Annotated in this window: 49 protein-coding genes, 3 pseudogenes and 1 riboswitch; of the genes and pseudogenes, 30 read left to right on the top strand and 22 right to left on the bottom strand. The window is 73.5% G+C overall.

Annotated elements, in window-relative coordinates; translation table 11 throughout:
* The first annotated feature begins 127 nt into the window (after window positions 1-127).
* Together AB0472_RS21900 and AB0472_RS21895 are read left to right on the top strand one after the other, a co-directional pair.
* The gene (locus tag AB0472_RS21900) at window positions 128-325 is read left to right on the top strand and encodes an acyl carrier protein (protein WP_366358318.1); all 198 of its coding nucleotides are present in this window, start codon (window positions 128-130) and stop codon (window positions 323-325) included.
* A 108-nt stretch (window positions 326-433) separates the two neighbouring features.
* Window positions 434-1,888, top strand: a complete 1,455-nt coding sequence (locus AB0472_RS21895; RefSeq protein ID WP_366358142.1) for a WGR domain-containing protein — start codon at window positions 434-436, stop codon at window positions 1,886-1,888.
* Window positions 1,889-1,910: 22 nt separating this feature from the next.
* On the opposite strand, the gene AB0472_RS21890 is transcribed toward AB0472_RS21895, so the two are convergent.
* The 3 genes from AB0472_RS21890 to AB0472_RS21880 all read right to left on the bottom strand — a co-directional run bounded on the left by AB0472_RS21890 (window position 1,911) and on the right by AB0472_RS21880 (window position 5,557).
* Entirely contained in the window at window positions 1,911-2,915 is a 1,005-nt protein-coding gene (locus AB0472_RS21890; protein WP_366358141.1) for a 2-dehydropantoate 2-reductase, read from the bottom strand.
* Window positions 2,916-3,125: 210 nt separating this feature from the next.
* Complete coding sequence (locus tag AB0472_RS21885) at window positions 3,126-3,977, bottom strand: MarR family transcriptional regulator (RefSeq protein WP_366358140.1); 852 nt, start codon at window positions 3,975-3,977, stop codon at window positions 3,126-3,128.
* Window positions 3,978-4,108: 131 nt separating this feature from the next.
* Window positions 4,109-5,557 carry an aldehyde dehydrogenase gene (locus AB0472_RS21880; protein WP_366358139.1) on the bottom strand — a complete coding sequence of 483 codons (1,449 nt, stop codon included), beginning with the start codon at window positions 5,555-5,557 and terminating at the stop codon, window positions 4,109-4,111.
* Window positions 5,558-5,743: 186 nt separating this feature from the next.
* Here AB0472_RS21880 and AB0472_RS21875 point away from each other — a divergent pair, with 186 nt between their 5' ends.
* The 10 genes from AB0472_RS21875 (at window position 5,744) to hypA (ending at window position 13,774) form a co-directional block, all read left to right on the top strand.
* Window positions 5,744-6,232, top strand: coding sequence for a TetR/AcrR family transcriptional regulator (locus AB0472_RS21875; protein WP_366358316.1), 489 nt, complete (start codon window positions 5,744-5,746; stop codon window positions 6,230-6,232).
* Window positions 6,233-6,302: 70 nt separating this feature from the next.
* On the top strand, window positions 6,303-7,127 hold the full coding sequence (locus tag AB0472_RS21870; RefSeq protein WP_366358138.1) for a maleylpyruvate isomerase family mycothiol-dependent enzyme: 825 nt from the start codon (window positions 6,303-6,305) through the stop codon (window positions 7,125-7,127).
* Between the two features lie 206 nt (window positions 7,128-7,333).
* Window positions 7,334-8,827, top strand: a complete 1,494-nt coding sequence (locus tag AB0472_RS21865) for a hypothetical protein (RefSeq protein WP_366358137.1) — start codon at window positions 7,334-7,336, stop codon at window positions 8,825-8,827.
* 108 nt (window positions 8,828-8,935) lie between these two features.
* Window positions 8,936-9,922 (top strand): hydrogenase expression protein HypE, encoded by a 987-nt coding sequence (locus AB0472_RS21860; protein WP_366358315.1) that lies wholly within the window; start codon window positions 8,936-8,938, stop codon window positions 9,920-9,922.
* 58 nt (window positions 9,923-9,980) lie between these two features.
* Entirely contained in the window at window positions 9,981-11,771 is a 1,791-nt protein-coding gene (locus tag AB0472_RS21855) for a nickel-dependent hydrogenase large subunit (protein WP_366358136.1), read from the top strand.
* On the top strand, window positions 11,764-12,309 hold the full coding sequence (locus tag AB0472_RS21850; protein ID WP_366358135.1) for a NifU family protein: 546 nt from the start codon (window positions 11,764-11,766) through the stop codon (window positions 12,307-12,309). The genes AB0472_RS21855 and AB0472_RS21850 overlap by 8 nt, the downstream gene beginning before the upstream one ends.
* Window positions 12,306-12,926, top strand: a complete 621-nt coding sequence (locus AB0472_RS21845; protein ID WP_366358134.1) for a DUF5947 family protein — start codon at window positions 12,306-12,308, stop codon at window positions 12,924-12,926. Before AB0472_RS21850 ends, AB0472_RS21845 begins: the two co-directional genes overlap by 4 nt.
* Window positions 12,927-12,979: 53 nt before the next feature.
* Entirely contained in the window at window positions 12,980-13,186 is a 207-nt protein-coding gene (locus AB0472_RS21840; RefSeq protein WP_366358133.1) for a hypothetical protein, read from the top strand.
* A 65-nt stretch (window positions 13,187-13,251) separates the two neighbouring features.
* Window positions 13,252-13,428 carry a hypothetical protein gene (locus AB0472_RS21835; RefSeq protein WP_350777138.1) on the top strand — a complete coding sequence of 59 codons (177 nt, stop codon included), beginning with the start codon at window positions 13,252-13,254 and terminating at the stop codon, window positions 13,426-13,428.
* 7 nt (window positions 13,429-13,435) lie between these two features.
* Entirely contained in the window at window positions 13,436-13,774 is a 339-nt protein-coding gene (gene hypA, locus AB0472_RS21830; RefSeq protein WP_366358132.1) for a hydrogenase maturation nickel metallochaperone HypA, read from the top strand.
* A gap of 64 nt (window positions 13,775-13,838) precedes the next feature.
* On the opposite strand, the gene hypE is transcribed toward hypA, so the two are convergent.
* From hypE to AB0472_RS21795, 7 genes are all read right to left on the bottom strand, one after another.
* Complete coding sequence (hypE, locus tag AB0472_RS21825; RefSeq protein WP_366358313.1) at window positions 13,839-14,828, bottom strand: hydrogenase expression/formation protein HypE; 990 nt, start codon at window positions 14,826-14,828, stop codon at window positions 13,839-13,841.
* A 67-nt stretch (window positions 14,829-14,895) separates the two neighbouring features.
* The gene (hypD, locus tag AB0472_RS21820) at window positions 14,896-16,023 is read right to left on the bottom strand and encodes a hydrogenase formation protein HypD (RefSeq protein WP_366358131.1); all 1,128 of its coding nucleotides are present in this window, start codon (window positions 16,021-16,023) and stop codon (window positions 14,896-14,898) included.
* Window positions 16,020-16,331 carry a HypC/HybG/HupF family hydrogenase formation chaperone gene (locus AB0472_RS21815; protein ID WP_366358130.1) on the bottom strand — a complete coding sequence of 104 codons (312 nt, stop codon included), beginning with the start codon at window positions 16,329-16,331 and terminating at the stop codon, window positions 16,020-16,022. Before AB0472_RS21815 ends, hypD begins: the two co-directional genes overlap by 4 nt.
* Window positions 16,332-16,334: 3 nt before the next feature.
* Window positions 16,335-18,698, bottom strand: a complete 2,364-nt coding sequence (gene hypF, locus AB0472_RS21810; protein WP_366358129.1) for a carbamoyltransferase HypF — start codon at window positions 18,696-18,698, stop codon at window positions 16,335-16,337.
* Window positions 18,695-19,417: a hydrogenase nickel incorporation protein HypB gene (gene hypB, locus AB0472_RS21805; RefSeq protein ID WP_366358128.1), complete on the bottom strand. Its 723-nt coding sequence runs from the start codon at window positions 19,415-19,417 to the stop codon at window positions 18,695-18,697. Before hypB ends, hypF begins: the two co-directional genes overlap by 4 nt.
* 117 nt (window positions 19,418-19,534) lie before the next feature.
* Window positions 19,535-20,116 carry a hydrogenase maturation protease gene (locus AB0472_RS21800; protein WP_366358127.1) on the bottom strand — a complete coding sequence of 194 codons (582 nt, stop codon included), beginning with the start codon at window positions 20,114-20,116 and terminating at the stop codon, window positions 19,535-19,537.
* Complete coding sequence (locus AB0472_RS21795; protein WP_366358126.1) at window positions 20,113-21,783, bottom strand: hydrogenase maturation protein; 1,671 nt, start codon at window positions 21,781-21,783, stop codon at window positions 20,113-20,115. Before AB0472_RS21795 ends, AB0472_RS21800 begins: the two co-directional genes overlap by 4 nt.
* Window positions 21,784-22,003: 220 nt before the next feature.
* Here AB0472_RS21795 and AB0472_RS21790 point away from each other — a divergent pair, with 220 nt between their 5' ends.
* The 8 genes and pseudogenes from AB0472_RS21790 (at window position 22,004) to AB0472_RS21755 (ending at window position 27,758) form a co-directional block, all read left to right on the top strand.
* Window positions 22,004-23,311, top strand: a complete 1,308-nt coding sequence (locus AB0472_RS21790) for an FAD-binding protein (protein WP_366358125.1) — start codon at window positions 22,004-22,006, stop codon at window positions 23,309-23,311.
* A 96-nt stretch (window positions 23,312-23,407) separates the two neighbouring features.
* Window positions 23,408-24,142, top strand: a complete 735-nt coding sequence (locus tag AB0472_RS21785) for a nuclear transport factor 2 family protein (protein WP_366358124.1) — start codon at window positions 23,408-23,410, stop codon at window positions 24,140-24,142.
* On the top strand, window positions 24,139-24,480 hold the full coding sequence (locus AB0472_RS21780) for a YciI family protein (protein ID WP_366358123.1): 342 nt from the start codon (window positions 24,139-24,141) through the stop codon (window positions 24,478-24,480). The genes AB0472_RS21785 and AB0472_RS21780 overlap by 4 nt, the downstream gene beginning before the upstream one ends.
* A complete protein-coding gene (locus AB0472_RS21775; protein WP_366358122.1) occupies window positions 24,477-25,763 on the top strand; it encodes an RNA polymerase sigma factor in 1,287 nt (428 codons plus the stop codon). Before AB0472_RS21780 ends, AB0472_RS21775 begins: the two co-directional genes overlap by 4 nt.
* 225 nt (window positions 25,764-25,988) lie before the next feature.
* Window positions 25,989-26,474, top strand: a pseudogene (locus AB0472_RS21770) (serine hydrolase domain-containing protein); the annotation flags it as partial.
* 106 nt (window positions 26,475-26,580) lie between these two features.
* Complete coding sequence (locus AB0472_RS21765) at window positions 26,581-26,826, top strand: serine hydrolase (RefSeq protein ID WP_366358312.1); 246 nt, start codon at window positions 26,581-26,583, stop codon at window positions 26,824-26,826.
* Window positions 26,778-26,936 (top strand): annotated as a pseudogene (locus AB0472_RS21760) (alpha/beta fold hydrolase); the annotation flags it as partial. The gene AB0472_RS21765 and the pseudogene AB0472_RS21760, both read left to right, overlap by 49 nt.
* A 234-nt stretch (window positions 26,937-27,170) precedes the next feature.
* Window positions 27,171-27,758: an alpha/beta hydrolase gene (locus AB0472_RS21755; protein ID WP_366358310.1), complete on the top strand. Its 588-nt coding sequence runs from the start codon at window positions 27,171-27,173 to the stop codon at window positions 27,756-27,758.
* Here AB0472_RS21755 and AB0472_RS21750 read toward each other — a convergent pair.
* A complete protein-coding gene (locus AB0472_RS21750; RefSeq protein ID WP_366358121.1) occupies window positions 27,724-28,638 on the bottom strand; it encodes a pyridoxamine 5'-phosphate oxidase family protein in 915 nt (304 codons plus the stop codon). The two genes, AB0472_RS21755 and AB0472_RS21750, sit on opposite strands and share 35 nt — an antisense overlap.
* A gap of 3 nt (window positions 28,639-28,641) precedes the next feature.
* Entirely contained in the window at window positions 28,642-29,334 is a 693-nt protein-coding gene (locus tag AB0472_RS21745; RefSeq protein ID WP_366358120.1) for a hemerythrin domain-containing protein, read from the bottom strand.
* Between the two features lie 156 nt (window positions 29,335-29,490).
* Between AB0472_RS21745 and AB0472_RS21740 the strand changes: the two genes are divergently transcribed.
* Window positions 29,491-32,817: a BTAD domain-containing putative transcriptional regulator gene (locus AB0472_RS21740; RefSeq protein WP_366358119.1), complete on the top strand. Its 3,327-nt coding sequence runs from the start codon at window positions 29,491-29,493 to the stop codon at window positions 32,815-32,817.
* Between the two features lie 27 nt (window positions 32,818-32,844).
* On the opposite strand, the gene pgm is transcribed toward AB0472_RS21740, so the two are convergent.
* From pgm to AB0472_RS21715, 5 genes and pseudogenes are all read right to left on the bottom strand, one after another.
* Window positions 32,845-34,485 (bottom strand): phosphoglucomutase (alpha-D-glucose-1,6-bisphosphate-dependent), encoded by a 1,641-nt coding sequence (gene pgm, locus AB0472_RS21735; protein WP_366358118.1) that lies wholly within the window; start codon window positions 34,483-34,485, stop codon window positions 32,845-32,847.
* 198 nt (window positions 34,486-34,683) lie between these two features.
* Window positions 34,684-35,439: a CbtA family protein gene (locus AB0472_RS21730; protein ID WP_366358117.1), complete on the bottom strand. Its 756-nt coding sequence runs from the start codon at window positions 35,437-35,439 to the stop codon at window positions 34,684-34,686.
* A gap of 22 nt (window positions 35,440-35,461) precedes the next feature.
* A complete protein-coding gene (locus tag AB0472_RS21725) occupies window positions 35,462-35,683 on the bottom strand; it encodes a CbtB-domain containing protein (RefSeq protein ID WP_351960613.1) in 222 nt (73 codons plus the stop codon).
* 36 nt (window positions 35,684-35,719) lie between these two features.
* Window positions 35,720-35,861, bottom strand: a riboswitch (cobalamin riboswitch).
* 67 nt (window positions 35,862-35,928) lie between these two features.
* The gene (locus AB0472_RS21720; RefSeq protein ID WP_366358116.1) at window positions 35,929-36,984 is read right to left on the bottom strand and encodes an enoyl-CoA hydratase/isomerase family protein; all 1,056 of its coding nucleotides are present in this window, start codon (window positions 36,982-36,984) and stop codon (window positions 35,929-35,931) included.
* 179 nt (window positions 36,985-37,163) lie between these two features.
* Window positions 37,164-37,619: pseudogene (locus AB0472_RS21715) on the bottom strand (extradiol ring-cleavage dioxygenase); the annotation flags it as partial.
* Window positions 37,620-38,020: 401 nt separating this feature from the next.
* On the opposite strand from AB0472_RS21715, the gene AB0472_RS21710 reads away from it, so the two are divergent.
* The 4 genes from AB0472_RS21710 (at window position 38,021) to AB0472_RS21695 (ending at window position 45,141) form a co-directional block, all read left to right on the top strand.
* Window positions 38,021-39,217 (top strand): EfeM/EfeO family lipoprotein, encoded by a 1,197-nt coding sequence (locus AB0472_RS21710; protein ID WP_366358115.1) that lies wholly within the window; start codon window positions 38,021-38,023, stop codon window positions 39,215-39,217.
* Complete coding sequence (efeB, locus tag AB0472_RS21705; protein ID WP_366358114.1) at window positions 39,214-40,446, top strand: iron uptake transporter deferrochelatase/peroxidase subunit; 1,233 nt, start codon at window positions 39,214-39,216, stop codon at window positions 40,444-40,446. The genes AB0472_RS21710 and efeB overlap by 4 nt, the downstream gene beginning before the upstream one ends.
* A 213-nt stretch (window positions 40,447-40,659) precedes the next feature.
* Window positions 40,660-42,465, top strand: coding sequence for an alkaline phosphatase family protein (locus tag AB0472_RS21700; RefSeq protein WP_366358113.1), 1,806 nt, complete (start codon window positions 40,660-40,662; stop codon window positions 42,463-42,465).
* A 303-nt stretch (window positions 42,466-42,768) separates the two neighbouring features.
* The gene (locus AB0472_RS21695; protein ID WP_366358112.1) at window positions 42,769-45,141 is read left to right on the top strand and encodes a SpoIIE family protein phosphatase; all 2,373 of its coding nucleotides are present in this window, start codon (window positions 42,769-42,771) and stop codon (window positions 45,139-45,141) included.
* Between the two features lie 14 nt (window positions 45,142-45,155).
* On the opposite strand, the gene AB0472_RS21690 is transcribed toward AB0472_RS21695, so the two are convergent.
* From AB0472_RS21690 to AB0472_RS21675, 4 genes are all read right to left on the bottom strand, one after another.
* A complete protein-coding gene (locus tag AB0472_RS21690; protein WP_366358111.1) occupies window positions 45,156-45,815 on the bottom strand; it encodes a TMEM175 family protein in 660 nt (219 codons plus the stop codon).
* A gap of 134 nt (window positions 45,816-45,949) precedes the next feature.
* Complete coding sequence (locus AB0472_RS21685) at window positions 45,950-47,788, bottom strand: M1 family aminopeptidase (protein ID WP_366358110.1); 1,839 nt, start codon at window positions 47,786-47,788, stop codon at window positions 45,950-45,952.
* A gap of 351 nt (window positions 47,789-48,139) precedes the next feature.
* Complete coding sequence (gene katG, locus AB0472_RS21680) at window positions 48,140-50,326, bottom strand: catalase/peroxidase HPI (protein ID WP_366358109.1); 2,187 nt, start codon at window positions 50,324-50,326, stop codon at window positions 48,140-48,142.
* A 56-nt stretch (window positions 50,327-50,382) separates the two neighbouring features.
* Window positions 50,383-50,820, bottom strand: a complete 438-nt coding sequence (locus AB0472_RS21675; protein WP_366358108.1) for a Fur family transcriptional regulator — start codon at window positions 50,818-50,820, stop codon at window positions 50,383-50,385.
* Window positions 50,821-51,042: 222 nt separating this feature from the next.
* Between AB0472_RS21675 and AB0472_RS21670 the strand changes: the two genes are divergently transcribed.
* The 5 genes from AB0472_RS21670 (at window position 51,043) to AB0472_RS21650 (ending at window position 54,564) form a co-directional block, all read left to right on the top strand.
* Window positions 51,043-51,405 carry a sortase-dependent protein gene (locus AB0472_RS21670; protein WP_366358107.1) on the top strand — a complete coding sequence of 121 codons (363 nt, stop codon included), beginning with the start codon at window positions 51,043-51,045 and terminating at the stop codon, window positions 51,403-51,405.
* Window positions 51,402-52,028, top strand: a complete 627-nt coding sequence (locus AB0472_RS21665) for a class F sortase (protein WP_366358106.1) — start codon at window positions 51,402-51,404, stop codon at window positions 52,026-52,028. Before AB0472_RS21670 ends, AB0472_RS21665 begins: the two co-directional genes overlap by 4 nt.
* 97 nt (window positions 52,029-52,125) lie before the next feature.
* On the top strand, window positions 52,126-52,617 hold the full coding sequence (locus tag AB0472_RS21660) for an RNA polymerase sigma factor (protein ID WP_366358105.1): 492 nt from the start codon (window positions 52,126-52,128) through the stop codon (window positions 52,615-52,617).
* A complete protein-coding gene (locus AB0472_RS21655; protein ID WP_366358104.1) occupies window positions 52,601-53,092 on the top strand; it encodes a hypothetical protein in 492 nt (163 codons plus the stop codon). Before AB0472_RS21660 ends, AB0472_RS21655 begins: the two co-directional genes overlap by 17 nt.
* 353 nt (window positions 53,093-53,445) lie before the next feature.
* Window positions 53,446-54,564: an acyltransferase gene (locus AB0472_RS21650; RefSeq protein WP_366358103.1), complete on the top strand. Its 1,119-nt coding sequence runs from the start codon at window positions 53,446-53,448 to the stop codon at window positions 54,562-54,564.
* Window positions 54,565-54,598: 34 nt separating this feature from the next.
* Here the strand turns inward: AB0472_RS21650 and AB0472_RS21645 are convergent, their stop codons facing one another.
* A complete protein-coding gene (locus AB0472_RS21645) occupies window positions 54,599-56,731 on the bottom strand; it encodes a discoidin domain-containing protein (protein WP_366358102.1) in 2,133 nt (710 codons plus the stop codon).
* Between the last annotated feature and the right edge of the window lie 231 nt (window positions 56,732-56,962).

Below are 56,962 nucleotides of genomic sequence, written 5' to 3'. Positions count from 1 at the left end.
CGCGCGTCGCCCCGGCGCCCGCCGCGCGGCCGGACCCCCCGGCACCGCGTCCGGCGTCCTCGCACGGGCCGGGCGCCGGCGCCGCCGTGGACCGGGCGGAGCTGTTGCTGGATCCGAGGTCGCCGGCATCCTGCGCGTCGACGCCGCGCACCTCGCCCAGGACCGGGACCTGACCAGCCAGGGACTCGATTCGCTGATGGCGGCTCAGCTCCGGCAGGCGGTGCAGCGCTCGCACGGGGTTCTGCTGCCGATCGGCCAGATCCTGAGCCGCACGACGCTCGGTGATCTGACGGACCGGCTGAACTCCGCGCCCCGGCCGGAGTGATCGCCGTGACGGCGGGCGCGGGCTGCTGTCAGTGCCTCCCTCTACGGTTCGATCAATGGGATCCGCCGGACGGACGGCGGATCCGTGGGGTGAGGGGTCTGGTCTGCCATGTCCACCGGTTCTGCCACGGCGTCGACGACGTATCTGGAGCTGTCCCAGGAGGACGGCGCGGCACACAAGTTCTACGAGGTCTCCGTCGCCGACCTGGTCGTGACGGTGCGCTACGGCCGGATCGGCGCCGCGGGGCAGACGCAGACGACGACGTTCTCGACGGTGGAGAAGGCGCGGGCCGCCGCCGCGAGGAAGGTCGGCGAGAAGGTCCGCAAGGGATACGCCCCGGCCGTCCGGGGAGCACGCGCGCCACGCTCGGTGACGCGGCGTCAGGTCGCCTCGGCGCCCTCCACCGCGCGCTCCGCCGCGCCCGTGCTGTGGCGTTTTCGCACCGGCTCCGCCGCGTTCGGCATCCATGTCGACGACGACCGCTGCTGGGTCGGCAACCAGTCGGGGGATGTGTACACCCTGGACCACGAGGGCGGCGTGCTGGCCCGCTTCAGGCTCCCGGACGGCGTGAAGTGCCTGGTCGCCGACGACTTCTGGATCTACGCGGGCTGTGACGACGGCAAGGTGTACGACCTGTCCTCGAAGCTGCCGTTCGTGGCCTACGACATCGCGGCGGACGTCGACATCTTCTGGCTGGACATCCACGAGGGCGTGCTGGACGTCTCCGACCGCGACGGCCGGCTCACCGTCATCGACCACGAGGACGAGCACCAGTGGGCCCGCCGCAGCCAGGGCGAGCAGGCCTGGATGGTCCGCGCCGACGAACGGGCCGTGTACCACGGCCACACCAGAGGCGTCACCGCCTACGCCCCGGACGGCGGCCGGGAGTTGTGGCACACGCCCACCAGGGGCGGGGTGCTGTTCGGCTGGCAGGAGGGCGACGTGGTGTACGCGGGCACCGCCCACAAGGCGGTCCAGCGGCTGTCGAAGGCGACCGGCGCGATCGAGGCGACGTACACCTGTGACAGCGCCGTGTACTCGTGCGCGACCTCGCCCGGCGGCCGGTTCGTGTTCGCCGGGGACGCCTCCTCCTCCGTCTACTGCTTCGACCGGGACGGCACCCGGCTGTGGAAACTGGGCACGGGCGACGGCTCGGCGCTGTCGATGCAGTACCACGACGAGCGGCTCTACCTGGTGACCACCGACGGCTCACTGGTCTGCGTGGACGCGAGCGAGGCGGCCGTCGCGGCGGCCCAGCAGGGCTCGGTGCCGGTGGCGCGGGACGTCAAACTGGCCGCGGCGATGCCGGCCTGGGCGCCGGCCACGACCGTGGGCGCGGTGACCACGGTGACGCAGGCGCCCACCGGGGCGATCGTCGTGGAGTGCGTCCAGGAGGCCGGCCGGGTCCGGGTCCACGTCGTGTCCGACGGCTACGACCAGTCGCTGAACGTGCAGTTCCCGCGCGCGATACGCGAGCCCGGCGCCCGCTATGTCGTGGACTCGCTGCACACCGCGGCCGGCGGTTTCTACCGGGTGCGCGGTGACATCCGGCGCCTGCTGTGAGCCACGGACGACGGGGCGGGACTCAGGACGCGGCACGAAGCTCGGCGTACAGCTCCGCGCCGGTCCAGGTGCGCGGGGTGGTCTCCGCCTCGTGCACCAGGGCGGCGAGCCGGGCGTTGGCAGCGGCGTCCTGTCCGAGGCTGCGGGCGAGGGCGACTATCTCGCCCTGCAGTGAGTCGATCTCGGTGGGGCGGCCGCGTTGCAGGTCCTCCCACATCGACGAGCGCGCGTGGGCGTCGATCCGCAGCGAGGCCGCTGCCACCCGGCGGAACACCGCGTCGGGCAGTCCCAGTAGGTACGGGGTCAGGCGGGGCGAGGCCGGGCCGAGACGAGCGGGGGCGATCCCCGCGGCGCGGTAGGCGGCAAGGGCTTCGCGCTGGCACAGGGCCAGGCAGCGGCGGTAGGCCCGTTGGCCGAGCTGGTCGCGCAGCGGCAGCCCGGACAGGGCGTTGACCGCGTTGTTGAGGTTCATCAGCAGCTTGGCGTGCTGCACCGCGGTCATGTCGGTGCGGGCCTCGACGGCCAGGTCCGCGCCGCGCAGGGCCGCGTGGAGGGTGTCGTCGGGCTCCGTCATGAGCGTGCCCGGCATGCCCTGGTGGACGGTGCCGGGCTCGGGCTGGACCACGTTGTAGGGCACCATCCCGGCGAGCACGGTGTGCCCCGGCAGGGCGGGACGCAGGGTGGCGGGGTTGTGCAGGCCGTTCTGGAGGCTCACCACGACGGCGCCGGGGGCGAGATGGGCGGCGAGGTCCTTCGCGGCGGCCTCGGTCCCCGCGGTCTTGACGGTGACCAGCACGTAGTCGGCGCCGGCCGCGGCGCCGGGTTCGGTGGCGAGGGTCAGCCGGTCGGGCGGGAGGTGCACGGACGGGCGGGCGGAGACGGAGAGCGTGAGCCCCCGCTCACGCAGCACTGCCATGCCGGAGGGCCTGCCGATGAACACCACCTCGTACCCGGCCGCGACGAGGTGGCCGCCGAGATGGCAGCCGATGCTGCCGGCGCCGAGGACGGCGAAACGGGGCTTCGACACGGGTGACCTCCGGTGCGTCGGACGGCGGCGGCGCGGTTGCGGCCCGGGCCGGTCGGCCACCCTAGCGTTCTCGGGCCGGATACCGAACGGCGCCGGGCACCAGGCGTTCGGGGGGATCGACACCCGGTCCCGTGTCCGCTGGGTGGCTCGGCAGGGTGGTCGGCGGCCGCGCCTTCCCGGATCGCCACGATCCGTGACGGTTTCTGCGGGTCACTGCGAGCCCGCCGCCACGAGGGTCGCGGTGATCGGTTCGAGCTCGGTGATCAGTTCGTCGAGTTCGGCGGGTGACAGGGCGTCGTAGGGCGGGGTGGCGAGTTCGTCGGTGAGGGTTTCGACGCGTCCTCTGGTCGCGCGGCCGGCGTCGGTGAAGTGGCCCTCGGCGTCGACGAGTCCGCGCTCGCGCAGGCCGTCCATGACCGCGGCCAGGCGTTCCTTCGGCAGGTGGTGGATGCGTCCGAACGACTCCGGCGGGTGGATGCCCTGGTGAAGGGCGGTGAGCACGTGGGCCTCGGTGCCGCCGATACGGGCGCCGACGAGAGCGGCGACGTGCCCGTCGCCGCGGTGCTCACGCAGCATGGTCGCGGAATGCCACAGCCGGGCGACGGGATCGCGGGGCACCTGGAGGGTGCGCATGCCGGCGTACATCACCCGCCCTTCGGTGGGGGCGCTCGTCGCGGCCTTGGTGGTCAGGTCCGCGGCGCGCACCAGGCCCGGGGAGCCGGCCAGTTCGTCGCCGAGGATCCGCCGCAGGGAGGCCGCGCTGCCCCGCTCCCGCGCGGCCACGGAGGCCTCGGGCGGGATCGTCTCCCAGGCGCTGGGAATGTGCCGTGCGGCCTCCCCGTCGGCGAAGTTGTAGAAGGCGGCGTGCACGACCTGGGCCGGCACCCGTCCCAGTGGCGCGGCGCGGCTCGCGAAGTAGCCGTCCCAGTAGGTGCGGTGGCCGAGTGCGGCCAGTTCCTCGTTGCACTCGTCGGCGAGGAAGGTGACCAGGCAGATCGGCTCCAGGAGCTCGAACATGCGCCGGGCGATGTGAGTCATCGGGTGCAGGCGGGTGCTGCCCATCGGGTTCTCCCCTTGTCAGGTGTGCGGTCTTGGACCGTCCGGCACACCGGAAATCATCGGCGGCCGAGGGGAGGCGGTCCGGACGGGCGTGTGTGACGATCACGAGCATCCGGGCCCGGCGGTGCTCCGGGTCAGGCCCCGGACGCCGCGAGCGTGACCGACTTGTACTCGACGTACTGGGCGAGGCCCACCGCCCCGTACTCGCGGCCGATGCCGCTGGCCTTGTGGCCGCCGAAGGGGCCGTCGAAGGAGATGGGCGCGCCGTTGACGGTGACCGTGCCGGTGCGCAGGCGGCGAGCGACCTCGAGGGCGTGGGCCTCGTCGGCGGACCACACACCGCCCGAGAGTCCGTACTCGGAGTCGTTGGCGATGCGCACCGCGTCGTCCTCGTCGTCGTAGGGGATGACCACGAGGACCGGGCCGAAGATCTCCTCCTGCGCGATCCGCAGGGAGTTGTCGACGTCGGCGAAGACGGTCGGGGTGACGTAGTTGCCGTTCTCCAGGCCCGGCGGGACCTGTGGGCCGCCGGTGACCAGCCGGGCGCCCTCCCTGATACCGAGTTCGATGTAGTCGCGCACGCGCTGCTGCTGGTCCCGGCGGACCATCGGGCCGATGAAGGTGTCGGGTTCGGCCGGGTCGCCGACCTTGAGCGACTCCACCAGGTCCTTGAGGGCGGTGACGACCTCCTCGTACCGGCTGCGCGGCGCGAGGACGCGGGTCTGCGCGATGCAGGACTCGCCGTTGTTGAGGAGCGAGGCGAACTTCAGTCCCGGCACCGCCCGTTCGAGATCCGCGTCCGGCAGGATGATCGCGGCGGACTTGCCGCCCAGCTCCAGGCTGACCCGCTTCAGCTGCTCGCCCGCGATGGCGGCGATCCTGCGGCCGGCCCGGGTCGATCCGGTGAACGCGATCTTGTCGACGTCGTGGTGCGAGACGAGGTACTCGCTGGTCTCCCGGTCGGCGGGCAGCACGCTGATCACGCCCTCGGGCAGACCGGTCCGCTCCAGCAGCCGGGCGAGCAGCCCCATGCTCAGCGAGTTCTCCGGGGACACCTTCAGAACGACGGTGTTGCCGGCCAGCAACGCGGGGATGATCTTCGCCATGGCCGCCGAGAACGGGGAGTTCCAGGGGATGACGGCGGCCACGACCCCGACGGCCTCGCTGCGCACCACCGTACGGACCGACGGGGCGGATTCCAGCGTCTCTTCCCAGCCGAACTCCTCCGCCGCCCTCAGGTAGGCCTCGGCCTGCCGGGTGAGCCCCTGCCGGCCGGCCCTGGTGAACCAGCGGGCCGAGCCGTTCTCGGCCGAGATGACGTCGGCGATCCGCTCGGCGTCGGCCTCCCGGAGGGCGTTCAGCCGTCGCACGAGGGCGATCCGCTCGGCAGGCGCGGTCCGCGGCCACGGGCCCTCGTCGAAGGCGGCCCGCGCGGCGGCCACGGCCCGGTCGACGTCGGCGGGCCGGGCCTGGGCGGCGCGGCCGATGACCGACTGGTCGTGCGGCGACCTGATGTCGAGCAGTTCCGGATCGCTGGGCGCCGTCCACGAGCCCGCGATGTAGAGACGGTCGTAAGTGATCATGTGCGTCCTCCGGAGGGTCCGAACGGGTCGGAGCGATTATCTGTCACTTCAATGTAGCACTTACATATGAGTACGCCTCATAGATGCGCCATAAGATGAGACAGGTTCCACACCTCCGGTTATGCTCTGCGCGTGAGAGCCGACGCAGCACGCAATCTGGAAGCAGTTCTGACCACCGGGGCCCGCATGCTCGCGACCGATCCGGGCGCGAGCATCGCCGCGATCGCCGCCGAGGCCGGTGTCGACCGGCGCACGGTCTACCGGCGGTTCGCGTCCCGCGACGAGCTGCTGGCGGCCATCTACGAGGCGCGCTACGACGCGGTCGAGCGGGCCGTCGAGCACGCCAGGCTGCGGGAGGCGCCGGTCGCCGTGGCACTGCACCGGTACGTCGAGGACGTCATCGGCGTCAATCGCAAGTGGCCCGTGGAACTCACCCGGCTGAAGGCCGACGACGCGATCCGGGAGCGGCGCGACGCCCTGGTCCGGGAGGTGGACCGCTTCCTGCGGCGGGCCACCGAGGAGGGGCTGCTCCGTGACGACCTGCCGCCCGCCTGGGCGAGTGCGCTGCTGCCGCAGCTCATGCATCTGGCGTCACAGCAGTTGCCGGAGCTCAGCCCGGCCCAGGCCGCCGACACGGTCGTCGACACCTTCCTGCGGGGGCTCGGGGCGCAGTGATCGCCGCGGGGGTTGTGGCGGGCCCGTACGTCTGATTGGGTACCGCGCGACAGAACAGGGGGTGGCCGGCGTGGATCAGGCGGCAGGGCAGGACGTGCGCGGGGCGCTGCCCGCGGGGCTCGGGCAGGCGATACGGCGGACCGCCGCCGACATCACGGCCGTACTCGACGGGATCACCGACACGAGCGGGGCCGTACCGGGATCGCAGTGGACGGTCGGCGAGGCGGCGGCCCATCTGGCGCTGGCCAACGAGCTGATGGCCGACCTCGCCCTGGGCCGGGAACGGCCGTACGGGGACGGCACGCCGCGGAGCCTGGCGGCGGCCAACGCCGAGTCGCTGGCCGTGTTCGGGGAGCGCCGGGCGGCGCCGCTCGCGGCGATGATCGGCGCGCAGGCGGAGCGGTGCGCGGACGCGCTGGCCGCGACGGCCGACGGCCCGGCGCCGGTGACCCCGCTCGGCCCGATGGACCGGTCCGTGCTCGCCTCGTACCTGCTCACCCACATGCTGGGCCACGGCTACGACCTCGCCCGTGCGGTGCGCCGCCCGCACATGATCGACGCCGAACGGGTCGCATGGTGCGTGCCGTTCCTGCTCTCGGTGATGCCGGCCGTGGCGGACGGCACGGCCACCGCCGGTCTGACCGCCCGCTACACGATCCGGCTGCGCGCCGGCGCCGGCGCCTTCGGCGTCGCCCTGGCCGACGGGGCCGTACAGGTGACACCGGAGCCGTCGGAGGCCCCGGACTGCACGATCCTCATCGAACCGGTCGCCTTCCTGCTCATCGCCCTCGGCCGCCGCAACCCGTGGCTCGCCATGGCCCGGGGCCAGGTGTTCGCCTACGGGCGCAAGCCCTGGCTCGGGCCCCGCTTCCCCGCCCTCTTCGTCGCGCCCTGAGCGTCCGGCCGCCGCTGCCGCAGCCCCGGTCCCGCGCCGGCACCGCGGCACAGCAGCCCGGCGGCACGGCCGCCGCACGCTGATCCGGCGCGCTCCCGGGCGTCCCCCGTCCGGCCCAACCCCCCTCGGCCAGAAGAGGCGCGCGGGCGTGACCGGTGTGACCGTGGTGGAAGGTATGGGCGCGCGCACGGATCCGAGGAGGCTGCATGGCCGAGGGACTGGTCGACGGCAGAGCGTCCCGCACTGCCCCGGTGGACGGCTCCGGCCGCACCGTGCCGACCTTCGAGGCGATGAGTGCCGTCGCCGACGCCGTGCTCTACGAGGGGTACCTCCTCTACCCCTATCGGCGGTCGTCGCCGAAGAACCGTGCCCGCTGGCAGTTCGGGGTCCTCTTCCCGCGCGACTGGGCGGAGGCGGACGGGCCGGTCAGACCGGGCGTGTCGGGCTCCGCCGACTCCTGGTACCAGCGGACGGAGTGCCTGCTGCGGGTGCGCCGGCCGGATGCGGTCGTGCGGCTGCGGGTGCGGTACCTGCAGGTGCAGCACAAGCAGGTCGAGGACGCCGACGGGCGCCCCGTCGAGTCGCTGGCCTGCGGCGACGGGACCGTACAGCTGACCTTCGAGGAGGCGGTGGCCCGCGCGGCCGACCTCACGGCCGCGCCGGCCGAGGGCGAGCACAGGTTCGCGGTGGGCTCGCCGGCCGGTGCCGACGTCGAGGAACTGCCCGGCGGCGCCGGGCGGATCGTCCGACGCCGGGCTGAGGTGCGGGCGAGTACCGTCCTGGGGGTCGAGCGGCTCGGCGAGGACCTCTTCCGGCTCCGGGTGCGCACCGCGAACGACGGACGCGTGGGGGATCCGCACGCCCCGCGCGACCAGGCCCTGCGGCACGCGCTCATCGCCACCCACACGCTCCTCAGCGTCGAGGGCGCGGAGTTCGTCTCCCTGATCGACCCGGGCCGGGCCCTCCAGGAGGCCGCCCGAAGCTGCCGCAACGACTTCACCTTCCCGGTGCTCGGCGGCCCGCCGCCCGCCGCCGCCCCCGAGGACGGCTCGGCGTCCGCCCTGCTGCTCTCCTCGCCGATCATCCTCCCCGACCATCCGCAGGTGGCTCCGGAGAGCCCCGGTGACCTGCACGACGCCGGTGAGATCGACGAGATCCTCACCCTGCGGACCATGCTGCTGACGGACGAGGAGAAGCGGGAGGCCCGGGCCACCGATCCGCGGGCCGCCGAGATCCTCGACCGGGTCGACACCATGCCGCCGGAGGTCCTCGAGCGCCTGCACGGTGCCATCCGCTCGCTCGGCCCGGCCGGCGAGGCCTCCCCCGCCGGGCGTCCGGCCTGGTGGCAGGAGGGCGGCGACGACGGGCTCGCGCCCGCCACCGACACCGTCCTCGTCGACGGCGTGCGGGTCGGTGGCGGCAGCCCGGTGCGGCTGCGCCCGCGCGGCCGGGGTGCCGACGCCCAGGACATGTTCCTCGTCGGCAGGACCGCGACGGTCGCCGCCGTCTTCCACGACGTGGACGGCAGCACCCACCTCGCCGTCACCGTGGACGACGACCCGGCGGCCGAACTGCACGGCTGGTACGGCCGCTTCCACTACTTCCGGCCCGACGAAGTCGAGCCGCTCGGGGGCACCGACGTCCCGGACCCAGCGGCGGCTGCCGAGCCGTCCCCGGGACCCACTCCATCGGAGGCCTAGCACATGAGCACCAGCAAGAACGGCACCACGGCCGCCGTCGGCGAAGCCGACCGGGCGGCCGAACACCAGGGGTTCGACGAGATCACCATCCTCTGGATCTCCGAGGGCATGAGCTGCGACGGCGACACCGTCTCCGTGACCGCCGCCGACCAGCCCTCCATCGAGGACCTGGTCCTGGGCCTGATCCCGGGGATGCCCAAGGTCAACCTGGTCAACAAGGTGCTCTCGCCGAGCCTGGGCGGGGAGGACTTCCTCGCGCCGTACCGGGCGGCCGCGCGCGGCGAACTGGAGCCGTTCATCCTCGTCATCGAGGGCTCGATCCCGAACCAGAACATCATCGAGGGCGACGGCTACTGGACGTCCTTCGGCAACGACCCGGAGACCGGTCAGCCGCAGACCCTCAACCAGTGGATCGACGACCTGGCGCCCCGGGCCTGGGCGGTGGTCGCCGTCGGCACCTGCGCCACGTTCGGCGGCATCCACGCGATGGCGGGCAACCCGACCGGTGCCATGGGCCTGGCGGACTACCTCGGCTGGGACTTCAGGTCGCAGGGCGGGCTGCCGGTGGTGAACATCCCGGGCTGCCCGGTGCAGCCGGAGAACTTCATGGAGACCCTGGTCTGGGTGCTCTACCACGCCGCCGGCACCGCTCCCCCGCCGCCGCTGGACCACATGCTGCGGCCGCAGTGGCTGTTCGGCCGCACCGTCCACGAGGGCTGCGACCGCGCCGCCTACTACGAGCAGGCGACCTTCGCGACGGACTACAACTCGCCCAAGTGCCTGGTCAAGACGGGCTGCTGGGGTCCGGTCGTGAACTGCAACGTGCCCAAGCGGGGCTGGATGGCCGGAATCGGCGGCTGTCCGAACGTCGGCGGCATCTGCATCGGCTGCACCATGCCGGGCTTCCCGGACGCGTTCATGCCGTTCATGGACGAGCCGCCCGGCGGCACCCTCTCCTCGCTCGCGATCAAGCCGTACGGGGCGGTCATCCGCCGGTTGCGCGGCTTCACCAACGATCTGGTCAACCACGAGCCGAAGTGGCGGCACAACAAGCGCAAGCTCACCAGCGGCTACGCCCCGCGCTGGCGCCCCTGACGCGCCACGGCCAGTCCCCCCACCCCCGTCCCCCCACAGCAAAGGTCAGCGAACACCGATGACAACCGAGGCCCGGCACAAGGGGCGCAAGCCCGCGCAGATCGTGGACATGTCCTGGGATCCGATCACCCGGATCATCGGAAACCTGGGCATCTACACGAAGATCGACTTCGCCAACCGGGAGGTGGTGGAGTGCCACAGCACCTCCTCCCTCTTCCGCGGCTACTCCGTCTTCATGAAGGGGAAGGACCCGCGCGACGCCGGGTTCATCACCTCCCGCATCTGCGGCATCTGCGGCGACAACCACACGACGTGCTCCGACTACGCCCAGCAGATGGCGTACGGCGTGAAGCCGCCGCCGCTGGCCGAGCACATCGTCAACCTCGGCGAAGCGGCCGAGTACATGTTCGACCACACGATCTTCCAGGACAACCTGGTCTTCGTGGACTTCTGCGAGCAGATGGTCAAGGCCACCAACCCGACCGTCCTGGCCCGCGCGCAGAAGACGAACGCGCCGCGCGGTGACATCCACGGCTACCGGACCATCGCGGACATCATGAAGGCCTTCAACCCCTTCGAGGGCGAGGTCTACAAGGAGGCCCTCAAGGTCTCCCGGACCACCCGCGAGATGTTCTGCCTGATGGAGGGCCGCCACGTGCACCCCTCCACCCTGTATCCGGGCGGTGTCGGCACCATGCCGTCGCCGACCGCGTTCACCGACTACCTCAGCCGGCTGATGCACGTCATCGACTTCGTGAAGAAGGCCGTCGCCATGAACGACGACGTCTTCGACTTCTTCTACGAGGCGCTGCCCGGCTACGAGGAGGTCGGCAAGCGCCGTATCCTGCTGGGCTGCTGGGGCGCCTGGCAGGACCCGAAGGTCGTCGACTACAAGTACGAGAACATGAACCGCTGGGGCAAGGCGATGTACGTCACGCCGGGCATCGTGGTCGACGGCGAACTGGTCACCAACAACCTGGTCGACATCAACCTGGGCCTCCGGATCATGCTCGGCTCCTCGTTCTACGAGGACTGGGTGAACGAGGACCCGTTCGTCACCCACGACCCGCTCGGCAACCCCGTCGACATGCGCCACCCGTGGAACCAGACCACCCTCCCGGTGCCGCAGAAGCGGGACTTCGACGCCAACTACAGCTGGGTGATGAGCCCGCGCTGGTTCGACCAGCGCACCGGCGACCACCTCGCCCTGGACACCGGCGGCGGCCCGCTGGCCCGGCTCTGGTCGACCGCGCTCAGCGGCCTCGTGGACACGCCGTACATCAAGGCCACCGGCAACAGCGTGCGGATCTCGCTGCCCAAGGGCCCGGAGCTGCCGGAGACCACGCTGGAGTGGAAGATCCCGAAGTGGTCCAACACCCTTGAGCGCGACCGCGCCCGGCCGTACTTCGTCGCGTACGCGGCCGCCATGGCCCTGCAGTTCCTGGACGAGGCGATGGGACTCGTGCGGTCCGGCGACACCAAGGTGTTCGAGGACTTCGAGGTGCCGGACGAGGCGATCGGCTGCGGCTTCCACGAGGCCGTTCGCGGGGTCCTCTCGCACCACCTGGTGATCAAGGACAAGAAGATCGCCAACTACCACCCGTACCCGCCGACCCCGTGGAACGCCAGCCCGCGGGACAAGTTCGGCACCCCGGGCCCCTACGAGGACGCCGTCATGGGCCAGCCGATCTTCGAGGAGAACGGCCCGGACGACTTCAAGGGCGTCGACATCATGCGCACGGTCCGCAGCTTCGACCCCTGCCTGCCGTGCGGTGTCCACATGTACACGGGCAAGGGAAAGACGCTGAGCGTCACGCACTCGCCGGTGTACGGGGCGAACCATGGCTGACCGGCGGCTCGACGGCCCGGCGGTCGAGTCCCGGCTGGCCCGGCTCGACGGGCTGCTGGAGGGCCTGGAGTCCGCACCGGGGCCGACCGGCGGCTCGGCCGTCGAGGCGGTACGGCTGCTGACCGAGGTCTACGGCGAGGCCCTCGCCCGCGTCCTCGACCACGCGGACGCGCCCCTGGCCGGGCGGCTCGCCGACGACGAGCTGCTCGACCACCTCATGGTCCTGCACGGCATCCACCCGGACCCGCCCGAGCGACGGGCCGCCCGCGCGGTCGAGCGGCTGCGCCCCGCCGTACGGGAACGCGGCGGCGACGTCGAGTGGGCCGGCGTGGAGGGCGAGGTGGGCCGGGTGCGGCTGACCACCGGCGGCGGTTGCGGCTCGGGGTGCGGCGGAGGTACCACGGAGGTGACCGACGCCGTCCGGGAGGCGGTGCTCGCCGCGGCCCCCGAGCTGGCCGACGTGCAGCCGGTGCCCGAGACCCCGGCGCCCGCCTTCGTCCCCCTCGACTCCCTGCGCCGGCCACAGGAGGCCCGGTGACCACCCGGACGCCACCCGGCGGAGCCCTGGCCCGCCTCATCCGCTCCTCGGCCGACCGGCGGCCGTCGGCCGGGGCGGAGGTGTGCGACCTGTGCGCCGAACCGCTGTCCGAGGACCACCCGCACCTGTACGACACCGGGCAGGCCGAGGTCCGCTGCGCGTGCCGCGCCTGCTCGGTGCTGTTCGCCGACGCCCGGCACGGCACCGCGGCGGGCGACGGCCAGTTCCGGCTGATCCCGACCCGCCGGGTCCGCCTGCCGAAGGTCGACACGGCGGCCCTCGGGGTCCCGGTCGGCCTGGTCTTCTTCGTACCGCGCGCCGACGGCTCGGTCACCGCCGAGGGGCCGAGCCCGGCCGGGGCCATGCGGTGGGAGGTGGCGGCCGAGGCCTGGCGGCGGGCGGTCGCCGGCTGCCCCCCACTGGCCGGCATGACCCCCGATGTCGAGGCGCTGCTGGTGAACACGGTGCACGGCCTCGACCACCACTGGATCGTCCCGGTCGACGACTGCTTCCGCATGCTCGCCGTCGTCCGCCGGGAGTGGCGCGGCCTGTCCGGCGGTGGCCGGATGTGGCCGGCCGTGGAGCGTTTCTTCGAGGAGCTCACCGAGCGGCCCTGAGCCGAACGGCCTCGGAGAACGGCAACGCAGGAAGGCGCAGGAAGGAGAACCCCATGGGCAGCATCAGGGTCGGCCACGCGCAGGCGAGGCCCGACACGCCGTCCCACGTGCCCGGCATGCACCAGGGCAACAGGGGCCCCTACACGAAGCAGACCGGACACCATCCGGACGGCACCGCCGACGCGCGGCGCTCGACCAACATCCACTGGAAGCGGCACGACGCCCTGCTGGACGTCATGCCGAACATCCCGCCCGGATGACCCGGAGCGGCCAGAGCGACCCAGAGCGACCCAGAGCGACCCGGAGCGACAAGGGAGTTCCCCGCATGAAGATGCAACGCAAGAGAACAGGTACGGCGGCCCAGCGCGTCCTGACCGCCGAGGTCGCCGTGGTGGGCGCGCTGCTGCTGGCGCTGTTCGTCACCGAGATCCCCAGCATGATGCGCGAGATGAGGATCTGGCGGATCGCCGGCGGGCTGCGCGCCGGTCACCGGTATCCGTGAGCCGGTCGTGCACGAACTGTCGATCGCGACCGCGATCGTGGAACAGGCCGGCGAGTGGGCCCGGGCGGACGGCGCGGACCGTGTCTCCGCGGTGACCGTCCGGGTCGGTGAACTGTCCGGGGTCGTCCCCGACGCCCTGGACTTCGCCTTCGAGGTGGCCCGCGACGGCACCGTCCTCGCGGGCGCCCGCCTCGTCGTCGAGCAGGTGACCGCGCACGCCTGGTGCGGGCCGTGCGCCGAGGAGTTCGCGGTGGGCATGCCGCCGTTCTTCTGGTGCCCGCGCTGCGACCGGCCCTCCACCGAGCTGCGCCGCGGCCGGGAGCTGGAGATCACCGCGGTCGAATGACCCCGCCGGTGCCCTGGACACCCTGGGCACCGGTGTGGTCGACGGCCGTCTTCGGAAGCCGCCGTCAGCAGATGCGGGGCAGTTGCTCCCCCAGCGGGAGATCGACGACCCGGGTGCCCCCGAGTCCGGTCGACACCACCACCATCCCGGGGTGCTCGGTCACGCACTCCCCGATCAGGGTCGCGCCGGCCCCCTGCGGATGGGCGCGCATCGCCTCCAGCACCGCGTCGGCGTCCGTCGGCGGGACGAAGGCCACAAGCCTGCCCTCGTTGGCGACGTAGAGCGGGTCGAGGCCGAGGAATCCGCAGGCCGCGGCGACCGCGTCCGGAACCGGCAGGGCGCGCTCGGCGAGCCGGACCCCCGTGCCCGAGGCGCGGGCGATCTCGTTCAGGGAGGCGGCCAGGCCGCCGCGGGTGGGGTCCCGCAGGACGTGGACGTCGGGGGTGACGTCCAGCATGGTCGCGACCAGGTCGGCCAGCGGTGCGGTGTCGCTGGCGATCTCGACGCCGAACTCCAGCCCCTCGCGCACGCTGAGCACCGCGACGCCGTGCAGGCCGATCGGCCCGCTGACGATGACGGCGTCGCCGGGCCGGGCCCGCTGCGGCCGGATGTCGACCCGCTCGGGGACCAGGCCGACGCCGGCGGTGGTGACGTACACCCCGTCCCCGTGGCCGCTCTCGACCACCTTGGTGTCGCCGGTGGCGATCGTGACCCCGGCGGTCTCGGCCGCCGCGCCCATGGCCCGCGCGACGCGTTCGACGACGGCCAGCTCGACGCCCTCCTCCAGGACGAAGGCGGCGGAGAGGTAGGCGGGCCGGGCGCCGCTCATCGCCAGGTCGTTGACGGTGCCGTTGACGGCGAGGTCGCCGAGGCAGCCGCCGGGGAAGAACAGCGGCCGTACGACGTAGGAGTCGGTGGAGAGCGCGAGGCGGGCGCCGCCGAGCTGGAGGACGGCGGAGTCGGTCATCCCGGCGAGGAGGGCGTTGCCGTAGGCGGGGGCGAAGATCTGCTCGATCAGTTCGGCGGAGAGGGTGCCGCCTCCGCCGTGGCCCATCACCACGACCGGCTGGTCGCGGATCGGCGCCGGGCAGCTCCAGTTCGCGGGGTCGACGACGGTCTGCTCAGCCAACGGGGTTCATCTCCTCGCGCGGGAGCGCCGGTTCGGACATCCGGCGGTAGAGGTAGTAGGCCGCGCAGGCGCCCTCGCTGGAGACCATGGTGGCGCCGAGCGGGGTGCGCGGGGTGCAGGTGGTGCCGAAGGCCGAGCAGTCGGGGGGCTTGATCAGCCCCTGCAGGACCTCGCCGGCCCGGCACTCGGCGGGTTCCTCGGTGCGGATGCCGGTGACGTCGAAGCGGTGCTCGGCGTCGAAGTCGCGGTAGGCCTCGGCGAGCCGCCAGCCGCTGCCGGGGATGGGGCCGATGCCGCGCCAGTTCCGGTCGGTGACCTCGAAGACCTCCTCGATCATCCGGATCGCGGCCGGGTTGCCGTCGGCGCGCACGGCGCGGGCGTAGGCGTTCTCCACCCGGTGCTCGCCGCGCTCCAGCTGGCCCACCGTGCGCCGGATGCCCTCCAGGATGTCGAGCGGTTCGAAGCCGGTGACGACGACGGGGACCCGGTGCCGTTCGGCGAGTGCGGGATACTCGGCCATGCCCATCACGCTGCACACGTGCCCGGCGGCCAGGAAGCCCTGCACCCGGCAGGCGGGGGCGGTCATGATGGCCTCGATGGCCGGGGGGACCCGGACGTGGGAGACCAGCAGGGTGAAGTTGGCCAGGCCGAGGCGCTTGGCCTGGTGGACGGCCATGGCGTTGGCGGGGGCGGTGGTCTCGAAGCCGATGGCGAAGAACACCACCTGCTTGCCGGGGTTGCGGCGGGCGAGCTGGAGCGCGTCGAGCGGCGAGTAGACCACGCGGACGTCACCGCCCCCGCCCTTGACCCGGAACAGGTCCCGGTCGGTGCCGGGGACGCGGAGCATGTCGCCGAACGAGCAGAAGATCACGTCGGGACGGGCGGCGATCTCCAGTGCCTTGTCGATGCACTCCAGCGGGGTCACGCAGACCGGGCAGCCCGGTCCGTGGATCAACTCGACCTCGTCCGGGAGGAGCTGGTCGATGCCGTGCCGGATGATGGAGTGGGTCTGGCCGCCGCACACCTCCATCAGGGCCCAGGGCCGGGTGGCGGTGGCCCGGATCTCGTCCAGCAGCCGGCGGGCCAGCTTGGGGTCGTTGAACTCGTCGAGGTACTTCACCGGGCCTCGCTCCCCTCGGTCGCCCCGGTCTCCTGAGCGGCCTGCCGGGCCGCCTGCTGCCAGGCGTCACCGAACTCCTCCTCCAGGAGCCCCAGTTCCTCGAAGAGCTTGAGGGAGGCCAGGGCAGACTCCTCGTCGAGCCGCTGCAGGGCGAAGCCCACATGGACGATGACGTACTCGCCGACCTTGACGTCCGACACGTATTCCAGACACGCCTGCTTCTGGACACCGCCGAAGTCGATCAGGCCGGTGAGGGGATCGGCGGTGTCGTCGATGCGCACGACTCTGCCGGGCACTGCCAAACACATGGGTCACTCCGTCTCGTCGCTGACTGCCTTGCGTCGGTCGTCGTCGGGCCGTGGCCCGTGCGCCGCGACCACCAGTTGCCCGAGCGCCAGTCCGCCGTCGTTCGGCGGGACTTCGCCGTGCCGCAGGACCGTGAATCCGGCGTCGTGCAGCAGGTCCGCGCTCGCGTCCTCGAGGAGCGCGTTGGCGAAGACTCCTCCGGTGAGGGCGACGGTGGTCAGCCCGGTGGCCCCGCGCGCGCCGCGGCACAGGTCCAGGACCGCCCGGGCGACGCCGCGGTGGAAGCGGGCCGCGATCACCGGCACCGGGGTGCCGCGCCGCAGGTCGGCGATGATCGCGCACAGGGCGGGGGCCGGGTCGAAGCGGTCGCCGAAGGGGTACGCGGCCGTCTCCGCGCCCCAGGCGGCGCCGGCCTGCGCCTCCAGTTCCACGGCGGCCTGGGCCTCGTACCCGGCGCGTTGGCACACGCCCGCGAGGGAGGACACGGCGTCGAAGAGGCGTCCCGTGCTGGAGGTGGCCACGCAGCCGACCTGGCTCTGCAACTGGCGCTCCAGCAACCGCAGTTCCGCACGGGAGCAGGCGGCGACACTGGGCAGGTCGGGGTCCCAGGGCAGGCCGGCCGCCCACAGCCGGGCCAGTGCGGTCCGGCACGGGTTGGCGACGCCCGCGTCCCCGCCGGGCAGCGGGGCCGGGGCGAGGTGGGCGAGGCGCCGGTAGCCGGTGTAGTCGGCGAGGAGCACCTCGCCGCCCCAGACGGTGCCGTCGTCGCCGTAGCCGGTGCCGTCGAAGGCGACACCGATGACGGGGGTGCTGCCGTCGAGGCCGGCCTCGGCCATGGCGGAGGCGATGTGGGCGTGGTGGTGCTGGACGAACACCGGGCTGCCGAGCTCCAGCCGGGTGGCGCGGCGGCGGGCCCAGGCGGACGAGTGGTAACCGGGGTGCCGGTCGGCGGCGACGACTTCGGGGCGGACCCCGGTCAGCCGGCCCATGTGCCGTTCCGCCCGGACGGCCGCCTCCAGGGTGGCCAGGTCGCCCATGTCGCCGATGTGCGGACCGAACCAGGCCAGGTCGCCCTCGCCCATGCACAGCGCGTTCTTGAGGTCGCCGCCGGCGGCGAGCGCGGGCCGGACCGGGAGCGGCAGGCGCAGCGGGCGCGGCGCGTAGCCGCGGGAGCGCCGCAGGACCTGCTCGGTGCCGTCGGCGCGGACCCGCAGCAGGGAGTCGTCGCAGGGCGAGGCGATGGGCCGGTCGTGGGCGAGCCAGGCGTCGGCGAGGCCGAACAGCCGGGTCAGCGCCTCGTCGTCGTCCGTGACGATGGGCTCGCCCGAGCGGTTGCCGCTGGTCATGACCAGGACGCGGGGGCCGGGCGGGTCGCCGGGGAGGCCGAACAGCAGGGTGTGGACGGGGGTGTAGGGCAGCATGACGCCGAGGTGCGGGCTGCCGGGGCGGACGCCGGGCGCGAGCCGGGCGGCGGGGCGGGGGCGGAGCAGCACGATGGGGCGCCGGGGGCCGGTGAGCGCGGCCCGTTCGGCCGTCCCGACCTCGGCGATCCGCTCCGCCTCGGCGAGGTCGGCGCACATCACCGCGAACGGCTTGTCGCCGCGTGCCTTGCGGGTGCGCAGGGTGTCCACGGCACGGGCCGCGGAGGCGTCGCAGGCCAGGTGGTAGCCGCCGATGCCCTTCACGGCGACGATCCGCCCCGCGGCAAGCAGTTCTCGTGCCCGTGAGAGGGCGTCACCGTCGCGGGCGGCTCTCACCCCGCTGCCGGCGGCGGGCACCAGCCGCAGCCGGGGGCCGCACCGCGGGCAGGCCACCGGCTGGGCGTGGAAGCGGCGGTCGGCCGGGGCCTCGTACTCCCGGGTGCAGGCGGGGCACATGGGGAAGCCGGACATGGTGGTGACCGCGCGGTCGTACGGCATGCCGGTGGCGATGGTGAAGCGGGGGCCGCAGTGGGTGCAGGTGATGAAGGGGTGGCGGTGCCGGCGGTCGGCCGGATCGGCCAGTTCGCGCAGGCAGTCGGCGCAGGTGGCGGTGTCGGGCGGCAGGAGCGTGCGGCCCGGGACGGACTGCTCGGTGGCGCGGATGGTGAAGTCCGGGTCGGCCCCGGTGGCCGGTACCTCCTCGACGGCCACGGCGGTGACGGTGGCCAGCGGCGGCGGCTCGCCGGCGAGCCGCGCGCAGAACCGTTCGACGCCGGCCGCCGCGCCCTCGACCTCGATGAGGACCCCGTCCGCCGTGTTGCTGACGAACCCGGTGAGCGCCAGGTCGGCGGCCAGCCGGTGGACGTAGGGGCGGAAGCCCACGCCCTGCACGGTCCCGCGCACCGTGACGCGGCGGCGGACCGCCGCCGTCGTGGCGGGCGCCGTCACGAGGCGGTCGGGGCGTGGACGTGGCCGTGCGGGTGCGGGGCGAGCGGCGGCCGGTGCGCCGGGGCGCCGTCCCGTACGGCGAGGACCCGCTCCAGGACCGTGTCGACGCCCTCCCCGGTGCGGGCGCAGGAGCGCACGATCTCCACCCCGGGGTTGACCCGCCGCACCTGCTCGGCGAAGGCGGTGGCGTCGAAGCCGGCCGGACCGGCGAGGTCGGTCTTGGTGAGCACGACCAGGTGCGCGGAGCCGAAGGCGGTGGGGTACTTCGCCGGCTTGTCCTCGCCCTCGGTCACCGCCATCAGCACGATCCGCAGGTGCTCGCCGAGGTCGTAGGAGGCCGGGCAGACCAGGTTGCCGACGTTCTCCACGAACAGCAGGGCGGTGTCCGGTGGCAGCCAGCCCTCCAGGTGGCCGCGGACCTGCCGGGCCTCCAGGTGGCACAGCCCGTCGGTGAGCAGCTGCTTCACCGGCGCTCCGGAACGGGCCAGGCGCTTGGCGTCGTTCTCGGTGGCGAGGTCGGCGGTGAAGGCCGCGACGGGCACGCCCCGCTCCCTCGCCCGGGCCAGCACCCGGCCGAGCAGCTCGGTCTTGCCGCTGCCTGGGCTGGAGAGCAGGTTCACCACGCCGACGCCGCGCGCGGCAAGGTCGCCGCGCAGGCTGGCGGCCAGGCCGTCGTTCCTGGCCAGGACGGCCCGGGTGACCTCCTCCGACTGACACATGGGGACTCCGCTCCGGTGCTGCCGTTCGTCTGCCGCGGGCCGGTGGGGGCCGGTCGCGCCCACACGGCGGCGGCCGCCCATCGGCTCAGCCCCGCACCCCTGACGGGGCGCGTCCGCTCAGCGATCCTCCGCGCCGCCGGCGCCTGTCGGCGGGCGACCGGCCGCGGCGGGGGCCGCGGATTCCTCCGGGCGGTCCAACGAGGGCGTGGCCAGGGGATCGGCGAGCAGGGCCGGGACCAGGGTGTGCAGGGCGGCGGCGGCCCGTTCGACGGCGTCCCGGACGGGGGCGCTCAGCCCGGGGGCGATGTCCTCGTCACCGCGCGGCAGCTCCCCGGGCTCGCAGGCGAGCACCAGGACGCGGGGCAGGGCCTCCTCCCCGAGGTGGGCGGCGAGGGCGAGGACCTTCGCCGGGTCCATGCCGTGTGCCTCGGGCGGGGCGGCCGGGCCGCGGTCGGGGAGGTCGGGCTCGACGAGGGACAGGGTGCCCGGGCGTTCGCCGCGTGCGGCCGCGTCCACCAGCAGGACCACCGACCATCCGTCGAGCAGGGTGTAGGCGAGGTCCATGCCCCGGATGCCGAAGTCCCGGACCCGTGCGGCGGGTGGCAGGGGGCGCTGCTCCAGGGCGCGGATCACCTCGGGGCCGAAGGCGTCGTCGCCGAGGAAGATGTTGCCGACGCCCGCCACCAGCAGCCGCGTCACCGGGCACCGCCCGGGACCTTGCGGACGAAGTCGGAGCGCAGCGCGTGGTAGGCGGCGTCCGGGTCGAAGAAGAGGGCGCGCATCCGGGCGAGTTCGTCCTCCCGGTACTCGGCGAGCGGCCGTTCCTCCTCGTCGGCGCGGCGCGCCGCGGCCTTGGCGGCGATCCGGCGGCCGAGATCCGGGCTGCCGGCGAGCTCGGCCGCCAGTCGCCCGACCTCGGCGGTGAAGCCCTGCGCGGGGACCGGCAGCAGCCGGTCGACGAGGCCGGTCCGGGCGGCAGCCGCGGCGCTCACCGGCCGGGCCTCCGCCGTCAGCCGCCCGGCCGTCTCCGCGCCGGCACGGCGCGGCAGGGAGTACGTCCAGAACTCTGAGCCGTACAGGCCCATCCGCCGGTAGTGCGGGTTGAGCACGGCTCCGGCCCGGCACCAGACCTCGTCGGCGGCGAGGGCCAGCATGACGCCGCCGGCCGCCGCGTTCCCGCCGAGCGCGGCCACCACGAGCCGGTCGGTGGTCCGCAGCACGGCCTCGACCAGGTCGTCCATGGCGTTGAGGTTGGTCCACGACTCCTCGGCGGGGTCGGGGGCGGCCTCGATGACGTTGAGATGGATGCCGTTGGAGAAGAAGTCGCGGCGGCCGCCGAGCACCAGGACCCGGGTGGGCCGGGCGAGGGCGTAGCGGTAGGCGGCGAGCAGGCGCCGGCAGTGGCCGGTGCTCATCGCGCCGCCGGGGAAGGAGAAGCCGACGAGGCCTACGTCGCCGTGCTGGCGGTAGTGGATGTCGCTCCAGGTGCGGCGGTCGGGGGGCAGTTCGAGCGGCGCCGGGCGCTCGGGGAGGTCCGGGACGGCGAGCACATGCGTGGCGGGGCGGCGGAAGGGGGCCGGGTCGCCGGAGTTCTTGCGGGGGCGCAGTTCGGGGATCCAGACGGCGCCGTCGCGGGTGGCCCGGCAGACCGCGCCCGCCCGGGTCGCCAGCAGCTCGCCCGGCTCTCCGCGCAGCCGGTCCTCCGGGTGGCCGCCGTGCAGGAACAGCTCGCGGCCGCGGAGTTCGTCCAGTACCCCCGGTTGCGAGTCGGCCCCGCGCAGCTTGCGCAGCACCGTCGCGGTGTCGTCGGCCGTCCAGTCGATCCGCCGCCGCTCCTGCCGGAAGGCGTCCCGCCAGACGACCTGTCCGTGGATGGCGGGGTCGCTCTGCGGCCGCGGCTTGTACGAGCCGTCCGCGTACCGGCGTACCGCCAGGTGGACGGCGGTGAGGGCGGCGTCGGCGGCCTCGTTGCGGTAGAGGTCGCTCTTGCCGACCGGCGGCACCGGGAAGGTCTCGCTGGCCCAGACCGCGCCCGCGTCCATGGCCGCCTCGGCCTGGAGCACGGTCACCCCCCACTCGGCCTCCGGTCCGGCGACGGCCCAGTCGAGGGCGGAGGGACCCCGGTCGCCGGGCGGTCCGGGATGGACGATCAGGCAGGTGTGCCGCTGCCAGACGTCCTCCGGGAGTGCCGTCTTCAGCATCGGCGCGATGATCAGCTCCGGGGGCCGGTCCCGGACGGCACGGCGGACGGCGTCGGGGCCCTGGCCGGCGAGGACGACGTCCACCCGGTGGCCGAGGTCGGACAGTTCGGCGCAGACCCGCTGGGACAGGCTGTTGAACGCACTCGCGACGAGCAGAATGTCCATGGTGCGGCATATTCGCCGCTTCGGCGGCTCCCGGGAAGGACCCGTGCGGCGTTTCGCCGGCCGGCCTGCGCCGGGCGGCCCCGTTCGGGGGGGCGGAACGGGAAACGGGGACCGCGGGCCGGGTGCATGGCGCGAAGATGGGTGGGCCCGTGCCGACCGATCCCTCTTTGGAGCGTGCCGCGTGACGTCGTCGGACCGTGTCTGCGAACGATTCGGGGAAGTGCTGGACACCCGCCCGGAGATCCTGCGCGAGGCCGCGGAGGACTTCGGCGGGCTGGTGTGCGCGCCGCCGCTGGGGGTGCTGCGGCCCCGGTCGGCGGCCGGGGTCCGGGACGCGCTGGCGTATGCCGGGCCGCGCGGGATCCCGGTGGCGGCGCGGGCCGGCGGTCATTCGCTGTACGGCCAGGGGCAGGCGGCCGGCGGGATCGTCCTCGACCTGCGCGGGCTGAACGCGGTGGGGCCGGTGACCGGGGACCGGGTGGAGGTGCAGGCGGGGGCGCTGTGGCGGGACGTGCTCGCGGCGACCCTGCCGTACGGGCTCGCGCCGCCCGTCCTCACCGACTACCTCGGCGCCGGCGTCGGCGGGGTGCTCGGCGTCGGCGGGCTGGGCGGGGCCAGTCACCGGCACGGCCTGGTCGCGGACTCGGTGCTGGAGCTGGAGGTGGTGACCGGTGCCGGTGAGCACCTGGTCTGCTCCCCGGAACGCCACGGCGACCTCTTCCACGCGGTCCTGGCCGGCCTGGGCCAGGTGGCCGTCGTCGTCCGGGCCACCCTGCGCCTGTCCCCCGCGCCCGCGCTGGTCCGTCGCTACTGCCTGTTCTACCCCGGCCTCGGCACCTACCTGGCCGACCAGCGCCTGCTCGCGGCCGACGGGCGCTTCACCCACCTCGAAGGCCAGGCCCGTCCCACCGAGGGCACCGCAGGCGACTGGACGTACATGGTGGAGGCGGTGGCAGCCCACCGGGGAACGACCCCGCCCGACGACCGGGCCCTGCTCGGAGACCTCGGTTTCACCTCGTCCGAGACCGAGGACCTCGGCTATGCCGAGTTCGCGAACCGGGTCGCCGACGACGAGGAGGCCCTGCGCGCGACCGGCGAGTGGTTCCACCCGCACCCCTGGCTGAACCTGCTGCTCCCCGACGAGACCGCCGAGTCCGTCGTGACCGACGTCCTCGCCGACCCCGCCTTCCGGGACCTGCGCGAGAACGGCCTGGTCCTGCTCTACCCCCTGCTCGGCCGCACCCTGCGGGCCCCGTTGTTCCGCCGCCCGCGCGGCGAGGTCGTCCACCTCCTCGCCCTGCTGCGCACCGCCGCCCCGGGCACGGCCGGGCCGATGGTGGCCGCCAACCGCACGGCCTACGAGCACGCACGGGCGAAGGGCGCGGTCGCCTATCCGGCCAACGCGCTGCCGATGTCCCCCGGCGACTGGCGGGAGCACTACGGCAGCGGGTGGGGCACCCTGGCCGAGGCCAAAGGCCGCCACGACCCGTACGGCGTCCTCGGCCGGGGACACGGCATGGGCTGGTGAACGGCGGCGTGGAGAATCGGTGCGCCCGGGGTGTCGATCGTGCGGGGTGCCGTTCGTCGGTGGGGTGCAGGAAGCTCTTGACGACCGGGAGGAACCATGAAGTACATGCTGCTGGTCTGCGGCGACGACACCGCTGACGCGTCCGGGATGGAGCCCGTCGAACCCTGGGTGGAGGAGCACGGGGTCCGGCGCGGGAACCGGTTGTACGGCCACCGGCTGCAGCTGCCGGACCGGGCCGTCACGGTGCGGGTCCGGGACGGCGAGGTGCTGCGGACCGACGGGCCGTTCGCGGAGACGAAGGAGTACGTGGCCGGGTTCGACGTCGTCGACTGCGGCAGCCTGGAGGAGGCCGTACGGATCGCCGCCGCGCACCCCGTGGCCACCATCGGGGCCATGGAGGTGCGCCCGTTCTGGGACGAGGGGCCGGCGGAGGACGCGGAGGCGGCCGTCCGCCGCCTCGACGCCGAACTGACCGCGGCCGCCCACGACCGGGACGTGGACCGGACGACGGCCTGCTACGCGCCCGACGCGGAGGTCTTCACGACCGACGGCGCGGAGGCGCACTCGGGGACCGGCGCGCTGCGCAAGGCGGTCGAGGCGTGGTTCGCGACGCTCACCGGGCCGGTCCACCGCGAGGTGCTCCAACTGCGGGTGCGTCCCGGGGAGGGCAGCACCTTCAGCCACGCCCTGGTCCGGATCCACGGCACCCGCGTGACCGGGGAGCCCCTGGACCGGGTGGTGCGGGTGACCACCGGCTACCGGGACACCGGCTTCGGCTGGCTGATCGCCCATGAGCACCTCTCGGTGCCGCTGGAGGCCAGGCAGTCATGAAGTACGTCCTGTTCATCTGCAGCCCGGTCGGCGGCGAGGAGCCCGGACCCGCCGAGATCGCCGGGGACCCGCGCCTCGCCCCGGACGTCCGGGAGGTGCGCGGCCGCGGCGTCGTCAGGGGCGGTGCCCGGCTGCGGCCCGGCGCCGACGCGACCACCGTGCGGGTCCGGGACGACGAGGTACTGCTGAGCGACGGGCCGTTCGCCGAGACCGAGGAGTACATCGCGGGCTTCGACGTCGTCGAGGTCGCCGACCTCGACGAGGCGATCGCGCTGGCCTCCCGGCACCCCGTGGCGCTGGCCGGCGGCTCCGTAGAGGTCCGGCCGGTCTGGGAGTGAGCACCACGGACGAGGTCGAGGCGGCCGTCGCCGCCGCCTTCCGCGAGGAGTGGGCCCAGGTCGTCGCCACCCTGATCCGGGTGACCGGCGACTGGGACCTCGCCGAGGAGTGCGCGCAGGACGCCTTCGCCCAGGCGCTGCAGCGGTGGCGGCGCGACGGAGTGCCGGGCCGCCCCGGCGCCTGGCTGACGACGACCGCCCGCAACCGCGCCCTGGACGTGCTGCGCCGGGAGGCGGTGGGGGCCAGGAAACTGCGGGAGGCTGCGGTGCTGGCGCGGGACGGAGAGCCGTACGACCCGTTCGATCCGTACGACCCGTTCGGCGAGGGCGGCGAGGGTGACGGCAGCGGGGTGACGGACGACCGGCTGCGGCTGGTCTTCACCTGCTGCCACCCGGCGCTGCCGGTCGAGGCCCGGGTCGCGCTGACGCTGCGCACCCTGGCCGGGCTGACCACGGCCGAGATCGCGCGCGCCTTCCTCGTCCCCGAGGCGACGATGGCGCAGCGGCTGGTGCGGGCCAAGCGGAAGATCCGCAACGCCGGCATCCCGTACCGGGTGCCGCCCGCGCATCTGCTGCCCGAACGCACCACGGGCGTCCTCGGCGTGCTGTACCTGCTGTTCAACGAGGGGTACGCGGCCACGGCCGGCGACGGCCTGATGCGGGCCGGCCTGTGCGCCGAGGCGATCCGGCTGGCGCGGCTGCTGGCCCGCCTGATGCCCGACGAGCCGGAGGTCGTCGGGCTGCTCGCGCTCCTGCTGCTGCACGACGCCCGCCGGGACGCCCGGGTGGACCGGGCGGGCGACCTGGTCACCCTGGAGGACCAGGACCGCACGGCATGGGACCGCGCCGAGATCGACGAGGGCACCGCACTCCTGGACGGCGCGCTGCGCCGCGGACGCCCCGGCCCGTACCAGATCCAGGCCGCCATCGCCGCCTGCCACGCCACCGCGCCGGCCGCCGCCGACACCGACTGGGCCGACATCGCCGGCCTCTACGGCGAACTCCAGCGGTACCTCCCCTCGGCCGTGGTCCGGCTGAACCGCGCGGTCGCCGTGGGCATGGCCGAGGGCGGGGAGGCGGGGCTCGCCCTGGTCGCGGAGTTGGCGGCGGAGGACGACCTGACCGGCTATCACCTGCTGCCCGCGACCCGCGCCGACCTGCTGCGCCGTATGGGGCGGGTCCGGGAGGCGGCCGAGTCGTACGCACGGGCGCTGGAGCTGACGGAGAACGCGGCGGAGCGCAGGTTCCTGGCGAAGCGGCTCGCGGAGTGCCGGTCTGCCTGAGCGGTCCGCCGGGATCGCCGCGACCTGCCGACTGCCGCGCCGTCGTGGCCGGTCGCGCAGTTCCCCGCACCCCTGCGGGGCGCTACCGAACCACAGCTGGATTTCGCCAAGCAGGCTTGGCCGTGCGGGGGTTCGCCGCAGGCTCCGGCCGGGGGGTGCCCCCATGGGGAATGCGGCAGCAGGCTGCAGTGATCGCGGGACCGGCCGCGCCTGGCGTGATGACGCATGGCAACGCTCTCCCTGAAGTCCACCCTGGTGTTGTCGGTGGCGGCGCTCGTGCCGGCCTCCCCACCGGCGGCCCCAGCACGCTCGTCGCCTGCGGGGCCCGGCGAGCGGTGCGGTCCGCCGGACGGCGTTCGACAGGTGCTGACCCGGCCGACCGCCGACGACCACCTCGCCGGAGCCTCGGTCCTCGCCGCCGGCCCGTGCGGGCGCTGGACCGAGACCTCCGGTACGGCCGACCTGCGCACCGGCCGCCCGATGAACGCCACCGACCGGCTGCGCGCCGGAAGCGTCACCAAGACGTTCACCGCGACGGTCGTCCTGCAACTCGCGGCCGAGCACCGGCTCTCCCTCGACGCCACCGTCGACCGCTACCTGCCGGGCCTGGTCGACGCCGACGGCTACGACGGCCGGCGCATCACCGGACATCAACTCCTGTGGCACACCAGCGGGTTGCCCGACCATCTCGACGCACCCGAATGGGAGCACCCCGAGCGGCTGCGGTACCGGCACTTCGAGGCGGGCGAGTTGATCGCCCGGGCCCTCGCCCCCCCGCCCGCGGACGTCCTGGCACTACGCCACCACCAACCACCTCGTGCTGGGCCTGATCGTCCGCACAGTGACCGGGCACAGCCCCGAGGACGAGATCAGCCGCCGGGTGATCCGGCCCCTCGGGTTGCGCGACACCTACTGGCCGGGAGACGAGACCCGGGCCACGACCGGACCGGCTTCGACCGCTCGACCGCCTTCGCCGAGGAACTCGCCCGCGACTGCCGGAAGTACGCGGGCGACGTCCTGCCGTACGCCACCACCCGGAACACCGCGCGGGACATGGACGTGATCCGCGCGGCCCTCGGTGAGCGGCGGATCTCCTATCTCGGCTACTCGTACGGCACTTACCTGGGCGAGGTGTACGCCACCATGTTCCCGGACCGCACGGACCGGGTGGTCCTGGACGGGGTGGCCGATTCCGACCGGTACGGCCCCCGTCTGCTGCGCGGCTCGGAGGCCGCCAACCGGCACGCGCTGCGGGACTGGGCCGCCTGGGCCGCCGCCCGCGACACCACGTACGGCCTGGGACGCAGCCGGGACGCGGTGCCGGCCGTCGTGGACCGTGTCCAGGCCGCCGCCGGGCGTGCGCCGCTGCGGGTGGGCGGCTACCGGGTGGACGACAGCGTCGCGCCGATGGTCGTCTTCAGCGGCCTCTCGCAGGACGACGACGCGGCGTACGGCGACCTCGCGGCGGCCGTCGGCGACCTGCGGGACGCGGCCGACGGCCGGACCGTCGAGCCGAGCCCCTGGCTCGCCGACTCGCTCGGCTTCATGCTGACCGGTTCCAAGTCGGCGTACGGCAGCGTGCAGATGGCGATCCTCTGCGGCGACGTCGCCGCGCCCCGTGGCCCGCGGACGTACTGGCGTGACGTCCAACAGGCCCGCGTCCAGGACCCGTTGTTCGGGCCCGTGACCAACAACATCGGGCCGTGCGCCTTCTGGGACCCGCCGCGCGAGCGCCCGACCACGATCCGGGACGACCTGCCGGCCCTCCTCGTCAACGCCACCGGCGACCCGCGCACCGTCTACGCGGGCGCCCGGGCGGTGCACCGCGACTGGCCCAGCTCCCGGCTGGTGACCCTGCGCGGTGCGGACCAGCACGCGGTGTTCGGGGTGTACGGCAGCAACTGCGCCGACGCGGCGGTCAACGCGTATCTCGCCACCGGACGGCTGCCGGCCGCGGACGTCAGCTGCGCCGCGCGTCCCGTGCCAGCGCCCTGAACTCCGCCCACCGCACCCGTGGCCGGGGCAGGCCCCGCCGGCCCAGATAGCGATCGGTGGCCTGCCTCGTGCTGCGCAGCACGCTCAGCGCGTCGCTCACCCGGCCCGACCCCATCGGCTCCACCACCTTGGCGGGAACCAGCACCCGGCCGGTTCCGTCGGCCCGCAGTTCGCCGCGCACGAGGGCGTTGTGCATGTGGTTGAGGCGTTCGTCGTGCCGGTGCACCAGCAGCGCGGCGGGGCCTTCGGCGGCCGGGCAGTCGGCCGGTACGTCCACGGCGAAGCCCTCGCCCGTGGGCACCGGCCGGGTGCGGGCCAGTACCGGCGCGCCGGAGGCGTCGCGTGCGGCGAGCACCGCGGTCGGGAAGCGGGCGAGCTGCACGGCGCCGACCAGTTCACCGGGCGGCGTGCCGGGCGCCTCGGCCGGCGGCAACGGGGAGCGCACGACGACCTGTTGCGGCGTGACGGTGATCAGCAGGCGCAGGTAGTACCAGTCCATCACCAGTCGCATCGGCGCGGTGACGTACGACCTGCTGTGCGGCTGCCGTGCGAACAGCATCCGCCAGTAGTCCTCGGCGCCCTGCGGGCCGGCCATGATCTCGTCGGGGCACTCGGCGTGACCGCCGACGAAAATCTGCGGGGGTCGGTCCAGGCCGCTGCCGGTGGGGTCGGAGAAGAGCAGGGCGACGCGGCCGTCCCGGCGGATGTTCAGCGCCTTCTGCGCGAACGCGAGGGAGGTGCTGAGCAGCAGCGTCCCGTCCGGGCGGCGGCGCACGGCCGTCGGCCAGGCGAGCGGGGTGCCGTCCCGGCCGAGGGTCGCGAACTCGCAGGTCCGGTAGGCGTCGAGGACGTCGAGCGGCGCGGAGTCGAGGAGGGCCATGATCTACTCTCCGTCCAGCGGGGCACGCATGCTCCGGCAGTGGGCGGCGTACTGGCGGCGGCCGACGGCCCGCCACAGGAGCCGGCCGATCAGCGGGGCCTTGCCCAGAAAGTGGGCGCCCTCCTCGGGGGTGGCCTCCTCCAGGATCGCGCCGAGGGCCAGCAGGCGCTTGTTCTTCGGCAGCCCTTCCAGGCCGCGTTGTCCGACCAGTTCCCACTCCGGGACGGTGAGGTGCTCGGCGACCAGCGGGAGCAGCGAGCGCTCCTCCTCATCGAGGTGCTCGAGGAGCGCGATCCGGTGGGCGGCCAGGGCCAGCGCCAGCTCCTCGCCGGGTATCCGGTCTCCGGACCGCTCCCACACGGGCGTCCACTCCTCGACCGCCGCCAGGGTGCGGTCGATCGCCGCGTGCTGCTCGGTCATCCGGTCCACCAGCGCCCCGTCGTGCGCGGCGCGGTCCCGCAGCAGCGGCCAGACCAGTTCGTCCTCGGCGTGGTGATGGTGGTGCAGGCCGAGGGTGTAGTCGCGCAGCGCCGCGGCCACCCGCGCGGCACGGACCCGGTCGCCGTCGGGGACGGCGCGCACCAGCCGGGGCAGCAGCGCCGACTCCCGGCGGAAGACCCGGTGGACCACGACCATTTCGTGGGTGTGAGGACGCTCGGCGGTGGCGGAGGCGCCGTGGCTGCTGTTGAGGGACACGCTTGCTTGCTCCAACGATCCGGTGTGGGCGGCGAGCTGCCCACGGTCGCGGACTCCTCTTGGCGTCCGCTTGGCGCGCGGCTTGGCGGTCCCGTCCAGTGCGCGTTCAACGTCTGTTGACAGGATCGACGCACCGCTCGGGTAGATTCCGGCGGCGTGCTGCGTTTGCGAGTCCTGGGTCCACTGGGTGCCGAAGTCGCCGGGACACCGGTCGAGCTGGGCGCTCCGCGGCAGCGCGCCGTGCTGGCCCTGCTGGTCGCGGCCCGGGGCGCTGTCGTGCCGGTGGACCGGATGACGGACGCGCTGTGGCGGGGCGAGCCGCCGGCCAGGGCCGATGTGTCGCTGCACGCGTACCTGTCCAACCTGCGCCGGTCGCTGGAACCGGGACGCCCGCCGCGGGCGCCGGCCACCGTCCTGGTCACCGCGGCGCCCGGGTACGCCCTGCGGCTGGCCGCGGACGCGGTGGACGCCTGGCGGTTCGAGACCTGGGTCGGGCGGGCCCGTACCGCTCCGCCCGAGGAGGCCCGGAAGCTGCTCGCCGAGGCGCTGGGCTGGTGGCGGGGGCCTGCCTTCGCCGAGCACGCGGACGAGGCGTGGGCGGCCGCCGAGGTGGCCCGGCTGACCGGGCTGCGCGCGGAGGCCCGGGAACTGGCCGTGGCCGCGGACCTGGGCACCGGCCGGGCCGCACAGGCCGCGGCCGACGCCGAGTCGCTGGTCCGGGACGCTCCCCTGCGCGAGGAGGGCTGGCGGCTGCTCGCGCTCGCCCACTGGGCCTGCGACCGGCAGGCCGACGCCCTCGCCGCGGTACGCCGCGCCGGCGCGGTCCTGCGCGCCGAGCTGGGCTGCGATCCCGGGCCCGCGCTGCGGGAGGTGGAACACGCCGTGCTCAACGGGCGGTTCGACGTGCTGCGGGCGGCCGTGCCCGAGCCCGCCACCGAACTCCCCGCGCGCACCGGCCCCGGCCTGTTCGTCGGCCGGGGCCAGGAGTTGCGGGCCCTGGCGGGGGCGGCCCGCGCCGCACGCGACGGCGGCGGACTGGTGCTGGTCACCGGTGCGGCCGGGGCGGGCAAGTCCGCGTTCCTCGGCCGGGCCGCGGCCGGGCTGCGCGAGGCCGGCTGGCGGGTGGTGGTGGGGCGCTGCCCCGAGTACGAGGGGGCACCGCCCGCCTGGGCCTGGGTGGAGGCGCTCGGCGCGCTCGCCCGCGAGGTGCCCCCGGCCCGGCCGGAGGAGCTGACGGTGCTGCTGCGGGAGCCGGAGAACACGGCCGCCCCCGCCCCGGACGGCGAGGCCAGCGCCGGCCGCTTCCGCATGCACCGCGCCTTCGCCGCCTGGCTGCGCGCCGCGGCCTCCCGGGCGCCCCTCGCCGTCCTCCTCGAAGACCTGCACCGGGCGGACGCCGAGACGCTGGCCCTGGTCGAGGCGGCGGCCGCGGTCACCGGGGTGCCCCTGCTCACCGTGGCCGGCTACCGGCCCACGGAGGTCGGCGAACACCTGCTCAAGACCCTCGCCCAGCTCGCCCCCGGCGCCCCGTACCGGATCGCGCTGGGCGGTCTGCCGGTGCGGGACACCGCCACCCTGGTCACGGCCGTCTGCGGGACGCCCGTGGATCCGGCGACGGTGGCGGCACTCGCCGAGCGCACCGGCGGCAATCCCTTCTACGTCCTGGAGAGCGCCCGGCTGCTGGCCGACGAGGGCGCCCTGGTCGCGGTCTCCGAGGTCCCCCAGGGGGTGCGCGACGTGCTGCGCAGGCGCCTCGCCCTGCTGCCCGCCGCAGCCCGGTCCGTCGTCCAGCTCACCGCCGTACTGGGTCTGGAGGCCGAGGTCGCCCTGCTCGTCGATGCCGCCGACGCGGACGAGGAGCAGGTGCTGGAGGGCCTCGACGCGGCGCTCGCCGCCGACCTGCTCGCCGAACCCGGGCCCGGCCGCGTCCGGTTCGTGCACGCCCTGGTCCGCGACACCGTCTACGCCGACCTCTCCGGCGCCCGGCGGTCCCGGCTGCACGCCCGCGTCGCGCGCCTGCTGCGCCACCACCGGCCCGGCGAACTCGCCGCCCTGGCACACCACTTCGCCCGATCCGGCAGCACGGCCGACGCTCCGCTCGCCGTCGACTACGCACTGCGCGCCGCCGAGGCAGCCGAGCGGCGCTACGCCCACGACGTCGCCGTCACCCTGATCCAGCAGGCGATCGACACCTTCACCGCGGCCACGGGCGACGACGCCCCGCCCGACCGGCTGATCGAGCTGCTGGTACGGCTGCTGGGCGCACAGGTGCGCACCGGCGCCACCGACGCGGCCCGGCGCACCCGGCAGCGCGCGGTGGAACTCGCCGAGCAGGCCGACCGCGGCGACCTGGTCGCGGCCGTGTACGGGGCCTGGACCGAGCCCGCGGCCTGGCGCAGCCGGCTCGAAGGGCCGTACGACCGGACCGCGCTGGCCCGCCTCGAACGGCTCGCGGCCGATCCGGGTCTCGACGGGCCGACCCGGGCCCGCGTCCTCCAGGTCCTCGTCGACGCGGTCGCCGCCGAGGACCCGCCGCGGGCCCTGGCGGCGGCCCGCGCCCAGCTGGACCTCGCCCGTGCCGACGGCGAACCCCGGCTGATGGCCGCCGCGTTGATGGCCTCGGCACGGTTGCTGCCGCACGAGCTGCGGACCGGCACCCGGCCGGCGCTCACCGCCGAGCTGCGCGACCTCGCCCGGGGCCACGACCTGCCCGCCTACCGCTGGGTCTGCGAGAACCTGGACGCGATGACCGCCGCCGTCCGCAACGACCCGGCGGCCGTGCACCGGCACACCGCGGAGGGACTGACCCTCGCCCGCCGCTACCGGCTGGTGTGGGCGCAGGGGCTCAGCGCGGCGACCTCCGCGATGCTGGCCTGCGTGGCCGGGCGCTTCGAGGCGGCGGAGGCCGCCTACGCGGAGGCGGACACCCTGCTGCAACGGGTGGGCGCCCACCACGCCACCGGTCTGCGCACCCTCGGGCTGATCACCATGCGGCTCGTCCAGGACCGCGCGGACGACGTCGAGCCGCTGACCCGGACCGTGTACGAGGCGGCGCCCGGCCAGGTCGCGGTGGCGTGGGCGCTGGTCCTGGCGCGCCTGGGCAGACTCGACGAGTCCCTGGCCGTACCCGTCGGCGCGGAACCGCCGCGGGACCACCTCTACGGCCTGGAGCTCGACTTCCGCGCCCAGCTCGCCGTGGTACACCGGGACCACGGCACGGCGGCCGCCCTCCTCGGGCACCTGCGGCCGCTGCGGGACCAGTTGGCCGGCGCGGCGGGTGCGGCGTACGCGAGCCGTCCGCTCGCGCACGCCCTGGCCGACCTGCACCGGCTGCTCGGCGAGGACCGGGCGGCTGCCGACGGGTACGCGCTGGCCGAACGCACCGCGCTCGCCTGGGGTTCGGCACACCTCGCGGCGGACGCCCGCCGGGCCGCGGCGGACCTGGCCGAGGCCATGGCCCGCCGCCGCACCTTCGCGACCTGACGGCCCGGCGGCGGGCCGTCCCCGTCGTCAGCCGCCGAGCGCGGCGTCCACCACCGCCTTCGCCTCCTCCTGCACCCGGGCCAGGTGTGCGGGGCCCTGGAAGGACTCGGCGTAGATCTTGTAGACGTCCTCGGTGCCGGACGGCCGGGCCGCGAACCAGGCGTTCTCGGTGGTCACCTTGATGCCGCCGATGGCCGCGCCGTTGCCCGGCGCCTCCGTGAGGACGGCGGTGACCGGCTCGCCCGCCAGGGACTCGGCGGTGACCTGGGCCGGGGAGAGCTTGCCGAGGAGGGCCTTCTCCTCGCGGGTGGCGGGGGCGTCGATGCGGGCGTAGGCGGGTTCACCGAAGCGGGCGGTGAGTTCGGCGTAGTGCTCGGACGGGGTCCTGTCCGTCACGGCCGTGATCTCGGAGGCGAGCAGGGCGAGCAGGATGCCGTCCTTGTCGGTGGTCCAGACCGAGCCGTCACGGCGCAGGAAGGAGGCGCCCGCCGACTCCTCGCCGCCGAACCCGATGGCCCCGCTGACGAGTCCGTCGACGAACCACTTGAACCCGACCGGCACCTCGACCAGTTGACGGCCCAGGTCGGCGGCGACCCGGTCGATCATCGACGAGGAGACGAGGGTCTTGCCGACGCCGGCGTCCGCCGCCCACTGCTCGCGGTGGCGGTAGAGGTAGGAGATGGCTACGGCGAGGTAGTGGTTGGGGTTCATCAGGCCGGCGTCACGGGTGACGATGCCGTGCCGGTCGGCGTCGGCGTCGTTGCCGGTGGCGACGCGGAACTCGGCGCGCTTCTCGATGAGCGAGGCCATCGCGTACGGCGACGAGCAGTCCATGCGGATCTTGCCGTCCCAGTCCAGCGTCATGAACCGCCAGGTGGGGTCGGTGTACGGGTTGACCACGGTGAGGTCGAGGCTGTGCCGCTCGGCGATCCGGCCCCAGTAGGCGACGGAGGCGCCGCCGAGCGGGTCGGCGCCGATGCGCAGCCCGGAGGCGCGGACCGCGTCGAGGTCGAGGACGCTGGGCAGGTCGTCGACGTAGACGCCCATGAAGTCGTAGCGGCCGGTGGTCGGCGCGGCGAGCGCGCGCTCGTAGGGGATGCGCCGCACGTCCTTCATGCCGCCCGCGATGATCTGGTTGGCGCGGTCCTGGATCCAGGAGGTGGCGTCGGAGGCGGCGGGGCCGCCGCTGGGCGGGTTGTACTTGAAGCCGCCGTCCGCGGGCGGGTTGTGCGAGGGGGTGACGACGACGCCGTCCGCGAGGCCGGTGGTGCGGCCGCGGTTGTGGGTGAGGACGGCGTGCGAGACGGCGGGGGTGGGGGTGTAGCCGTCGGCGCTGTCGACGAGGACGGTGACGCCGTTGGCGGCGAAGACCTCCAGGGCGGTGACCTTGGCCGGCTCGGACAGGGCGTGGGTGTCGGCGCCCAGGAAGAGGGGGCCGTCGGTGCCCTGGCCGCTCCGGTACTCGCAGATGGCCTGGCTGGTGGCGGCGATGTGGTCCTCGTTGAACGCGGTCGTCAGCGACGATCCGCGGTGTCCCGAGGTGCCGAACGCCACCCGCTGGCCCGGGTCGGACGGGTCGGGGTGCAGTGCGTAGTAGGCCGTGACCAGCCGGGCCACGTCGACGAGGTCCTCCGGAGCCGCCGGCCGGCCCGCTCGCTCATGCGGCATGAGTCCACTTCCTCCGCAGTCGTTGATCGATCGCTCGCGCCCATCTTTCCTTGTCAGCGGTCACGAACGCGAGTACGGCACCGGCCGCGCGCCGAAGACCCGGCGGGTGCAGGGCCGGTTCACGGCGGACGTACCGCAGAGGGCCCCCGGACGGTTCCGGTGGGCCCTCTCGTGTCGTGCGGTGTGACGCGGTGCCGGTCAGTGCGCAGCGGGCACCGTGCGCGCGGCGGCCGGGGCCTTCGCGGGCTTGGGGTTGAGGACGCGTTCGGCCAACTCGCCGAAGAGCAGACCGAATCCGCCCCACAGCACCACCTGGATGGCGAGCGCCGAGAGCCGGAACCGCCACAGCAGGGCGGCCGGGAAGTCCGCCGGCACCTCGTTGACGACCGGCAGGAACTGGTACGCCAGCCCGATGACGACGGCGAACGCGGCCACCGCGAGGACCGTCGCCCACCAGGTGCCCAGCCGCGGCCGGAGCCGCTTGCCGAGGATGGTGGCGGCGACCGCGAGGAGCACGCTGAGCAGCATCATCAGGAAGTACAGCGTGGTCCGCTTGCCGATGGTGTCCGGGTCGCCCACCGACGGCGGGTTGGCCGGGTACTTCAGGAACGGCACCACGTACACGGCGACCAGGGCGCAGCCGGACAGCAGCAGCGCCGTCGCCCGCGCCGAGAGACCGCCGACGCGGCCGAGGGCGAAACAGTAGGCCAGGGCGGCGATGCCGCCGAAGGCGACCCCGTAGACGAGGACACCGGTGGCGAGGCCGGCGGTGGACTGCAGGGAGCGGGACACGACCTCCATCTCGTGCTCGTGCGAGTGGGCGTCCTCGAAGCTGATCGCCTTGTCGACGTTCGGCTCACCCAGCAGGTAGGCGGCGACGAGGGCGAGCAGGCCGGCGGCCAGGCCGGCGAGCATGCCCCGCACCAGGAGGTTGCGGACCGTTGCGGAGTTCATGGGTGGTTCGGCGCCCCTCGCGTCAGTGGCAGGGGAAGCCGAGCAGGTGGCGGGCGTCGTGCACCCACTCGTGGACGTCCGTGCCGCTGAACACGGAGGTGGCGCCCTGTTCGGCGCCGACGAAGTAGAGCAGGACCAGCATCAGGATGCCGAAGAAGACCGCCCAGGGGGCTATCGCGGACAGCGGCAGCTTGGCGGGCACGGCGGGGGTGTTGGCTGTCGGCGGAGCGACGGTCTGCGCCATGGCAGGACCTCCTCTGGGAGTTCGCGTCCCAACTCGGTGGTGCACAGGACGACGGCCACGGGTCTGACTCACGAGCAGCTGTGGGGCTCTCGCATACAGTGGCGCGACCGTTCCGGATTCCCACCGGGTTCCGTCTCGCCGTCGTCGATATCGGACAGACCGTACCGCGTGTCAGGAGCACGGCCAAGACCGCACCACCAGGCGTGATCTTCGTCTCGCGCCTGATGGGCGGCCGGTCGAGCCGGTCAGGCGGCTGGGGCGAGGCCCAGTTCGCGCTCGCCGAGCGGGGCGAAGAAGCGGTCGACGTCCGCGTCGGCGACCCCGGCGAGGGTGGCCGGGGACCAGTGCGGGGTGCGGTCCTTGTCGACGACCTGGGCCCGGATGCCCTCCACCAGGTCATGGGTGGTGAGGGTCGCGCAGGAGACGCGGTACTCCTGGTCCAGGACCTGCTCCAGCGAGCCGAGTCGGCGGGCCCTGCGCAGCGCCGCGAGGGTGACCTTCAGGGCGGTGGGGGACCTGGTGAGCAGGGTGTCCGCCGCCTCCTTCGCCGCCGGGTCGCCGTGCGCGAGCAGCCGCTGGACGATCTCCTCGACGGTGCCGGCCGCGTAGCAGGCGTCGATCCACGTCCGGTGCCCGGCCAACTCCCCAGGGGGTGCCTGCCGTTCCCGCCGGGCGAGCGCCTCGGGTACCGGGAGGCCGGCCAGGTCGGCGACGAACGCGGGGATCGAGTCCGGCGGCACGCAGTGGTCGGCGAGTCCGCACAGCATCGCGTCGGCGGCGCCGATCCGGGCGCCGGTCAGGGCGAGATGGGTGCCGAGTTCGCCGGGCGCGCGGCCGAGCAGGTACGTGCCGCCGACGTCGGGCACGAAGCCGATCCCGGTCTCCGGCATGGCGATCAGCGACCGCTCGGTGGCGATCCGGACGCTGCCGTGCGCCGAGACGCCGACCCCGCCGCCCATCACGATGCCGTCCATGACCGCGACGTACGGCTTGGGGTACCGGGCGATGCGCGCGTTGAGCCGGTACTCGTCCCGCCAGAACGCGGCCGCGGCCGAGCCGTCGCCGTCCCGGGCGTCGTCGTGGACGGCACGGATGTCCCCGCCCGCGCACAGGCCGCGCTCCCCCGCGCCGGTGATGACGACGGTCTGGACGGCGGGGTCGTGCTCCCACTCCGTGAGCGCCTCGTCGATGCGTCGCACCATGGCGTGCGTCAGGGCGTTGATGGCCTTCGGCCGGTTGAGCGTGAGATGCCCGGCCCGTCCGTCGACGTGTCGCAGGACGTGTTCGTCGGCGCCGGTCATCCGGACACCTCCGCCGGGCCGCCGGCCGCGATGAGGCGCATGGTCTCGTCGGTTCCTTCCGGGATCGGGTGGACGCGTGGGTCACCGACGATCTTCTCGTGTCCGCCGGGTCCGGAGCACGCCGCCCCGTCGAAGGACGTCCGGGGACCTCGGCCGGGCCGCCTCGCCGGCGGTCGGCGTCAGTCGTCGGGGATGCCGGCTCCGCTCGGCGCGGGGACGGTCTTCTCCGGGTGGAGCAGGGAGCGGGCGCCGCAGCGGAACTGGTCGAGCCTGTCGAGGACGGTCCGGCCGACCGGGGTGTGGCCCCAGACGCTGATGCCCTGGTGGGTGCCGGGTTCCCCGGTGGACTCGACGATGACGATCGGCTTCCAGCCGGCCTCCCGCTCGAAGCCGGACGGGGTACGGGCGTGGTAGGAGAGTTCCTTGTCGTCGGTGTGCTGCCCGACGGACAGGGCCATGTCCAAGCCGAGTTCGTGGACCCGCTGGTAGCCGCGGGCCAGGTCGTCGAGGCACTCGCACTGGATGGTGAGGTGCTGGACGCGGGTGCGGACGGGGTCGACCGGCAGACCGCGGACACCGGCCACGGCGATGGTGTGGTGGCGTTCGTCGACCCGCAGGAAGCGGATCCTCGCCTTCGCCCGGCCCGGCCACGTCCTGTCCGGCAGCGACCGGCCGTTCGCACCCGCCGCGGCCGGCCAGCACTTCGCCAACGGACTGGACAGCGGTGTCGACCCCGGCACGCGCGCGGCCGTGGACCGCGGCAACGCCGAGGCCCTCTTCCCGCGCCTGGCGGGCGCCCCGCCCCGGCGCCCGCCGCGGTTCCGCTCCCGGCACGGCTGCGGCAGTCCGTGCGGCCGGCCGGGGCCCGCGCCTTCTTCCGGCTGGTCCAGCCCGGTTCCGACCGAGCGGCTCCGCCGGAGGTCGGGTGAACCGGCAGGGAACTCTTGGTCATGGCTTTCCCTGGACGGCCGTTCGAGTACCAAGGGCTGCCTAACATGAGGCGATCACGAACGGTACGAACCCCCGGGAGCTCGGGATGGTGTTGTCCGGCCCCAACTGGAGGTCGTTGCGTCCCTGGACGGTCGTCGGCGTCGCGGTCGTCTGCCTGGTGGCCGGAGTGCTGGCGTTCACGCGCGACTCACGCCCCGCGCACGCCGACCCGGCCGCGCTGCCGCACACCGCGGTCGAGGTGTCCGCCAGCCGCTGCGGCCGGGGGTGGCGCGCGCCGGTGTCCGGTCTCCAGGTCTTCGACCTGCACAACCCGACCGACGGGGCCGCCGAGGTCTTCCTGGAGAACCCGAGGAGCCAGGCCGTGTACGGCGAGGTCGAGGACATCGGGCCCGGTACGACCCGGGAGCTGACCGTCCGGCTCGGCAAGGGCGCGTACGCGTTCAAGTGCGTGCCCGACGACGCCGACGCGGTCACCGGGCCGACCGTCCGGATCGCCAGGGGCAGCAGCGGCCCGGCCGCGGCCCCGGTCACCGAGCACGACCTGATCCCGCCGGCGCTCGCCTACCAGACGTGGGTCGGCGGCGGCCTGTCCGGCGTCGTACGGCTGACCACCGCCCTGCGCGACGCGATCGACCGCGGCGACCTGGCCGGCGCCCGCACGGCCTGGCTGCCCGCGCATCTGGAGTACGAGCGGCTGGGCGCGGCGTACGACGCCTTCGGCGACGCCGACGGCGCGATCAACGGCACCGACGCGGGACTGCCCGGCGGGGTGCACGACAAGGACTTCACCGGCTTCCACCGGATCGAGTACGGCCTGTGGCACGGCGAGTCGGCCACGGACCTGCGCGGCCCGGCCGCGGACCTGGTGAAGGCGGTCACCACGCTGCGCGACGACTGGGCGCAGACCCGGATGGAACCCGCCCAGCTGGGGCTGCGGGCGCACGAGATCCTGGAGAACACGGTGCAGTTCGAGCTGACCGGCCGTACCGACTACGGCAGCGGCAGCAACCTCGCCACCGCCCGCGCCAACCTGGACGGCACCGTTCAGGTCCTGTCCCGGCTGCACCCCCTGCTGGCCGGCCGGTACCCGGACCTGGCCGGTCTGGAGAGCGAGCTGCAGCGGGCCGGGACGGTGCTCGACGGCTTCCGGCACGGCGGCACCTGGACGCCGCCGGCGAAGCTCGGTCACCGGCAGCGCGAGGACGTCGACGCGGTCCTCGGCGACCTGGTGGAGCGGCTGGCGTCGGTGGCCACCCTGTGCGATCCGCGGAGGACGGTATGAGCGCGAACGAGACGGCCGGCAAGGGCGCGGTGGGCCGCCGCGGGTTCCTGCGCGGCGCGGCCCTCGCGGGGGCCGGGCTGGCCGCCGGCGGCGCGGCCGCCCCCGGCACGGACGCCACCGCCCCCGGCCCGATCGCCCCCTTCCACGGCGCCCGCCAGCAGGCGGCGATCGCCGCGCCCCGCCGGACGACCGTGTTCGCCTCCTTCGACGTCACCGCCGAAAGCCGCGCCGAGCTGACCGAGCTGCTGCGCACGCTCACCGACCGCGCCCGCTTCCTGACCTCGGGCGGCACCCCGGACCCGGCCGGGATCACCGCCCCGCCCGCCGACTCGGGTGTCCTCGGCGGACGACTCCCGTCCGGTGCGCTCGCGGTGACCGTCGGCCTCGGTGCCTCGCTCTTCGACCACCGCTACGGGCTCTGGAACCTGAGACCGCGTCGGCTGACGACGATGCCGGCGTTCCCGGACGACGACCTGCGCCCCGAGTGGTGCCATGGCGACCTCAGTCTGCAGTTGCACGCGGACGACACGGACACCGTGCTGCACGCCCTGCGCGACATGGCCCGGCACACCCGGGGTGGTATGCAGGTCCGCTGGCGGCTGGACGGCTTCACCAGCCCGCCCCGCCCGTCCGGCACCCCGCGCAACCTGCTGGGCTTCAAGGACGGCACCGCCAACCCGGAGACCGGCAGCGCCCGGGAGATGGACCGGCTGGTGTGGGTCGGCAAGGACTCCGGCGAACCGGAGTGGGCGGTGGGCGGCAGCTACCAGGTGGTACGGCTGATCCGGATGCTGGTGGAGTTCTGGGACCGGGTCTCGCTCAGCGAGCAGGAACGGATGTTCGGCCGCTCGCGCGAGTCCGGGGCCCCCCTGGACGGCGACGCCGAGCACGACACGCCCGACTACGCCGACGACCCCAAGGGCGACGTCATCCCGCTGGACGCGCACATCCGGCTGGCCAACCCGCGCACCCCGGCCACCGCCGACCAACGCCTCCTGCGCCGCGCCTACAACTACGACCGGGGCATGGACAGCAACGGCAACCTCGACATGGGGCTGCTGTTCTGCTGCTACCAGCAGGACCTGGCCCGGCAGTTCGAGACCGTGCAGAGGCGGCTGGCCGGGGAACCGCTGGTCGACTACATCTCGCCGTTCGGCGGCGGCTACTTCTTCGCCCTGCCCGGGGTGCGGGACCGCAGCGACTGGTACGGACGCGCCCTGCTGACCTGAGCCTGTCCGAACAACTTCGGCGCATTTCCGTAGCCCAGACGGTCAACACACAGTCAAGATTTGCCCCAGCATCCCTGACCCGGTGTTCACTCACCCGCCATCATGGCTCCGCCGGAGCGCCGGGAAGCGGGCGAAGCATCCCTGCCTGTACGACGCAGTGACGTTCATGCCCGGAGGGGAACCAGCATGGCCAGCACAGGAAGACGAACGGCGATGAGGAGTCTCGGGGCCCTCGCGGGGGCCGCCGCGCTCACGGTCCTCGGGGGCACCGCGCCCAGCTGGGCCGCCGTACCCGCCGGACACGGCGGCGGGTCGTCGACCGCGACCCCGATCAAGCACGTGGTCGTGCTGTTCGACGAGAACATCTCCTTCGACCACTACTTCGCCACCTACCCGAAGGCCGCGAACACCGACGGCACGAAGTTCACGGCGTCGAAGAGCACCCCGAAGGACGTCGACACCGTCGCGCACGCCGGGCTGCTGACGAAGAACCCGAACCAGTACGCGCCCAAGCGGCTCACCCCGGCGCAGGCGATGACCTGCGACCAGAACCACTCCTACGGGCCCGAGCAGCTGGCCTACGACGGCGGCAAGGCCGACCAGTTCGTGCAGAACACCGAGGTCGACAAGTGCAGCGGCGGCCTGTTCGGCGAGCCGGGCCTGGTGATGGACTACTACGACGGCAACACCGTCACCGGTCTGTGGAACTACGCCCAGCAGTACACCCTCAACGACCGCTCGTACAGCTCGGTCTACGGCCCGTCCACGCCCGGCGCGCTCAACCTGGCCTCGGGTCAGACGCACGGCGCGGTCTCGGTGGACCCGGTCACCGGAAAGCAGACGTCGACGCCCGACTCGTACGCCATCGCGTCCCCGAACGCGAAGGGCGTCGGCACGGTCATCAACGACCCCGACCCGGCCTACGACGACTGCTCCGACAAGGACCACACCAGCACCAGCGCGCTGGCGGCGCTCCAGGGCAGGAACATCGGTGACCTGCTCAACACCAAGCACGTGACGTGGGGCTGGTTCCAGGGCGGCTTCCGCCCGTCCACGGCCTACACCGGCACGTCCGGCTCCTACGCCAAGTGCGACACCACGCACACCAACGTCGGCGGCGCCTCCGTGGTCGACTACAGCCCGCACCACAACCCGTTCTCCTACTACAAATCGACGTCCAACCCGCACCACCTGGCGCCGAAGAACGTCACCGAGATCGGTCACAACGGCCAGGCCAACCACAACTACGACCTGACCGACTTCACCGCGGTCGCCAAGGCGGGCAAGCTGCCGGCCGTCAGCTTCCTCAAGGCCGGTGCGTACCAGGACGGCCACGCCGGCTACTCCGACCCGACCGACGAGCAGCACTTCCTCGTCAACGAGATCAACACCATCCAGAGCTCGCCGCAGTGGAAGTCCACCGCGATCGTCGTCGCCTACGACGACTCCGACGGCTGGTACGACCACGCCTACGCCAAGCCCCGCAACGGTTCCAAGGACACCACGGTCGGCTCCAACGGCAAGGCCCTCGACAGCGCCGCCTGCCAGGCCGGCCCGGCCGCGTCCGGTGGCTACGCCGACCGCTGCGGCCCCGGCACCCGGCAGCCGCTGCTGGTCATCTCGCCCTACAGCAAGGTGAACAAGGTCGACCACACCCGGACCGACCAGTCCTCGATCACCCGCTTCATCGAGGACAACTGGCACACCGGCCGCGTCGGTGACCACTCCTTCGACGCCACCGCGGGCTCGCTGACGAACATGTTCGACTTCCGGCACCCCAACAACAAGCAGGTGCTGCTGAACCCGGACGGTTCCGTCAAGCACATCGGCCCGATCCGCCACGTCGCCCCGGTGAGCACCCACATCACCCCGGGCCCGGCGATGGTGAACACGGCCGCGACGACCGGCTCCGGCCAGTTCCCGGCCCTTCCGGTCAGCCTCGGCGCGGGCGCCCTGGTGGCCGCCGGCGCCACGGGCACGTACCTGACCCTGCGCCGCAGGCGGCACACGGCCGCCTGACGCAGGCCCCGCCCTGACCCGCTCGGCACGGTCCACCTCCCCGGACCGTGCCGAGCGGCGTTTCCGGCCGGCCTGCGGCGCGGCCCGGGCCGCGCCGGCGACGCCGGTCGCCTCCGGGGAGCCGGGCCGTCCCGGCTGGACCCCGGGATCGCCGCCGGGGGCGTGCGTGACAGGTGACGAGGGTCTGTCCCGCGCCCCGGGCGACCAGGAGCTTCGCGTGGTGCGGCTGCCACGGCCGGCCGTGCGGTTGTCGTCCGTCGTGCGGCACGGGATGCTGAGGGAGCACGGAGGGAAGCGGTGCCCATGGATCGTTTTCCGAACGCGGCCGACGTCGACTTCCACAGTCCTCTGGACCTCACCAAGGCCGCGGCCGCGGTGCTGGACGCCGACGGCCGCATCTCGGGCTGGGGTCCCTCGGCCCAGCGCCTCCTCGGGCATCCGGCCGAGGACGTGCTCGGCCGGCCGGCGGCCCTGCTGCTGGCGACGGATCCGGAACAGCGGCCCTCCTCGCTCTGCACGGCGCACCGGCCCCGCAGCACGGTCCTGGACCTGGCCTGCCGGGACGGGAGTACCCTGCGCGCGGCCGTCACCTTCAGCCCGCTCGCGTCCCAGGGCCCGGCCGCCACCCTCGTCGTCGCGGCGGAGCTGGCGGAGCTGCGCTGCTGGGAGGCGCAGCTGGCCATGCTGCAGGGGCTGGCCACCGAGTCCTCCGTGGGCCTGACGATCTTCGACACGGACATGCGGGTCGTCTGGGGCAACGTCTCCACCGACCTGGAGCTCGCGGGGGTCGCCCAGTACGTCGGCCGTCCGGCGGCGGATCTCTTTCCCGAGGGCGAGTTCATCTCCCGGCACCATCCTCCCGACGAGGACCAGATCATGGAGCACGTGCTCACGACGGGCGAACCGATCATGGGCATGCACTACCGGGGACGGGCCCCCGCCGACCCCGTGCGCGAGCACGTCTGGTCCTGCTCGTACCACCGGCTGGTGGACGCCCGGGGCGAGCCGCTGGGGCTGTTCGAGGAGTCCCTGGACATCACCGACCGCTACCGGGCCCAGGAACGGCTGTCGCTGCTCGTGCGGGCGGGCAAGCGCATCGGCGCCTCGCTGGACGTCCGCCGCACGGCCGCGGAGCTCGCCGACGTGGCGGTGCCGCAACTGGCGGACGAGGTGCTGGTGGACCTCCCGCCGGCCGTCATCGAGGGCCGGCAGCCGCCGACGGGTTCGGCGCCCGGCCACAGCCTGCTGCGGATGCACGGCCGGACCCCGGAGGAGTTCCGGACCAGTCCCGTCTCCTACCCGCCGTCGTCGCCGCAGGCACTGAGCCTGGCCACCAGCCGCCCCGTCGTCGACGCCGCCCCGCCGGGATCGCCGGACGGGCCGGCCCCGGACGGCCGGCGCTCCAGTCTCTTCGTCCCGCTGCTCGCCCGGGACGCGGTCCTCGGCCTCGCCACCTTCCGGCGCAGCCACAACCCGGACCCCTTCGGGCCCGAGGAGCAGACCCTTGCGGTGGAGCTGACCGAGCGGGCCGCCGTCGGTATCGACAACGCCCGCCGCTACACGAGCCAGCACGCGGCGGCCCTGGTGCTGCAGCGGAGCCTGCTGCCGCAGCACCTGCCCGAGCAGAGCGCGGTCGACGTGGCCTACCGGTACCTGCCCGCCGACAGCCGGGTGGGCGTCGGCGGCGACTGGTTCGACCTGATCCCGCTCTCCGGTGCCAGGGTGGGGCTGACCGTCGGCGACGTGGTCGGCCACGGTGTGCACGCGGCCGCGACCATGGGCAGGCTGCGTGCCACCGTACGGACCCTGGCCCTGCTGGACCTCGACCCGGCGGAGTTGCTGACCCGGCTCGACGGCCTGGTCGCGCAGGACTCCGAACCCCACGCGGACGACGGGCTCGGCGACGAGGCGCTCGGGGTGACCTGCCTGTACGCGATCTACGACCCGGTGAGCGGCCGCTGTGTCTGGGCGAGCGCGGGGCATCCGCCGCCGATCGTGGCCGACGCGACCGGCTCGGTGGCGCTGTCCGCGCTGGCGCCGGGGCCGCCGCTGGGGCTGGGCAGCCTGCCCTACGAGAACGTCGAGCTGAGCCTGTCCAACGGCAGCGTGGTCGCGTTCTTCACCGACGGGGTGGTGGAGGACCGGCGCACCGACATCGACAGCGGCATCGACCGTCTCGCCCATGTGCTCACCTGGCAGCGGTGCCCGCTGGAGGAGCTGTGCGACCGGGCGCTGTCGACGCTGCCGCCGGGGCCGCAGGCGGACGACGCCACCCTGCTGCTGGTCCGCACCCGGCGGCTGGGAGCCGGCCAGGTGGCGGACCTGGAGCTGCCGCCCGACCCGGCGATGGTCGCGCGGGCGCGCACGGACACGGAGCGCCAGCTGGAGACCTGGGGCCTGTCCGACCTGGCGTTCACCGCGGAGCTTGTGGTGAGCGAGCTGGTCACCAACAGCATCCGGTACGCCACCGGGCCCGTGCTGCTGAGGCTGATCAGGGACCGCAGCCTGCTGTGCGAGGTCTCCGACAACGCGCACACGGCACCGCACCTGCGGCGGGCCCGCCGGGACGACGAGGGCGGCCGTGGCCTGTTCCTCGTCGCCCAGATGTCGCAGCGTTGGGGCACGCGCTACACCGGGTCCGGGAAGACCATCTGGGCCGAACTGGCCATCCCCTGACCCGGACCGGCGGCCTAGGGCTGCTGTTCCTCGGCCGTGGCCGGCCCGGACGGTGCCGGCGTCCGGTGCAGGGCGCGGACCGGGATCACCAGCAGCCACCAGTACTTGGCGAGGCCGGGTGACCAGAACGCCAGCGGGATCGAGGTGACGAAGACCAGCACCTGCAGGACGCTGCGGCGGACCGACGTCCGCAGCTCCCCGGGTGCCGTGCCCGGGGCCGCCAGCGACGGGGCGGCCAGCAGCCGCAGGTGCATTGCGCCGAGGAGAACGAGGGACAGCGCGATCGCGCCCGAGTAGCACGCCGTGGCCGCCGCCGTCTCGCCGTACTCGCTGATCAGCCTGGTCGGAAAGGGCAGCGCCGCGACGACCGCGAGCAGGGCGAAGTACAGGTAGAGCAGCCCGCGGTCGACGGTCTCGACCATCCGGAACATGGCGTGCTGGCTCAGCCAGAGCACGCCGATGACGGCGAAGCTCAGCAGGTACGCGCCGATCGCGGGCAGCAACTCCCGCAGGGCGTGCGGGACCTCCGAGTCGTGCAGGCCTTCGGGGACGGTGATGTCGAGGGCGAGCAGGGTGATGGCGATCGCGAAGACGGCGTCGCCGAACATCGCGAGTCGCTCGGGACTCACGGCTATCTCGCTGCGACGCAGGCTGAAAGGGCGGGAGTTGCTCATGTGGAGGACACCAGGGTTCGTCGGCGTGGGGACGACGACAGAGGTATCACACGGCGGTGATCGGACGGAGCGGGAAGGAACCCGGGCCGGTGCCGTGCCCGTCGGGGATGTTCCCCGCCCCGTCCTGTCGGGTGTCAGCCGTCGATGCGGTGCGTGGTCCAGAACGACGTCAGGTCGGTGCTGGTCGCGGCCTGGGCCGCCGCCTTGAACTCGGCGGTGGTCGAGACGCCGTACCAGTGCGAACCGGCATAGCTCTTGAGGAGGTTGGTCATGGCGGTGTCACCGATGAGGCGGCGCAGGTCGTGCAGGGCGCACTTGCCGTAGCCGTAGACGACGGTGGAGTAGCGGGAGGAGTGGGCGTCCCAGTAGGCCATCGAGTTGGTGATCTTCTCGGCCGACGAGGCCCAGGACACGCTGTTCCAGCAGTTGGTGCCGGTCAGCCCCTGTGCCAGGTCGGTGGCGTAGTCGGTGAACGCCTCGTCAAGCCAGGGGCTGTTGTACTCGTCGTCGCCGACGATGCCGTACCACCACTGGTGGCCGATCTCGTGGGTGAGGGCGGTGGTGCTGACGAGGTCGAGGACGAAGCCGGGATACTCCATCCCGCCGAACCAGAAGTTGTTGTCGATGACCGCGTCCAGTTCGCCGTAGGGGTAGGCCCCGAAGCGGCCGGCGTGGGCGTCGACCGCCGACCTGGCGGTGGTGAGCATGGACTGGGCGCTGGAGGAGCTGATGCCCGACACCGAGTAGATGTTGACCGGTACGCCCCCCGGGGAGGTACCGGAGATCTTGGTGAACGGCCCGGCCGCCCAGGCGAAGTCACGGACCTTGGAGGCCGTGGCGGTGGTGACGGTACGGCCGCTGGTGCCGGGGGTGTCGACGGAGGTGCCGGTCGCCGGGACCAGGAGGCTGCTGGGGTGGTCCAGGGTCACCTCGAAGTCGGCGGCGAGGGAGTAGAAGGACTCGCCGTTGTTGGTGTAGGGGTCCAGATGCCAGCCGGAGCCGTCGCGGACCGCGAGGACGGGCAGGGCGTTGCCGATCATGCTGAAGGCGCCGTCGTGGCCGAACCGGTCGGCGCCGCTGGGCACGGTGATGCCCAGGTCGAAGCCGATCGTGGTGCTCTGGCCCTGCGCCAGCGGTGCCGGCAGGGCGACCTCCAAGGCCGTGCAGGCGACCGAGAGGGCGCCTGCGGTGCCGCCGGTGACGTTGCTGACGGTGATCGGCGGGGCCGAGCAGGTGCCGTGGTAGTTGTCCCACAGCCTGAGGTAGATCTCGCTGAGCGCGGTCGCGGAGGCGTTGGTGAAGGTCACGCTCTCGTGGCCGGTCCAGCCGGTGCCGGCGGAGTTGCTGGTCAGGCTGACGGTGTACGACGGCGACGCCGGGGTGCGGGTGGTGTCGCCCGGGGTGGTGGCGGCGGAGGTGTCGAGGGCGACGTCGTCGACGACGAAGCTGGTCTGGAGGCTGGAGTCCTCGGTGCCGGTGAAGGCGACGGACACGGTCTGGCCGGCGAAGGCGGACACGTCGAACGACTTCTTCACGTACCCGGTGTTCTTGTCCAGGTTGGACCAGGTCGCCAGCGTGGTGCTGCCGATCTTCGCCGTGAGTTTGTCGTACGCCGTGGACGAGGTGGTCTCGGCGGTGTCGACGTGCAGCCAGAAGGAGAGCGTCGCGGCGCATCCGGAGGGGATGCTGACGCTCTGCGAGAGGGTGTCGGTGTGGGTGGAGCCGGTGCCGTCCAGCCAGGCGAAGCTCGCGCCGCCGTGGGCGGACTGGCCGGAGCGGCTGGTGATCACGCTGGTCGAGGACTGGGTCCAGGGTGACGTGCCGCTCTCGAAGCCGCCGTTGGCGACGACCTGGGCCGGGGTGCAGGCCGCCTGGTCGGCGGCCGACGCCGTGCTGCCGGGGAGCAGGGCCGCGGCGAGCGCCGCGACGGCCAGCGCGCTGGTGGCGAAGGCCTTGTGGGGGGTCGATCTCACACGAAACTCCTTTGCGGAGGCCGGGATCCTGGCCTGCTGAGTGGCCGCCGGTCCGGCTGGGGTGCGCCGGTGGCGGCCTCACGCGTTGCGAAGTGGTGCGAGTCGGAAGCCTGACAGATTTGACCAGTCCATGTCACTAAGGGGTTACCCTCGCGTCAGGAATGGTCCGCCAGTTGGTCGAGCAGCCGGTTGATCAGGCGGTCGGCGGAAGCCGCGAAGACGGCGATGCCCGGGCCGGCTCACGGGGAGCCGGCCCGGGCATCGGGCCACGACCGGTCGGACCACGGTCCGTCAGACCGCCGTCGGTCTGACCGCTGTCCGTCTGACCGCTGTCCGTCTGACCGCTGTCGGTCAGACCAGGTCGAACCGGTCCGCGTCGGCGACCTTCGTCCAGGCGGCGACGAAGTCCTTCACGAACTTCTCCTTGGCGTCGTCGCTCGCGTAGACCTCGGCGACGGCGCGCAGCTCGGAGTTGGAGCCGAAGACCAGGTCGGCACGGGTGCCGGTCCACTTGACCGCGCCGCTCGCGTCGCGGCCCTCGAAGGTGGACTGGTCCTCGGAGGTGGACTTCCAGGTCGTGCCCATGTCGAGCAGGTTGACGAAGAAGTCGTTGGTCAGCACGCCCGGCGTCTCGGTGAGGACGCCGTGCTTCGAGCCGCCCTGGTTGGCGCCGAGGACGCGCAGGCCGCCGACGAGGACGGCCAGCTCGGGAGCGCTGAGGCCGAGCAGGTTGGCACGGTCCAGGAGCAGGTACTCGGCGGGCAGGCGGTTGCCCTTGCCGAGGTAGTTGCGGAAGCCGTCCGAAGTCGGCTCCAGGGCCGCGAAGGACTCGGCGTCCGTGTGCTCCTCGGTCGCGTCGACCCGGCCCGGGGTGAACGGCACCTCGATGTCGACGCCGCCGTCCTTGGCGGCCTTCTCCACCGCGGCGGCACCGCCGAGGACGATCAGGTCGGCCAGGGAGACCTTCTTGGCGCCGGTGTTGAAGTCGCGCTGGACGCCCTCCAGGACGCGCAGCACCTGGGCGAGCTGGTCGGGGTCGTTGGCCTCCCAGCCGCGCTGCGGCTCCAGCCGGATGCGGGCACCGTTGGCGCCGCCGCGCTTGTCGCTGCCGCGGTACGTCGAGGCCGACGCCCAGGCGGTGGAGACCAGCTGCGAGACCGTGAGGCCGGAGTCGAGGAGCTTGGCCTTCAGGGCCGCGACGTCGGCGGCGTCGATGGCCTCGCCCTCGGCCTGCGGCAGCGGGTCCTGCCAGATCAGCGTCTCCGCCGGGACCTCCGGGCCGAGGTACAGGGACTTCGGGCCCATGTCACGGTGGGTCAGCTTGAACCAGGCGCGGGCGAAGGCGTCCGCGAACTGGTCGGGGTTCTCGTGGAAGCGGCGCGAGATCGGCTCGTAGATCGGGTCGAAGCGCAGCGACAGGTCGGTGGTGAGCATCGTCGGGAGCTTCTTCTTCGACGCGTCGTGCGCGTCGGGAATGATCGCCTCGGCGTCCTTGGCCACCCACTGCTTGGCGCCGGCCGGGGACTCGGTCAGCTCCCACTCGTAGCCGAAGAGGATGTCGAAGAAGTCGTTGCTCCACCGGGTCGGCTTGGTGGTCCAGGTGACCTCGAGGCCGCTGGTGATGGCGTCGCCGCCCTTGCCGGTGCCGTAGGTGCTCTTCCAGCCGAGGCCCTGCTGCTCCATCGGCGCGCCCTCGGGCTCGGCGCCCACGTTCTCCGCAGGGCCGGCGCCGTGCGTCTTGCCGAAGGTGTGGCCGCCGGCGATGAGGGCGACGGTCTCCTCGTCGTTCATCGCCATCCGGCGGAAGGTCTCACGGATGTCGCGGGCCGCGGCGATCGGGTCCGGGTTGCCGTTGGGGCCCTCGGGGTTGACGTAGATGAGGCCCATCTGGACGGCGCCGAGCGGGCTCTCCAGGTCGCGGTCACCGGTGTAGCGCTGGTCGTCGAGCCAGACCTTCTCGGGACCCCAGTAGACGTCGTCCTCCGGCTCCCAGACGTCCACGCGGCCGCCGCCGAAGCCGAAGGTCTCGAAGCCCATCGACTCCAGAGCCACGTTGCCGGTGAGGATCATCAGGTCGGCCCAGGAGATGGCCTGGCCGTACTTCTTCTTGACCGGCCACAGCAGCCGGCGCGCCTTGTCCAGGTTGCCGTTGTCCGGCCAGCTGTTGAGCGGGGCGAAGCGCTGCTGGCCGGCGCCGGCGCCACCGCGGCCGTCGGAGATGCGGTAGGTGCCCGCGCTGTGCCAGGCCATCCGGATCATCAGCGGGCCGTAGTTGCCGAAGTCGGCCGGCCACCAGTCCTGGGAGGTGGTGAGCACCTCGGCGATGTCACGTTTCACGGCCGCGAGGTCGAGGTTCTGGAACGCCTCGGCGTAGTCGAAACCCTCGTCGAGGGGGTTCGCGACGGCAGGGTTCTTGGCAAGGATCTTCAGGTTGAGCCCCTCGGGCCACCACTGACGGTTGCCGCCGCCCTGGGTGGGGTGCGGTGCGCGGTCGTGCGCGACCGGGCACTTGCCCGCGTTCTCCTGGGCCTCAGACATGGGGGAAATCCTTCCGGAAGGGGCGGATCGACTTACTCGTGGACTGCTGGACGTACTCAGGAACTGCTGACGGTGGAACAGGCGGGGCACAGGCCCCAGTAGATGACCTCGGCCTCGTCGATCGCGAAGCCGTGGCCGTCCGAAGCGGTCAGGCACGGGGCGTCGCCGACCGCACAGTCGACGTCGGCGACGGCACCGCACGACCGGCACAGGACGTGGTGGTGGTTGTCGCCCACACGCCCCTCGAAGCGGGCCGGACTGCCGGCCGGCTCGATACGGCGTATGAGTCGTGCCGTGGTGAGCGCGTGCAGCGCGTCGTACACGGCTTGAAGCGATATGTGACCGACCCGCTCGCGGACACCCGAGGCGATCGCCTCGACGTCCAGGTGGTCGCCGTGGCGGACGGTCTCCAGCAGCGCGACGCGGGCGGCCGTCACCCGCAGGCCGGCACCGCGCAGCTCGTCGGCGGTCGTCGGGGGCTGGGAGGCGGTCATGGCGACAACCTATCGCCATAAACACGAGCGATTCAAGAAAACAAACCACTCAAGTCTGGTGGCGAACCGGCCAACGCCCGCCCCCACCCCGCCACCGGCCTCATCGGGCGCCGGCGACTTTGCCAGTTCTTTACAACCCGCCCCGGTGCCCGGTCGTCTCTCCGCTCGATCCGTAACCCAGCCCGCCCCGATCTCGGCGGGCCGACGAAAGAGAGCGTCCTCATGCGCCGAACTGTCCTGAGCGCCACGGCACTCGCCTGCACCGCCGTCCTGGCGGGCACGGTGCCCGCGTTCGCCGACGGCACCTCCCCGCGCCCCGTCCCCACCGTGGCCCCGTCCACCGCGGCCTCCCCCGCCCAGTCCGAGGCGCCGTCCGCCGCGCCGTCCCGGGTCGCGACCCCCGCGCCGGCGCGGGACTCCCGCCAGGTCTCGGCGGTGCCGCAGGGCGCGCCCGACACCGGTGTGACGGCGCCGTCCTCCGGCTCAGGCTCCGAGAGCGCGCTGATCGGCGGCGGCGCGGCGGCCGTGCTCGCCGCGGGCGCGACGGTGTTCGCCGTCCGCCGCCGCCGGGCGACCGGGGCATGACCCCCCTCTCCAGGCGCACCTTGGTCACCGCCGCGGCGGCCTCGCTGCTGGCGGGCTGCGCGGGCCGGGCACCGGACCGGACGGCCCCGGCCGCCCGGCGACGGCCGGACTCCTCGCCGCCCCCGGCCACGACCACGGCCGCCTCCGGCACGCCCACCGCACTGGGCCGGTCCACGCCGGTCCGGCTGCGCATCCCGGCGATCGGTGTCGACACCCCGCTGCTGCGGCTCGGCCTCGCGGCCGACGGCACGGTGCAGGTGCCGCCGGTCACCGCGCACGACCGGGCGGGCTGGTACCGGTACTCCCCCACCCCGGGGCAGACCGGTCCGTCGGTGATCCTCGGCCATGTCACGGTCGGCGCCTACGGCGACGGGGTGTTCCGCCGGCTCGCGGAGCTGCGCCGGGGCGAGCAGGCCGTGGCGCGCCTGGAGAACGGCAGGTCGGCGGTGTTCACCGTGGACAAGGTGCGTACGGTCGCCAAGGCCACGTTCCCGACCGGGGAGGTGTACGGGGACGTCGACCGCCCGGAGCTGCGGCTGATCACCTGCGGCGGTCCGCGCGGCGGCGACGGCTACCTCGACAACGTGATCGTCTTCGCCACGCTGACCGGCACGACCGCCTGACCCGGCGCAACGGATGCGGGACCCGTGGAACGTAGGCCACCGGTCCCGCATCCTCCCGGACGAGTCAGACCCGCTCCCCCCACGCCCCTGGAGAACGTTGAAACGGTCCCGTGACACGGCGGCCTCCGAGCTGTTCGCCGCCCTGTACCCGCGCCTGGCCGGCTGGTGCCGCCGCCTGGTCGACGACGACGAGACGGCGCACGAGATCGCCTCGGAGGCCTTCACCCGGCTGTGGGCCCGGTGGACGAGGGTGGAGGAGCCGCGCGGCTTCCTCTACGTCACCGCGGCCAATCTGGTCCGGGACCACTGGCGCAGACTGGAGCGCGAGCGCCGCGCGGTGCGCCGGGCCGGCACGGAGGCCGCGATCCGCCCGCACGCCGAACCGGCGGATCCGTCGGTACGTCTGCTGGTGCAGTCGCTGCCCGAGCGGCTGCGGGTCCCGATCCTGCTGCACTACTACGCTGACATGCCGATCCGGGAGGTGTCCGAGCTGACCGGGCGCAAGGAAGGAACCGTCAAGGCCGATCTGCACGCGGCCCGAGAACTGCTCCGCGGTCACCTGAGGAGAAGCCTTGACCACACGCTTTGACGACGAGCCCGAGTTCGACGGCCCCGACGACCCCCTGGCGGTCATCCTCCGGCCCCCGGCCGCCCACCTCGGTCCGCCGCCTGGCCGCTACGAGGAGATCCGGCGCGCCGCGGGCCGGCGCCGGCTGGTCCGCGCGGCGGCCGGTGCCGGGGTGACCTGTGCCGTCGCCGCCTGCGTCGCCCTGTCGCTGCACCTGACGCCCCCCGCGGCGCCCGCCGCCCCCCAGGTGCCTCTGGCACCGCCGGCCGCCCCCGCCGCCCCGCACCGCCACTCGGGATCGCCGACGCCGGCCACGCCCGGTCCACGTCCCAGCGTGACGCCGACGCAACGGGAGACCACACGGGCTCCCGGCCGGAGACCGTCGGCCACTCAGTCCACCGCCCCGTCCACCACCCCCTCCACCGCCCGGTCCCCGGTCCGGGACCTGCCGTCCGAGGACCGGCCGAGCGCCGCCGCCAGGACGGCCGGTCGCTGAGCTGTCCGCGGGAAGGGCCGCGTCAGGTCGTGGGCCGACTGCGGCGCCGTCGTGGCGTCGCAGTCGGCCAACGACGGCGGCGCCGTCGTGGCGTCGCCGAACCGCGCCGTCAACACGGCGGCGGCCGGTGTCATCCGTTTGTGACCTCGCCTTCCGGCGTGGCGCCGCTCCCCAAAGGCGCGGGTCAAGGCGCCACTCCGGCGGGTGCGGGGCGCGGCGGGAGTGACGGCCCGGATGGCCGAGGATGCGCCTCGGCGTTGGTGTGATGTTTTGTACGAGGCCGGAATGAAAGGTGTGGAACGGGCAACGCTCCGTTTCATGCTCCACGCGCGAACCCTCCGGCAGGTGACTCGATGACGACGGCGACCCAGGCCCCTCCGACCGCTCCGGCCGCCGCGCCACCCGCCCGCCCCCTGCCGTCCACCCCCGCCCCCTCGCTGCCCTCCCTGACCGGGCTGAGATGGATGGCCGCGCTGCTGGTGTTCGGGCTGCACGTGCACAACTTCCGCTATTTCGGCGGCACGGGGGGCCGCATCGTGTCCTGGGGGTTCGAGGCCGGCGCCTCGGGGGTGTCGTTCTTCTTCATCCTGTCCGGGTTCGTCCTGATGTGGTCGGCGCGGCCGGGTGACCGGGCGACGCGCTTCTGGTGGCGGCGGGTCGCCCGGATCTACCCGGTGCACCTGGTCACCGTCGTCCTCGCGCTGGTCATGCTGTGCACGCTGCCCCGCCAGCCGAGGCCGACCCCGCTGCAGGCCCTGGCCGACGTGTTCCTGGTGCACTCCTGGTGGCGGCCGTGGTGGCAGACGCTGGACCCGGTCAGCTGGTCGCTGGCCTGCGAGGCCTTCTTCTACGCCGCTTTCCCGGTGCTGGCGCTGCTGCTGCGCCGCCTGGGCGGGCGGGGCGCCACGGCCCTGGCCGCGCTGGCCGTGCTGACCGTGCTGACGCTGGCCTGGACGGACGCGCACCACTGGTGGGCCCAGCCGATCAGTTCCTTCCCGGCCGCCCGGCTGCCCGAGTTCGTACTGGGCGCGGCCACCGCGCGGCTCGTGCTGCTCGGCCGGTGGCGCGGCCCGGGCCTGGAGGCCTCGCTGGCGCTGGCGGTCATCGGCTACTTCCTGGTCCCGCAGGTCACCGACGAGTACGCGGCCACGGCGTGCACGATCACCGGCTTCGCGCTGCTCATCCCGGCGGCGGCCGTCGCGGACCTGCACGGGCTGCCCTCGCTGTGGCGGCGCCGATGGCTGGTCCGGCTCGGTGAGCTGTCGTTCGCGTTCTACATGGTCCATCTGCTCGTGCTGCGGGCGGGCACCCACCTGCTCGGCACCCGCCCGCGTTTCCACCTGTTCACCGGCGCCGCCGTGGCGGTCGCCGCGTTCACCGTCGCACTGGGCCTGTCCTGGCTCCTCTACGAGGGCGTGGAGCGGCCCGCGCGACGGCTGCTGCTGCGGACGGCACGGCGGCGCACGGCCTAGCCGGACCCGGACCGGCCCGGCCGGACCCCGCCGGCTACGGGAACTGGACCACCTTGGACGGGGTGGTGCTGGTCCCCGAGGTCGGCGATCCGGTGGTGTTGACGACGTGGGCGTACTGCCCCATGCCGCCGAGGGAGATCACCAGCAGGTCGTGCATCCTGATCCCCGAGCCGGTCGGCACCTGGAAGCCGTTGGACTGCACGATCGACGGATCGGCCGTGTAGTTGCAGTAGCTGCCCAGGCCCCACGCCTCGTGGGTGGTCACGGTGTCGGCGACCTTGTAGGCCGCGTATCCGACGACGCCGTCATGCGTGATGGCGGCGGCGTTCGGGGCGTCGTAGGCCTTCTCGTTCTGGAAGAAGATGGTGCGGCCTCTCTCGCCCTGCCAGTAGACGTCGTACTTGTTGAAGTGTTCGACGAACAGACCGGTGGCCAGGACGTCGTTGCCGTTGACTCTGAGGCCGTAGTCGGCGCGGTTGGTGGTCCAGCCGACTCCGCTGCCGTGGTCGGCGCGCCAGAGCCAGGTGTGGTCGATGATCACGTTGTTGCTGTTGACGACCACGGAGTTGGTGGCGAGGCCGGGTCCGGCGCCGCCGATGCGGACGAACACGTCCTGCATGGAGGTGGGGTTGGCGGAGTGGTCGGCGGTGGAGCCGGGGTCGCCGATCCGGAGCAGGGTGTCGGAGTTGACGCTGCCCGCGTCGATGAGGAACCCGGCGAGCTTGACGCCGTCGACGTCGGCGACGTGCATGGCGTCGACGCCGTTGTCCGGGACCAGGGTGGCAAGGCCGAGACCGAGGACCACGGTGTTGGCGCGGGTGACGTTGATGGTCTGGTCCAGGTGGTAGACGCCCGGGGTGAACAGGAGGTTGAGGCCCTGGGCGAGGGCCTGGTTGATGGTGGCGGCGGTGGCGCCGGCCTTGACGACGTAGAACTGGTCCAGCGGGATGGAGGTGCCCGCGTCGGCCGGCCAGGAGACGCCCCGTGCGTTGGTGCGCTTGGCCGGGACGAACACCTTGTACGTGCTGCCGTCCAGGTAGAGGAACGGCTTCTCGCGCGAGACCGGGGTGGTGTCCAGCGTGGTGTAGGAGCCGGTGGCGAAGTCGGTCGCGGGTGCGCCCTGGACGCCGGTGAAGGTCATGTTCCAGACGCCGTTGGTCCAGCCGCCGACCGAGCTGTCGCGGGTGTACCACTGCTGCTGGGAGTACGGGCCGACGGTGCCGTCGATCTTCGAGTCGGCGATGTAGCCGCCGGAGGCCCAGCCGTAGCCGTTCGGGGCGAGGTTGAGACCGCCCTTGACGTGGATGCGGCGGAAGGGGGCCGCCTGAGCCACGGCCCACCGGTCGGTGCCGTTCGACGGCGTGATGGCGAGGTTCTCCGCGGAACGCCAGAAGTTCTGGGTGGCGTTGCCGTTGAACCAGCCGGCGTCGACCGTGACGTCACCGTTGATCTGGGTGTCGTCGGGGTTGAGGCCCAGCCCGGAGATCGAGGTGTAGAAGCCGATCTGGGCGTTGATGCCGTTGTAGGTGCCCGGCTTGAGCAGGAACTGGTAGCGGCCGCTGCCGAACTGGGCCGACTCCTGCTGGGCGAAGACGGAGTCGAACTTCGCCTGGAGGTTGGGCGTGGACGGGTCGACGACGATCACGTTGGGGCCGAGATCGCCGCCGCCCTGGACGGGGGGCGTACCGGTGGTGGTGCCGAAGACCTGGAACTCCCAGAGCGAGTAGCCCCACTGGGTGGCGCGGTGCACGCCCAGCATCCGGACGTAGCGGCCCTGCCCGGAGACGCTGAGGGTGTCGGTGCCACCGTCGCCCCCGGTCACGGACTGCAGGTCGGTCCAGTTGCTGCCGTCCGCGGAGATCTGGACCTTGTAGTCCTTGCCGTAGGCGGTCTCCCAGTTGAGGACCACCTGGCTGACCTGGGCGGTGGCGCCGAGGTCGACCTCGAGCCACTGGTCGTCGGTGAAGGCGGACGACCAGCGGGTGCCGGTGTTGCCGTCCACCGCGTTCCCGGCGGCGGTCCCGGCGTTCTCCTCCGAGGAGGCGGTGGCGGTCTTGCCCTGCGACAGCGGCGCGTCGGCGGCCCGGGCCGTCGGTGCGTGCGCGACGGGGAGGGCGAGCAGCGCTGCCATGGCGGCCAGCGCGACGCCCAGCGATCTCAATCTCATCAGCGGCTCCCTGAAGTGGGCACGGGGCGCACTCGACCGGCGCGCCCCACTGCTTAGTTCAGGTTTTGATTTAAGTGGTGAGGCAACTGCGCGACAACCCTTCGGCGCCGGAATTTTCGTCGGCCACCCCCGCGCGGCGCCCGCGGGGGGGGGGCGGCGGGCGGGGCCCGGGCCCCCGGGCCCCCCGGCGGGGGGGCCGGCGGTGGGGGGGGGGGGGGGGGCGCCGGCGGG

Origin of the sequence: Streptomyces sp. NPDC086777 (assembly GCF_040702065.1) — a bacterium.
Lineage (GTDB): Bacteria > Actinomycetota > Actinomycetes > Streptomycetales > Streptomycetaceae > Streptomyces.
Note: the sequence above shows the minus strand (reverse complement) of the source record. Positions and strands in the feature narration are given on the sequence as shown.

Bases quoted from the DNA above. Each gene is read 5' to 3' on its own strand.
- AB0472_RS21895 (WP_366358142.1), top strand. From the start codon at position 434: ATGTCCACCGGTTCTGCCACGGCGTCGACGACGTATCTGGAGCTGTCC.
- AB0472_RS21885 (WP_366358140.1), bottom strand. From the start codon at position 3,977: ATGGGCAGCACCCGCCTGCACCCGATGACTCACATCGCCCGGCGCATG.
- AB0472_RS21880 (WP_366358139.1), bottom strand. From the start codon at position 5,557: ATGATCACTTACGACCGTCTCTACATCGCGGGCTCGTGGACGGCGCCC.
- AB0472_RS21875 (WP_366358316.1), top strand. From the start codon at position 5,744: ATGCTCGCGACCGATCCGGGCGCGAGCATCGCCGCGATCGCCGCCGAG.
- AB0472_RS21865 (WP_366358137.1), top strand. From the start codon at position 7,334: ATGGCCGAGGGACTGGTCGACGGCAGAGCGTCCCGCACTGCCCCGGTG.
- AB0472_RS21860 (WP_366358315.1), top strand. From the start codon at position 8,936: ATGAGCTGCGACGGCGACACCGTCTCCGTGACCGCCGCCGACCAGCCC.
- AB0472_RS21855 (WP_366358136.1), top strand. From the start codon at position 9,981: ATGACAACCGAGGCCCGGCACAAGGGGCGCAAGCCCGCGCAGATCGTG.
- AB0472_RS21850 (WP_366358135.1), top strand. From the start codon at position 11,764: ATGGCTGACCGGCGGCTCGACGGCCCGGCGGTCGAGTCCCGGCTGGCC.
- AB0472_RS21840 (WP_366358133.1), top strand. From the start codon at position 12,980: ATGGGCAGCATCAGGGTCGGCCACGCGCAGGCGAGGCCCGACACGCCG.
- AB0472_RS21835 (WP_350777138.1), top strand. From the start codon at position 13,252: ATGAAGATGCAACGCAAGAGAACAGGTACGGCGGCCCAGCGCGTCCTG.
- hypE (WP_366358313.1), bottom strand. From the start codon at position 14,828: ATGGGCCACGGCGGAGGCGGCACCCTCTCCGCCGAACTGATCGAGCAG.
- AB0472_RS21815 (WP_366358130.1), bottom strand. From the start codon at position 16,331: ATGTGTTTGGCAGTGCCCGGCAGAGTCGTGCGCATCGACGACACCGCC.
- hypB (WP_366358128.1), bottom strand. From the start codon at position 19,417: ATGTGTCAGTCGGAGGAGGTCACCCGGGCCGTCCTGGCCAGGAACGAC.
- AB0472_RS21795 (WP_366358126.1), bottom strand. From the start codon at position 21,783: ATGGACATTCTGCTCGTCGCGAGTGCGTTCAACAGCCTGTCCCAGCGG.
- AB0472_RS21785 (WP_366358124.1), top strand. From the start codon at position 23,408: ATGAAGTACATGCTGCTGGTCTGCGGCGACGACACCGCTGACGCGTCC.
- AB0472_RS21780 (WP_366358123.1), top strand. From the start codon at position 24,139: ATGAAGTACGTCCTGTTCATCTGCAGCCCGGTCGGCGGCGAGGAGCCC.
- AB0472_RS21755 (WP_366358310.1), top strand. From the start codon at position 27,171: ATGGTCGTCTTCAGCGGCCTCTCGCAGGACGACGACGCGGCGTACGGC.
- AB0472_RS21750 (WP_366358121.1), bottom strand. From the start codon at position 28,638: ATGGCCCTCCTCGACTCCGCGCCGCTCGACGTCCTCGACGCCTACCGG.
- pgm (WP_366358118.1), bottom strand. From the start codon at position 34,485: ATGCCGCATGAGCGAGCGGGCCGGCCGGCGGCTCCGGAGGACCTCGTC.
- AB0472_RS21730 (WP_366358117.1), bottom strand. From the start codon at position 35,439: ATGAACTCCGCAACGGTCCGCAACCTCCTGGTGCGGGGCATGCTCGCC.
- AB0472_RS21725 (WP_351960613.1), bottom strand. From the start codon at position 35,683: ATGGCGCAGACCGTCGCTCCGCCGACAGCCAACACCCCCGCCGTGCCC.
- AB0472_RS21720 (WP_366358116.1), bottom strand. From the start codon at position 36,984: ATGACCGGCGCCGACGAACACGTCCTGCGACACGTCGACGGACGGGCC.
- AB0472_RS21710 (WP_366358115.1), top strand. From the start codon at position 38,021: ATGGTGTTGTCCGGCCCCAACTGGAGGTCGTTGCGTCCCTGGACGGTC.
- efeB (WP_366358114.1), top strand. From the start codon at position 39,214: ATGAGCGCGAACGAGACGGCCGGCAAGGGCGCGGTGGGCCGCCGCGGG.
- AB0472_RS21700 (WP_366358113.1), top strand. From the start codon at position 40,660: ATGAGGAGTCTCGGGGCCCTCGCGGGGGCCGCCGCGCTCACGGTCCTC.
- AB0472_RS21695 (WP_366358112.1), top strand. From the start codon at position 42,769: ATGGATCGTTTTCCGAACGCGGCCGACGTCGACTTCCACAGTCCTCTG.
- AB0472_RS21690 (WP_366358111.1), bottom strand. From the start codon at position 45,815: ATGAGCAACTCCCGCCCTTTCAGCCTGCGTCGCAGCGAGATAGCCGTG.
- katG (WP_366358109.1), bottom strand. From the start codon at position 50,326: ATGTCTGAGGCCCAGGAGAACGCGGGCAAGTGCCCGGTCGCGCACGAC.
- AB0472_RS21675 (WP_366358108.1), bottom strand. From the start codon at position 50,820: ATGACCGCCTCCCAGCCCCCGACGACCGCCGACGAGCTGCGCGGTGCC.
- AB0472_RS21670 (WP_366358107.1), top strand. From the start codon at position 51,043: ATGCGCCGAACTGTCCTGAGCGCCACGGCACTCGCCTGCACCGCCGTC.
- AB0472_RS21665 (WP_366358106.1), top strand. From the start codon at position 51,402: ATGACCCCCCTCTCCAGGCGCACCTTGGTCACCGCCGCGGCGGCCTCG.
- AB0472_RS21650 (WP_366358103.1), top strand. From the start codon at position 53,446: ATGACGACGGCGACCCAGGCCCCTCCGACCGCTCCGGCCGCCGCGCCA.
- AB0472_RS21645 (WP_366358102.1), bottom strand. From the start codon at position 56,731: ATGAGATTGAGATCGCTGGGCGTCGCGCTGGCCGCCATGGCAGCGCTG.